Below are 57,532 nucleotides of genomic sequence, written 5' to 3'. Positions count from 1 at the left end.
GTCGGGCCGATCGGCGTCGGCGGCGTAGTCTTTCAGCCACAGACTCTGGATGGTGCCACCGCGGGTGGAGATCTCCGCCCGCAGGACGTCGGTCTCCACGGTAACGATGTCGGGCCGCGCCTGTGCGGACGCCGCGGCGTCGGCGGTCGCCGCGGTGCTGGGCTGGGCCGGCGGCGCGTCGGGGGCATCGGTGGGTACCGAGGGCGCATCGGCGGCGGCGTCCGACAGCGTCGCCGGCGACTGGGCGGGATCAGCGAGTTGGGTCGCCGTCTGTGGTGCGGGTTGCTGGCGACCGTAGTCCTGCATCCATGCCTGGTAGATCAGGAACAGAACGGCGGCCAGAGACAGCAGGAGAATGAGCCGGAAGTTATCCATCGGTTCAGCAGCAGACGGCGGTTGATGGGTAGAAGTTGGGGCCGGGCCGGCCGTTGGGTGCTCGCGGTGCGGGACGGTGGGCTCGCGCCTGGTTTGCGGAGCAGGCGGCATAACTCGCCGCAGCCCGCAACCGGTCGCCGAAACGGGTCAGCACGGACGCCGCGCGATGGTTTCAACGCTCAGGTGCATGGGATGGACCCTTTGGCTGCGTCGCATGGGCGCGCGGCTACCGCGAGGATGATTCGCGCCGGCCGGGGCGATTATGTCAGTCAGTCGCCGTTGCGCTTGGCCCGCAGGTGGCGCTGCAGCGTGTCGAAATGCGTGTCGATGGACGCCCGCATGGCGGCCTTATCGGCACGGCGTAGACCGGTGCGGGCGACGACCACGAAATCGATGCCCGGGCAGAGGCGCAGGTGGCGAAACGATTCACGTACGATACGCTTGACCCGATTGCGGTCCACCGCCCTTGGCAGGGCTTTGCGGGATATGGCGAGTCCCAGTCGGGCCGGCGCCCCGTGCGCGTCGCAGACGTTGCGATGACGGGCGGCGACGCTGAAACAATCGTCGCTGCGCCGGGCCGGGCGCCGGAAGACGCGGCTGAACTCGGACGCCTGTGTCAGACGTTTGTGACGAGGCAGCCCGGTATCCTGCTTGGAATCGGCCATTCGATCCTGCACTGCTGACGCCAACATGGTAACGCAGCACTGAGGCAGCCTGCGACGATGGCTTTGTGACGGTCGGCGTCTGCGACTCGGGGCCTGGGTGGCCTCGTCCGCCGGGGCAGTCGCCATACGGGTTGTGCCACCGCGTGCAGGCGGTGCGCGCTCAGCGGGCTAGCCCGGGACGTCAGCGCGGCGCGCCGGCCTAGAGCGCAAGGCGCGCCCGGCCCTTTGCGCGCCGGGCCTGCAGTACTTTACGGCCATTACGGGTGGCGCTGCGGGCGCGGAAGCCGTGGGTGCGGGCCCGCTTCAGGCGACTCGGTTGAAAGGTTTGTTTCACGATGAAGTTCCTTGGAATCGGACCATGCAATAAGGAGCGGAGCCCTGCGCCGACGACGCCGGCCCCAAAAAGACCACCTAGGATAGCCAGAAGGTGTTGGCTGTGCAACGGGCAACGGCGGTCCGCGCCCGTCGGATGCTGTGGATAACTCCTGGCCATGTGGATAGACTCGAGGCAATCCAGCGACGCGCACGGCATCCGCCACGGGCTGGGGCGTCGCCGCACACCGATCACCAGGGAGAACAACGCGTATGAGCGAACTTTGGGAGGCCTGCGCCGCAGCCTTGAAGCAAGAGCTCACCGGTGCGGAATACAGCACTTGGATCATGCCGCTGCAGGCACAAGAGCAGCCGGGCGCGATATGCCTGTGGGCCCCAAACCGCTTCGTCAAGGACTGGGTCAAACAGCACTACGAGCAACGCATCACGCGACTTTGTGCCGACATCAGCGGCGGTCGTGTCGAGCAGGTGCGCTTCGACATCGGCGCCGTCAGCAACGGGCGGGAGGTGCCGGCCGCCGGGGCGGGGAACAGCGCGCGGGCAGGCGCCGAGGTCAATCTGGACCGACGGCGCGCCGAGAGCAACCTGAACAAGGATTTCACCTTCGCCACCTTCGTCGAAGGGAAATCGAACCAGATCGCCCGGGCGGCTTCGGTGCAGATCGGCAAGAACCCGGGGGTTGCGTACAACCCGCTATTCATCTATGGCGGCGTCGGGCTCGGCAAGACGCATTTGATGCACGCCGTTGGCAACACGATCCTGGACTCGAATCCGAGTGCCCGGGTGATCTACGTGCACTCCGAGCGTTTCGTCTCGGACATGATTCGGGCGCTGCAGCACAACAAGATCGACGAGTTCAAGGCCCGCTACCGGCGGGTCAACGCGCTGCTCATCGACGATGTGCAGTTCTTTGGCAACAAGGATCGCTCGCAGGAGGAATTTTTTCATACCTTCAACGCGCTGTTCGAGAGCAAACAGCAGATCGTGCTGTCGAGCGACCGCTACCCGAAAGAGGTCTCGGGGCTTGAGGAGCGCCTGAAGTCCCGCTTCGGCTGGGGCCTGACCGTGGGCATCGAGCCGCCGGATTTCGAGACGCGTGTGGCGATCCTGCACAGTAAGGCCGCCATGCTGAACGTCGAGCTGCCGGAGGATGTTGGCTACTTCGTGGCTAAGCGCATGACGTCGAACATCCGTGAGCTGGAAGGTGCGCTGCGGCGACTGGTGGCCAACTCCCAGTTCACGGGGGCGAGCATCGACCTGGCGTTCACCCGCGAAGTGCTGCGGGACATGTTCGTGGCGCAGGATCGCCAGATCACCATCGAGAACATCCAGAAAACCGTCGCCAACTATTACAAGCTGCGGGTCGCGGATCTGACCTCGGCGAAGCGCACGCGTAACATCGCCCGGCCGCGCCAGGTGGCCATGGCGCTGGCGAAGGAGCTCACCAAGGCCAGCTTGCCAGAGATCGGCGATGCCTTCGGCGGCCGGGATCACAGCACGGTGATCCATGCGACACGCAAGATCGAAGCGCTGCGGGCAAGCGATACCATGATCGAGGAAGATTACCGGATCTTGTTGAGAACCCTGACGAGCTGACTGTGGATAACCTGTGTGCCGTTTCGGCGGCGCTGGTTGTCGACAGGTTATCCACAACTCCGACATCGCTGCTCAACAGGTAAGCAGTCGGGCAAGATTTTGAGATAACAACGAAAACTAGAGCGTTTCGAGTTTTCCTCAGGCGTTATTACGACTACAGTTGGGATATCTCTTACCAATCATTGATATGTGAGGCAGCAACGGCGTGAAAATCGAAATCCCGCGGGACGACCTCCTCGGTGCCTTGGGCGTCGTCGCTGGCGTCGTGGAACGGCGGCAGACGTTACCCATCCTGGCGAATGTTCTGCTTGAAACCGACGACAGCGCGTTGCGGCTGGCAACGACGGACCTGGAACTCGCCATCAGCACGCGCGTGGGCGCGTCTGCAGTGCCCGAGCCGGGGGCGGTGACGGTGCCGGCACGTAAGCTGATGGATCTGTGCCGATCGCTGCGCGAAGGCGCTCGGGTGAGTATCCGCACGGAGGGCGAGCGATGCATCGTCGCGAGCGGACGCACCCGTTTCACACTGTCGACACTGCCGGCGGCGGACTTCCCGAGCATTGCCAATGAGGACGGCATGCAGCGCATGATGCTGCCAGCGACGCAGCTGAAGCGGTTGCTCGACAAGACGGGGTTCGCGATGGCGCAGCAGGATGTGCGCTATTACCTGAACGGGGTGTTGTTGGAGCTCGCCGGAAACGAAGTGGTCGCCGTCGCCACCGACGGGCATCGGCTGTCGCGGTTCGCAGTGGCGCTGGACGGCAACGAGGGCGAGCCGGAGGGGGTGCGGCAGATGATTTTGCCGGCGAAGACGGTGTCGGAGCTGCGGCGACTGCTGGCGGACGATGGCACCATGCTGTCCTTCAACTGGGGCGAGCGGTCCATGGTGGCCGCGTTCGGCGATACGGTGCTGAGCTCCAAGCTGGTGGACGGCAAGTATCCGGAGTATCAGCGCGTTATTCCCAAGGGACTGCCGCGTCGGGCGGTGGTGGATCGGGATCTGCTGCGCAAGGGCTTACAGCGCGCGGCCATTTTGTCCAACGAAAAGTACAAGGGTGTGCGTATCAGCTTCGATGAAGGCATATTTGGCTTGCAGGCGCAAAATCCCGAACAGGAAGTGGCCGAGGATGAGGTGGAAGCGGATTACGCTGGTGAGCCGGTGACCATCGGCTTCAATGTTGGCTATCTCCTCGACGCCCTCCAGGCGATCGAGGCGGGACAAGTGGAGGTCACTTTTCAAGATGCAGACAGCAGCTCGATTTGGCGGGGGCTGGATTGCGAGGAAGAGACCTTCGTCGTGATGCCGATGCGGCTCTAGGCTTCGGCGCACGGGCGGCGCACCAGGCGTTTTCCTTGTTCGTAGAGTCGATTCGCATCGGGCACCTGCGCTGTGTCCGATCGGCGGAGTTGCAGCTGCGCCCCGGCCTCGTCTGGGTGAGCGGTAGCAACGGCGCCGGTAAAACAACACTGCTGGAGGCCATCTACCTGCTCGACCGCGGGAGAACCTTTCGGGGGCGACGCAGTGGTCCCCTGACGACGCGCGGCGAAGCCGGTACTGCGGTGCTCGGGCGTGTTCGCCAAGGCGAGCGCGTGAAACAGTACCGCTGGACGAGCAAGTCGGCACGAGGCGGCATGGACGGCCCGGCGTTCAGTCGCTTTGTGGGGGTTTCGAGCTTCAATATCGTGGATGGCGACCCCGCACTCCGTCGCCGGTTTCTCGATTGGTCATTGTTCCACGTGGAACCAGAGGCGCGATCGGGGTGGGCGCTGCTCCAACGCCTACAGCGACAGCGCAACGCATGGCTGAGCAGTGGTGGCAGGGGGAAGCCCGTCTGGGACGCACCCTACGCCGAACAACTCGCCGCCGTCTGGGCCAAGCGCAGGGCCTTCACCGCACGGGTGGATTCAGCGTTTCGGACACTGACAGCCGACCTGTCACCCGTTGGCGAGCTGTCCATCGATTGGCGATGGACCGGGCAGGATCAGGATTTGCACGCCCTGCTCGACAGCCAGCGCTCCGGCGATATTGAACGGGGACACACCTTCCTGTCTGCGGCACGGGGGGACGTGGTGTTTCGTTCGGCGTCGCAGGTGTGGTCCGGCTCGCGCGGAGAAAACAAGCTTGCGGGGATCCTGTTACAGCTTGCGGTTCAGCAGGTGGTGACAGAAGCGAGCGGCCAGCGCCAGCTGGTGCTGCTGGATGATCCCTATGCGGAGCTGAGCGCAAAGTACGCGGGGCCAGTGATCGAGGCCTGGGGATGTGCGGCTGATCAGGTGATGGTCACCAGCCTGGAAGACCCGCCTGCGGACTTGATCGCCAGCCACAGGCCCGCCCTGTTCCACGTGGAACAGGGTACCTTCACCTGCGCGCCATGACGGTTGCCGGCACAGCGGGTGACCAACTCCGTCCGCGCCATGTTCCACGTGGAACATTGACTGCCCACGGGCGTTGATGCTTGCCGGCGGGCTGGTTGTTGGCGCCGCTCGCAGGCTGTTCCACGTGGAACATGATGCCTCCGCAAACTGTTGTTGATGGTCCCTCGTGGCGCTGGTGGCGATAGCCGGCTGCGCCATGTTCCACGTGGAACATTGGCTACGCACGGGCGGTGACGCTTGCCGGCGGGCTGGTTGTCGGCGCCGCTCGCAGGCTGTTCCACGTGAAACATGATGCCTCCGCAAACTGTTGTTGATGGTGCCTCGTGCCACTGGTGGCGATAGCCGGCTGCGCCATGTTCCACGTGGAACATTGGCCACGCACGGGCGTTGACGCTTGCCGGCGGGCTGGTTGTCGGCGCCGCTCGCAGGCTGTTCCACGTGGAACATGATGCCTCCGCAAACTGTTGTTGATGGTCCTCGTGGCGTTGGTGGCGATAGCCGCCGGCGCCATGTTCCACGTGGAACATTGGCCACGCACGGGCGTTGACGCTTGCCGGCGGGCTGGTTGTTGGCGCCGCTCGCAGACTGCTCCACGTGGAACATCTGCTGCCGCGAATCTGCGGTGACAGTTGCCGGTGGGGCTGGTAGCCAGTGCTGGTCGCGGGCTGTTCCACGTGGAACATACTGTCTCCTCCCGTATGCGGTGCGGGTTGGTGACACCTCCCACTGCAGCCCGGCCTGCGCCCACTCCTGTGCCTCCAGAAGACCTTTGCGCCGTCGCGACGCACACCGATATCCCCGACGAACCGTCGCCTGCTCCAAATCTCGCGGCGCTGCGCTTCGCGCCCCACAACCGCGGTACAATACCGTGTTACTCCGGCGTCGGCAGCGCTGCATCGTCGGGCGCGACCGCCACACTCCTTTGGATGACCCAAGAAACGTCCATGACTTACGACTCCTCAAGTATCAAGGTTTTGCGTGGATTGGATGCCGTACGCAAGCGACCGGGCATGTACATCGGCGACACCGATGACGGCACTGGCTTACACCACATGATCTTCGAGGTGGTCGACAACTCCATCGACGAGGCCCTGGCGGGCCACTGCTCCGAAGTCGAAGTCGTGGTGCACGACGACTATTCCGTGACCGTCTCCGACGACGGCCGCGGGATTCCCGTGGATATCCACCCGGAAGAGAACCGCTCCGCCGCGGAAGTGATCATGACGGTGCTGCACGCCGGCGGTAAGTTCGACGACAACAGTTACAAGGTTTCCGGCGGCTTGCATGGCGTAGGCGTGTCCGTGGTCAACGCCTTGTCCGAGCGCCTGGAGATGCGCATCGGCCGGGAAGGTCACCTGTATCAGCAGTGTTTCACGGGTGGCGTGCCGGACGCGCCACTCACCCGCATCGGCGAATCCGAGCACAGCGGCACTGTTATCCGCTTCTGGCCCTCCGCCAGCATCTTCTCCGACCGCGACTTCCACTACGACATCCTGTCCAAGCGATTGCGTGAGCTGTCCTTTCTCAACTCCGGCGTGCGCATCCGCCTGCGCGATGAGCGCAGCCAGCGCGAGGATGTTTTTGAATACGTGGGCGGTATCCGGGCGTTCGTGCGTCACCTCAACGAGAACAAGGCGCCCATCCATCCGACGGTGTTCTACTTCTCCGCCGAGCGGGACCATGTGGTGGTGGAGGTCGCGCTGCAGTGGAACGACTCCTACCAGGAGTCCATCTTTTGTTACACCAACAACATCCCCCAGCGCGACGGCGGCACCCACCTCGCCGGGTTCCGTGCCGGGCTGACCCGCACGCTGAACCAGTACATCGAGCGTGAAGCGCTGGATAAGAGCCAGAAAACCCGCCCGGTGGGCGACGACGCCCGGGAAGGCCTCACCGCCGTGGTGTCAGTGAAGGTGCCCGATCCCAAGTTCTCCTCTCAGACCAAGGAGAAGCTGGTCTCCTCCGAGGTCAAGCCCATCGTCGAATCCCTGTTCGTGGAGCACCTGGATATCTTCCTGGAAGAGCATCCGGCGGAGGCCAAGGTCATCGCCAATAAAATGCTGGAGGCGGCGCGGGCACGGGAGGCTGCACGCAAGGCGCGCGAGATGACCCGCCGCAAGGGTGTGCTGGATGTGGCGGGGCTGCCGGGCAAGCTCGCCGACTGCCAGGAGAAGGACCCGTCGAATTCCGAGCTGTTCATCGTCGAGGGTGATTCCGCCGGCGGCTCGGCCAAGCAGGGCCGCGACCGGGGGTTTCAGGCCATCCTGCCGCTCAAGGGCAAGATCCTGAATGTGGAGAAGGCGCGTTTCGACAAAATGCTGTCGTCGGCGGAGGTGGGCACCCTGATCACCGCCCTCGGCTGCGGCATCGGCCATGATGAGTACGACCCCAACCGGCTGCGCTACCATCGCATCATTATCATGACCGACGCCGACGTCGACGGCGCCCATATTCGCACCCTGCTACTGACGTTCTTCTATCGCCAGATGCCGGAGCTGGTGGAGCGCGGGCACGTATTCATCGCCCAGCCGCCGCTGTACAAGATCAAGCGCGGCAAGCAGGAAGACTACCTGCTGGACGACACGGAGCTGGGTGCCTCGCTGTTGCGCGCCGCCTTGGACAAAGCCAGCTTGCGCGTCGGCCCGGATGCGCCGCCGTTGTCCCCTGAGGCACTCGGGCAGTTGGCGGCGGAATACCAGTCCTTCCGCGCCATGCTGGCGCGACTGCAGCGCCGCTACGATCCGCTGTTGATGGAAGAGCTGATTGCCCTGCCCCGCCTCACCCCGGCGCTGCGCTCGGACCCGTCGGCGCTGGACGATTGGATCGCTCGTTTGGCCACTGGCATGACTGCCCGTACGGGTCCGGCACTCGATTATCGGCTGGCGGTGCAGACACCCGCAGACCCCGGAGCGAAGGCGCAGTTGCAGGTGGTGCGTCTGGTGCACGGCATTCCCGAGACCACCCACATCGCCCTCGACTTTTTCGATGGACCCGAGTACGAGCGTATTGCGACGCTGGCGGAGAAGCTCGACGGACTGGTGCAGCCCGGGGCCGTCGTCTCCCGCGGCGAGCGCCAGCAGCCGGTGGAGACCTTCGCTGCGGCCTATGACTGGCTCCTCAGCGAAGCGCGTAAGGGCTATAGCATCCAACGCTATAAGGGCCTCGGCGAGATGAATCCGGGCCAGCTCTGGGACACCACGATGGACCCGGCCACACGGCGCCTGCTGCGGGTGACCATCGAGGACGCCGTCGCCGCCGATCAGATCTTCACCACCCTGATGGGCGAGTATGTCGAGCCCCGCCGGGAGTTCATCGAGCGCAACGCGCTGGACGTGGAGAATCTGGACGTCTGAGCGCTTGGCGGGTGCGCGCCGGGAGCGATCGCCAGCGCCGGCACGAAGCATCGACCCGCGTAACCCACTATTCGGCCACTCAGAGTCCCGTTGGAGCCCGCTTGCGGGCGACTTGACCTACCGAACCTTGCAGGCGCCCCCTCGCGGGCGCCTCACTCAGGCGCCCGCCAACAGGGCATCGGCGGCGGCATACAAATTGGCGAAAATCTGAACTTCTGCGAGCGCCGGCGGCAGCGACTGCGCGACGCCCGGCCCGTTGCCCGTGGTCACCAAAATGGGGCGCGCGCCGGCGCGCTGTGCCGCCTGCAGGTCGCGCAGCGAGTCACCGATGACGGGGATATCCGCGAGCGGGAGCTCGAACCGCCGTGCGATGCTTTGTAACAGGCCGGGCTCAGGCTTGCGACAACCGCAGTGTGCCGCCGGGCCGTGCGGGCAGAATGCGATCAGATCGATGCGCCCGCCGAGTGCGGCGGCGCGGCTGCACAGCAGGCCGTGCATCCGATTCAGTGTATCCACATCGAAGAAGCCGCGCGCGATCCCCGATTGATTGGTGGCGATGGCCACGTGGATGCCCGCCTGTGTGAAGCGGGCAATGGCCTCGAGACTTCCAGCGATGGGCCGAATCGCGTCGGGTGAGCGGATGTAGTCCTTCGAGTCCTCGTTGATCACGCCGTCGCGGTCCAGAATCACGAGCTTCATACGGCGCAACCCTTGCCGTAGGGACAGCCGCGCGTGCTGGCGGCGGTGGGGGCAATGATGCGTTGCATGGCGGTGCTCATGGCATCACCCCTGCCCGCCGACCCGCAGCCTGCTGATGTCCGCGATGCTCGAGAAGAGCGCGAGCACGTCGCGCACCAACATGAGGCGATTCGCACGCAGCGCCGGCTCCTCGGCGTTGACCATTACCTGATCGAAGAATCGATCGACGTCAGGTCGCAACTCGGCCAGCGCAGCGAGGGCCTCGGTGTACTCGCCGGTCTCCAGCAACGGTGCCACATGCTCGCGCAGCGCGGCGACGCGCTCGGCGAGACGCTGCTCCGCCGGCTCCCGCAGCAACCCGCCATCGAGGGCGATGTCCGTCGGTACCGGCTCGGATTTCTTCAGGATGTTGGCGATGCGCTTGTTGGCGGCGGCCAGGGCGTCCGCGGCCTCCAGCTGCGTGAAGGCGGTCACCGCGCGCACGCGCCGATCGAAGTCGCTGGGCGCCGAGGCGTCGACGGCCATCACGGCGTCGATCACCTCGGCCTCGATGCCCTGCTCCGCATAATAGCTGCGCAGCCGCTCCATGACGTAGGCATAGGTCTCCGCAACCGCCGCCGATGCGCCGACGGACGCGGGAAATGCCGCCGCGGCGTTGTCGAGCAGGGCGCGCAGATCCAACGCCAGCGGCGTTTCGATGAGCATCCGCAACACGCCGATGGCGGCGCGGCGCAGGCCGTAGGGGTCTTTGACGCCGGTGGGCCGCTCGCCGATGGCGAAGATGCCAACCAGGGTATCGAGCTTGTCGGCCAGCGCCAGTACCCGCCCACACTCGGAGGCCGGCAGGCGATCGCCGGCGTGTCGCGGCAGGTATTGCTCCTCCATGGCGGCCGCCACGCAGGGTGTCTCGCCGCTGCGCTCGGCATAGTGCCGCCCCATGATGCCCTGCAGGCTTGCGAACTCGCCCACCATAGCGGTCACGAGGTCGCATTTGGCGAGCAGTGCCGCACGCTCGGCCAGCGCCGCGTCATACTCCAGCTGTGCTGCGATGTGCCGGCTCGCGGCCGCCACCCGGCGCGACTTGTCCGCGATACTGCCGAGCTTGTGCTGAAACACCACCCGCTCCAGCGCCGGCTGCAGATCGGCGAGGGGCGTTCGCAGATCCTGCTCCCAAAAAAAGCGCGCATCGCTGAACCGAGGCCGAATCACGCGCTCGTTACCGGCGCGCACGATCTCCGGCTGTCGGCTGTCGATGTTGCTCACGGCGACGAAATACGGCAGCAGGGTGCCGTCTGCGCCATGGACTGGGAAGTATTTCTGATGATGCTGCATGGTCTCGATCAGCGCCTCGGCGGGCACCTCGAGGAAGGCTTCGTCGAATTGCCCCAACAGCGCCACCGGCCATTCACAGAGCGCGGTGACCTCGTCGAGCAAGTCATCGGGGAGACTGGCCTCGCCGCCGATGTTGCGCGCGCTGGCCAGCACCTGGTCGTGAATGGCCTCCCGGCGCGCGGCAAAGTCGGGCTCCACATACGCACGGCGCAGGGCCGGCGCATAGTCGTCCGGGGTGGCGATGGCGATCGCCGCCGGCGCATGGAAGCGGTGACCGCGCGTTTCGGTGCCGATGGGTACACCCAGCACCTCGCCGGGCACGGCGGCGTCGGCGAAGCGCATGCAAACCCAATGCACCGGCCGCACGAAGGTGACATCGCCGTCGCCCCAACGCATGCGCTTGGGGATGGGCAGTTGCCCCAGGGCCGTGCTGGTCAGCGCCGGCAGCAGCGCCGCCGTCTCCTCACCGTGCTGGACGCTGCGGTGCACCAGCCACTGGCCTTTGGCGGTTTCCTCGCGCGCCAGCGTCGCCACATCGACGCCGCAGGAGCGGGCGAAGCCGAGGGCCGCCTTGGTGGGCGCGCCGTTTGCGTCGAAGGCGGCTTTGAGCGCCGGCCCCCGGCGGATCTCCTCCCGGTCGGGCTGCCGAGCGGCGAGCCCGCGCACGATCAGGGCCAGGCGCCGCGGTGTCGCAAAGGCCTCGATGGCGCCGTACGCGAGCACGTGCTCGGCCAACTGCTCTGCGAACTGTGACGCGAAGGCCGCGGACAGGCGCGACAGTGCGCTCGGCGGGAGCTCCTCGGTGCCGATTTCGATCAGCAGGTCTTGGACTGTGGTCTCGGTGCTCACGTCAGCGTGCCTCCAGCATCGGAAAGCCGAGGGCCTCTCGGCTTGCGTAATAGGCCTCCGCCACGGCACGGGCCAGGGTCCGCACGCGCAGAATAAAGCGCTGGCGCTCGGTGACCGAGAGGGCGCCGCGGGCATCGAGGAGATTGAACAAGTGCGATGCCTTGAGCACTTGCTCGTAGGCGGGCAGCGGTAAGCCCTGCTCGACCAATGCCGAGCTCTGGCGCTCGGCGACGTCGAACGCGGCGAACAGCGCCTCGACGTCCGCGTGCTCGAAGTTGTAGGCCGACTGCTCGCGCTCGTTTTGCAGGAAGACGTCGCCGTAGCTCACCGGGCCCTGGGGCGTATCCGCCCATTTCAGGTCGAAGACGCTCTCCACGCCCTGCAGGTACATGGCGATGCGCTCGAGCCCATAGGTGATTTCGCCGCTGACCGGACGGCACTCCAAGCCGCCGACCTGCTGGAAATAAGTGAATTGCGTCACCTCCATGCCGTTCAGCCAGACCTCCCAGCCGAGACCCCAGGCGCCGAGCGTCGGCGATTCCCAGTTGTCCTCGACGAAGCGGATGTCGTGCACCAGCGGGTCGATCCCGAGCAGCCGCAGCGAGTCCAGATATTGATCCTGGATGTCCAGGGGCGAAGGCTTCAGGATGACCTGATACTGATAGTAGTGTTGCAGGCGATTCGGGTTCTCACCGTAGCGCCCGTCGGTGGGCCGTCGGGATGGCTGTACGTAGGCGGCGTTCCAGGGCTCGGGCCCAATGGCTCGCAGAAAGGTGGCCGGATGAAAGGTGCCGGCGCCGACTTCCATGTCGTAGGGCTGTAACACGACACAGCCACGTTCGGCCCAGTAGGTCTGCAAGCGGAAGATGAGCGCTTGGAAGGTTGCGGGTGCGGCGGGTTGTGAGGTCAAGCGGTTGGTCCGACAGCAAAACAGAAAGCGGGCATTCTATACCCGGCGTCGATCAATGTTCGGTTCAGACGTTCGTGGCTTGGGGGTCAGCTGGGGGAAGCCGCGCAGGCATCCCCGCCAGCCGCCACCTGAGACATACAAACCTGGATCCGGCGCGTATCCCGGCATCGCCGTCGGACCGACCATAGCCGGCGATGTGCCGGGGCGGCGTCTTTCCTATAATCCGCTGCGAACCGACCGACGCGGGTCACGCTCGCGCCCGTCGATGTCCACCGCCGCCGGCCCCGTAACCGTTGCAGGAGAGTCGCATGGGAACAGCCATCGCCCCGGGCCGAACGAGCGAGCTGCGTCTGGCCGAGCGACGCCGCGCCGTCGCCCGCACCGCGCTGGTGGGTGGCCTGGCCAACGCCGCGCTCTCCGCGCTCAAGATCGGCATCGGCATCGTCGGGCAGTCCCAGTCCCTGGTGGCCGACGGCATCCACTCGTTATCGGACCTCGCCACGGATCTTTTGGTGTGGATCGCCGGCCATCACGCCAGCCGGGGTCCGGACGACGAGCATCCCTACGGCCATGGCCGCTACGAAACCATGGCCACGCTGGTGCTCGCACTGTTGCTGTTGGCCGTGGCGATCGGTGTGAGTTGGGACGCCGCGCTGCGTCTGTTCTCGCCGGAAGACCTTCTCACCCCTGGCTGGATCGCCCTGCTCGCGGCGCTGGTGTCCATCGGCGTCAACGAATTGCTTTACTGGTACACTATTTATTACGCCCGGCGTGTGCGATCGGACATGCTGCGCGCCAATGCCTGGCATCACCGCAGTGACGCCATTTCCTCCATCGTGGTGCTCATCGGCATCGGCGGCACTCTGGCCGGTCTGCCCTATTTGGATGCAATCGCGGCTTGTATCGTGGCCGTCATGATCGCCCGCATCGCCTGGGATCTCGGTTTCGATGCCGTCCGTGAGCTGGTGGACACGGGTCTGGATCCTGAGCGGCTCGCCGCCGTACGCGAGACCATCCTCCAGGTGGGTGGTGTGCGCGACCTGCACATGCTGCGAACCCGCCGCATCGGCGGCACGGTCTCGACGGACGTCCATGTCTTGGTCGACCCCTACATCAGTGTTTCCGAAGGCCACCACATCAGTGTCAAGGTGGAGCAGGAGCTCAAGCACCGGATCGACGAGATCGAGGATGTCACGGTCCACATCGACGCCGAGGACGACGCCACCGCGCCACCCACCATGGGCCTGCCCAGCCGTCGCGAAGCGTTGGCACGCCTCGCCGCACATTGGGCCAACCTGCCAGAGCTCGCACGCCCCGAGCGGGTGCAACTGCACTACCTCAATGGTCGGATCGAAGTGCAGGTACTCCTGTCGGATGCCGCGGCATACCGGGGTGATCGCATCAGCACCGTCGCCGAGCGTGCCCAGGCCGCCGTCGCCAACGACCCGATCTTCTCCGGCGTGAAGGTGTACTGCGGCGCGTCGCACCGAGATGGTGCATACTGAGCACGCGCTGCCCCGTGGTGCGGCAAGCCAGTGGTGCCGATGATGGTGCCTGCACCAAGCGCCAGGCCGTCGCACCTGCTCGCGGCGGGGCTACACCGTCGCGGCTGAGCCGGTCATCAATTACTTGCGCGCCCAGTGGCCACGGGCAGGCGCCGTCGGAGTTCATCGTCACGCGGTTGCGCGCCGCAATTTGCCGCCGCTGCTGAAGCCTGGCACGAAAACTGCTCTCAGCATTCGCTGAGACAGCGTGACGAACAACGACGCGATCCACGCCGACCGCAGCGGGCTCGGACGCACCGACCCCCTACCGGCTCAATTCCCAAACCCAAATTGCACCCACCGGAGACCGACAGAATGGCATCGAAGATCATGGAGACCCTCAAGAACGAAGACGTGAAGTTCGTGGACCTGCGCTTCACCGACACGCGTGGCAAGGAGCAGCACGTCTCGCTGCCCACCAGCATGGTGGACGATGCGATGTTCCAGGACGGCAAGATGTTCGATGGCTCTTCTATCGCCGGCTGGAAAGGCATCGAGGCCTCTGACATGGTGCTCATGCCTGAGGCGGATACGGCGGTCATGGACCCCTTCGCCGACGAAAACACACTGATTGTTCGGTGCGACATCCTCGAGCCCGCGACCATGCAGGGCTATGAGCGTGACCCGCGCTCGGTTGGCAAGCGTGCCGAGGCCTACCTCAAGTCCACGGGCATCGCCGACACCGCCTTCTTCGGCCCCGAGCCCGAATTCTTCGTCCTCGACGACGTCCGCTGGGGTGCGGACATGAGCGGTGCCTTCTACAAGGTGGACTCCGACGAGGCCGACTGGAACTCCGAGCGCGTCTTCGAAGATGGCAACATGGGCCACCGCCCGAGTGTCAAGGGCGGCTACTTCCCGGTGCCGCCGGTGGACTCGCTCAACGATCTGCGCGCGGCCATGTGCCTGGCCATGGAAGAGATGGGCGTGCCGGTGGAAGTGCATCACCACGAGGTGGCCACCGCCGGGCAGTGCGAGATCGGCACCAAGTTCACCACCCTGGTGAAGCGCGCCGACTGGAACCAGATCCTGAAGTACTGCGTGCACAATGTCGCGCACGCCTACGGTAAAACGGCGACCTTCATGCCCAAGCCCCTGGTGGGTGACAACGGCAACGGCATGCACGTGCACATGTCGCTGGGGAAGGACGGCACCAATATCTTCGCCGGCGACAAGTACGGCGGTTTGTCTGAGGCCGCGCTCTACTATATCGGTGGCGTCATCAAGCATGCCCGTGCGCTGAACGCCTTCACCAACGCCTCCACCAACTCCTACAAGCGCCTGGTACCGGGCTTCGAGGCGCCCGTGATGCTGGCCTACTCGGCCAAGAACCGCTCCGCATCCATCCGAATCCCCCACGATGCGAATCCCAAGGCGACCCGCATCGAGGTGCGCTTCCCCGACAGCATGGGTAACCCGTACCTGTCCTTCGCGGCGATGATGATGGCGGGCCTCGATGGCATCCAGAACAAGATCCATCCGGGCGACGCCATGGACAAGGACCTCTACGATCTGCCGCCCGAAGAAGAGAAGGCGATCCCACAGGTCTGCTATTCGCTGGATCAGGCCCTGGACGAGCTGGACAAGGATCGGGAGTTCCTGATCCAGGGCGGCGTCTTCACCGACGATGTCATCGACGGCTACATCGCGCTGAAGATGCAGGAGGTCACCCAGCTGCGCATGACGACGCATCCGGTGGAGTTCGACCTGTACTACAGCCTGTAAGGTCGCGCCGACCATGTCGGCACCGGCGCCGGGCCCACCGCCCGGCTGCGCTCAGTGCCCGCAGGGCACTGAGTCCTAGGGCGAGCCTAGGGCAAGCAATCGCAAGTCTGTCCAAAGCAGATTCGAGCATCACCCGGGGCACCGCGCCGTACCGGCGGCCCAACGTCGCCCGTCAGGCAAAGCGCCTGCGAGCCATCCACGGACCCTCCCGCCCAAAACCGCTCCCCGCGGCGCGCTCCGCACGGGACGTCGCTCCCCTCGGATTCGTCCTGAGTCGCATCGCCTGGTACCCACAGCCGTCCCGTGGACCACTTCCACAGGCGTCGCCTCTCCAGCAAACCTGATCTTCGCCGCATCACCGCCGCATGCTCGACGGCCCGGCTTTGATGTGCCCGCACGTTGGCGCAAGGCGCGCCGTCGTCAGACGTCGAGCGCCCTCCGTTCGGCGGTAACGTTCACGGCCGCATGCACGATCCCTACCCGATACTGGGCAGCGCCGTGCGTGGCATCGATCGAAAAACGACTTTGAGCCCTGGTTTAGGGCATATCCTGCACTAATATTGTGCAGATGGGGCGTCGACCTGTGACGGTATTGTAGTAATTGCCCGCTAGGCGGCGGTTTCACCTGTGGGACTGGGTTCTTTAAGTCTGGTGCGGTTTTTGCTTTGACTCAGTCCGCGCGGCCTCGACAGCCCACGACAGGCGATGGCGCCCGCTGGGCTGCTCACACTGTACCTGCCTTGTCGGCGCTGACGAGCCGCTCATGCCAACATCATGTGTTGCTGCCCATCCGCGGATCGAGTCAGCTTCATGAAGAAAAAGACATTGCAAAACAATCAACTAGCGTCTGCGATCCTGGGTAATCTCAACACTGCGGTACTGTTGTTCGACGCAGAGCTACGCCTTTGCTACATCAACCCCGCCGGCGAGCTTCTGCTCGCCATAAGCGCCAATGTCGTGCTCGGGAAAACCGCAGGCGAGTTGGTGCCCTGCCCCGCCGAGCCTGTGGAGGAACGGTTGCGCGACGCGTTGCAGACCCGCCAGCCGTTCACCGAACGCGAAGTGGAATTGCGGCGGCCCGACGGTGAGGTCATCCGAGTGAACTGTACGGTGCTACCAGTGCACCAATTCGAGTCGAGCGCCGACCTGTTGATGGAGCTGCACCAGGTGGATCGGCAGATCCGCATCACGCGCGAGGAGCATCTGATCTCCCAGCATCAGGCCACCCAGGCGCTGCTTCGCGGCCTCGCCCACGAGATCAAGAACCCCCTCGGCGGCCTGCGGGGGGCGGCGCAGCTGCTCGAGCGCGAGCTGCCGAGCCCGGATCTGCGCGAGTACACGCGCATTATCATCGACGAAGCGGACCGGCTCCAGGGGCTGCTCAACCGCATGCTCGGCCCGAATCAGCTGCCGCAGCTGCGCTATGTGAGCATCCACCATGTGCTGGAGCATGTCCGCGGTCTGCTGAGCGCCGAATATCCCGGCGGACCGGCCATCATCCGCGACTACGACCCGAGCATTCCGGATTTGCGCGCGGATTCCGACCGGCTGATTCAGGCCATGCTGAATATCGCCCGTAACGGCGCCGAAGCGGCCGGTCACAATGGTGAGCTCAGGTTCCGCACCCGCGTGCTGCGGCAATTCACCCTCGGCAACGAACTGCATCGACTGGTGTTGCGCGTAGAGATCGAAGACACGGGTCCGGGCATCCCGGAGAAACTCCTGGATCGCATCTTTTTTCCAATGGTGTCGGGGCGGACCGGCGGTAGCGGGCTCGGGCTGCCCATTGCACAAGAGCTCATCAACCAGCACGGCGGGCTCATCGAGTGCGAGAGCCGGCCGGGCAGTACCCGGTTTTTTGTCTACCTACCCCTCGAGCCCACCGACGACTGAGGTTCGCGATGAGCAAGGTGCCGAGCGTTTGGGTGATTGACGACGACCGCTCTATCCGCTGGGTGCTCGAGCGCGCCCTGCGGCAGGCGGACATGGACGTCACCTGCTTCTCCAATGGTGTCGGGATCATGGACGCACTCATGCGCGGGCGCCCCGATGTGATCCTATCGGACATCCGCATGCCCGGTGTCGACGGGCTGGAGTTGCTGCAGCAAGTCAATAGCCGCTATCCCAGCCTGCCCGTGATCATCATGACGGCGCACTCGGATCTCGACAGCGCCGTCTCGGCCTTCCATGGCGGTGCCTTCGAGTACTTGCCCAAGCCCTTCGATCTGGATGAGGCCGTGGATCAGGTGCGCCGCGCCTGCCGCGCGCACGAGCAGGCCAGCGAAGGCGCCGTATCGTTGGAGAACAGCCCGGACATCATTGGCGAGGCCCCCGCCATGCAGGAGGTGTTTCGCGCCATCGGCCGCCTGGCACGCTCCAACATCACGGTGCTGATCAATGGCGAGTCCGGCACCGGCAAGGAGCTCGTCGCCCGGGCACTGCACCGTCACAGTCCCCGCTCGAGCGCACCCTTCATCGCGCTCAACATGGCGGCGATCCCGCGCGATCTCATGGAATCCGAGCTGTTCGGTCACGAGCGTGGCGCCTTCACCGGCGCACAGACACGCCGTGAGGGGCGCTTCGAGCAGGCCGACGGTGGCACGCTGTTCCTCGACGAGATTGGCGATATGCCCGCGGAGCTGCAGACCCGACTCCTGCGTGTGCTCGCCGATGGCGAGTTCTACCGCGTTGGCGGCCTCTCACCCATCAAGGTGGATGTACGCATCATCGCCGCCACCCACCAACACTTGCAGGAGCATGTGCGTCAGGGCCGGTTCCGCGAGGATTTGTTCCATCGGCTCAATGTGATCCGCATTCACTTACCGCCGCTGCGCGAGCGCCGCGAGGACATCGGTCTGCTCATGCGCCACTTCCTGAGCCAGGCGGCGGTGGAGCTCAACTGTGAGCCCAAGACCATCGCCGCCGATGCACTGGCTCACCTGGAGCGACTGGACTGGCCGGGCAATGTCCGCCAGTTGGAGAACACCGCGCGCTGGCTCACCGTCATGGCGTCGACGAAGGAGATTCGCGTCAATGATCTACCGCCGGATCTCTTCGCCGCCGATGGTGCGGGCGGCGACGACGAGCAGTGGGAGACGGCGTTGCGGGCATGGACGCGCCGCCGGCTGCGCCAGGGCGACGGCGTCATCCTGGCGTCGGCCGTGCCGGCGTTCGAGCGCATCCTCATCCAGGTCACATTGGAGCACACCGGCGGTCGTCGCCAGGAGGCGGCGAAGCTCCTGGGCTGGGGACGCAACACCCTGACCCGTAAAATCAAAGAGCTCAACATGGATTTTGGCGGTGGCAACGGCGGCGACGATGACGAGGACGGTGCATAGGGCCCGGCGTTGAATGTTGCACCTTTCGCATCGATCTACGCGGACACGCCGAAACCGACCTTCCACGCAGACACCGATCCCCCATGGACAGTAGCAGCATCCAGCTCGCCGATTCCCAGATCGACGTCATCGAGCACACCCCGGAGCGCCTACGGATCCATTTCTCCCGGGCGATCATCATCAAGACCATGACCGGCTCGGCAGAAAAGACCCTCTGGTGGCAGGCCGGCGACTTGTTGTTGAGTCAGCCCGAGCTGCACGGCGTACTGCCCCCGACCCCGCTCACCTGCACGGGCGGAGACATCGACGACAACATTTATACCTACCGGGACATGATCCCGCTGCCCCTGGCGAGCCGCGGTGCCATCCGGATCGAGCTCCACTTCCACAACGGGGTGCCCGCCCTGGTTGCCAGCGGCGGCGCGATTGCGCTGGAGATGCACGACGTGCCCAAGTACCAACGCCATATTCGCGCGGCCTAGACCGCGGCATGCGGTGAATAGGGCGCGCCGGGCGCGGCGACAGCGTTCCAGCCGTCGTGCCCCCACCCGGCGCCGAAATCCGAAGCCAAGGCCCGCTGCTCGCGCACATCAACGACGCCCCGGATGTCTGGGCCCCGCGAGCACGAGACCGGCCTCCTGCACTCAAGCGCGGCATCAACGCCGCCACGCTACCGTTGTCGCACATGAAAAGCCCCGCGGCGCCTTGCGCGCAGCGGGGTGTCCGCCGGGCGTTCTGCGAGGCGACCGTCAGCCGGGGAACGCTCCGGCCAGCGCCGGGGCACACCACCGCGGCCTGCGGCTGTGCCCGTTCAAAGGCGTCGCTTTCAGCACGTCGGGCTCGGGGCGTTGGTCTCAGAGACGGTTGGAGCCGACGATTTCGTGGGCAATGTCCACGACGCGATTCGCCATGTCCATGTACTCTTGGCGATAGCTGGCGAGCAGCCCGTCGCCGGAGGCCCAGTAATCCTTGCCGGTCACGCCGTGCTCGTGCTCGTGATCGATGAACTGCTTCTGCATCTCCAGCATCTTGTCGATCAGCTCCTGCTTCTCTTTCTTCAGCGCAGCGATGTCGCTCATGGTCGTCTCCCCATCAGGTGTTCGGGTCATTCAGCCGAGTCGGGCAGCGTCTGGGCGAGCACGCCGGTGCAGCTGTCCGGTCCGGAATATGCAGAACTTTTAATATACCATGCTTCAGCGGAGCGGGGTCAATGTCCGACCGCTGTGCTGGGCAGATGCGTACCCGGCAGATTCGCGACAGCACGGTGAGCGCCATGTTCCACGTCATCCTGCATCAGCCTGAGATTCCGCCCAATACCGGCAACGTCATCCGGCTTTGCGCAAACACCGGCGCCGCGCTGCATCTGATCGCGCCGTTGGGGTTCGAGCTCGAGGATCGGCGCCTGCGTCGCGCGGGGCTGGACTACCGCGAGTACGCCAGGGTCCGGGTGCATGACTCCCTTGCGGCCTGTGCCGAGGCCGTCGAGTGGCGCCGGCTCCTGGCCTTCAGCACCCGCGGGCGCACCCCCTACACCGATTGCTGCTATCAGCCGGGGGACGCGCTGCTGTTCGGGGCCGAGACCCGCGGGCTGCCGCAGGCGCTGCTCGACGGCCTGTCGCCGGCCCACCGGCTATGCCTGCCCATGCGGGCCCAAAGTCGTAGCCTGAACCTCTCCAACGCGGTGGCGGTCGTGGTCTACGAGGCCTGGCGCCAATGTGGCTTCGCCGGGGCCAACGACTGATCGCCGCAGGCCCCAGCTGCGCGCCGCACAGCCGGCGGTCAGTGATCGACCTCGGACTTGCCCGCGCGCTCCAGCAGCCGCTGCGTCGCCTCGCCCGGTGTGCGAGCCTCGTACAGCACGGCGTGAACCTCAGCGGCGATGGGCATCTCGATGCCGTGTCTGGCGGCCATCGCATGCACGGCTCGGGCCGTGACGACGCCTTCCACCTCCTGGCCGATCGTGGCCATGGCTTGCGCCGCTGGTGTGTTGGCCGCCAGCGCCAGTCCCAGGCGGCGGTTACGGGATTGGTCGTCGGTGCAGGTCAGCACCAGGTCGCCGAGACCGGCCAGGCCCATGAAGGTCTCGCGCCGGGCGCCGAGCGCCTCGCCCAGACGGATGATCTCGGCGAGGCCACGGGTAATGAGCGCGGCGCGGGTGTTGGCGCCAAACCCCAAACCGTCGGCGATGCCATTGGCGATGGCGATGACATTCTTCGCCGCACCGCCCACCTGCACGCCGATGAGATCGTTCTGGGTGTAAGCACGAAAACGTGGCCCGTGCACCAGATCCGCCAGGCGCTGCGCGTAGCCTGGTGTGGAGGCGGCGACGGTGATGGCCGTGGGCAGGCCGCGTGCCACTTCGCGCGCGAAGCTGGGCCCCGAAAGTATGCCAAGCTGCCGCGGCCCAAGGCACTCCAGGGCCACTTCGTGCAGGAGCCGACCGCTGTCGGGCTCGAAGCCCTTGGTGGCCCAGGCGACGCCGAGGGCCGCCGGCAGCACGGGCGCCAACTGCGCGAGCACGGCACCGAAGAACTGGCTCGGCACCACCACCAGCACGCCGGTGGCGCCGTCGAGCGCCGTTTCCAGCGTCGCCGTTGGTGACAGTGTTTCGGGCAATGGGAACCCCGGCAGGTAGCAGCGGTTCTCGCCGTCGCGCGCCAGCGCATCGACGTGGGCCGGATCGTGCCCCCACAGGCGCACGCCGTGACCGTTGCGGCAGAGCAGCAAGGCGAGCGCAGTGCCCCAGGAACCGGCGCCGAGGACGGCGATCTGCTCCCGTGGATGTCCGGTCACGACGGCGGCTCAGTGGGTGGTGGGCTGAGGCGTGGCGGTCTGGTCGGCGCCGTCGACGCCGCCTTGCTGCTGCTCGGCGAGTTTCTGTGCGTAGATGGCGTCGAAGTTGATGTGCTGGAGCACCAGTTGCGGGAAGCCGCCCTTGGCAACCACGTCGGTGACGGCCTGGCGGGCATAGGGGAACAGGATACTGGGGCAGTAGACATAAAACAGTGGCCCATAGTCCTGCTGCTCGAAGCCCTGGGCGCTGACGATGCCGGCCTGCTGGACCTCCACCAGGTAGGCGGTCTTCTCGCCGGCCTTGGCGGTGACCGTGATGGTGAGCACGATTTCGTGGGTGTGGGCCTCCAACTGGCTCACCTGGATATCCATGTGCAGGGCGGTTTCGGGCTTCCATTCGCCCTGAAAGACCTCGGGCGCGTTGGGCGACTCGAAGGAAAGATCCTTGAGGTAGACCGTGCGCAGCGTGAACTGACGTTCGGCGCCGGCCTGGGCTTGGGTATCTTCGGCCATGTTGATGTGCTCCGGGATGATCTGCCCCGTTGGCGTGCCGCGATTGTGATGGCGTGCGGGGATTGGCTCTACGCTGACGATTGCTTCAGCGCTTCTTGCGTGTCAGCGGGAGGTTGGCGCTCTCCCAGGCGAGCACACCGCCTTTGAGATTGTACACCTCAGGGAAGCCCGCTTTACGCAGCACATGGCAGGCCGCTTGGGACTGCGCCCCGGAACGGCAGGTGACGATGATGGGCTTGTCCTTGTACTTGCTGAGCGCGCCGGTTTGATTCTTGAACCCGTTCATCGGGATATTGGTGGCATGCAGGATATGGCCCTTGGCGAAGTCCGCGGCCGGGCGGACATCCACCACAGCCGCCTCCTGCTGGTTGATCAGTGCCGTGGCAGCCACCGGGTCTACGGAGCCCTTGTCACCGACCAGGAGGTTGTAGGTGAGCAGCCCGAGGATCACGCCCAGGGCCATGAACAACACCCAATGGTTGCCCATGAACTCGAAGATCTGTGCCTGCATTGGGAGGAGCCGTGAGGGTTGCGCCCGGATCTTGGCCGGTCCGAGCGGCATGGGTTGCAATCAGGAGCGGCGAGTATACGGTCGTGTGCGCAGGTCGTCACCACTCGAGGTCGGGTGACGCGCAACGGGCGCTCAGCGCGAATGGTGGCAAAAGACCTCCCGCATCATGCCGATGAGCTGCAGCGTGCGCGCGTCGCCCACGCGATAGTAGACGCGGTTGGCGTCCTTGCGCGAGGCGAGGATGCCCTTGTCGCGCAGGATGGCGAGGTGCTGCGAGATGTTGCTCTGCGACGTGCCCACGTGCTCGACGATATCCTGAACGCTGACCTCTTCGGCGCCCAGGGTGCACAATATCTTGAGTCTCAGCGGATGCGACATGGCCTTGAGCGACCGCGACGCGCGCTCGATGTCGGCGTCATCGGCGAACAGCTCGACGTCGGCATCGCGCATCGGATTGAGCACGGGATTCGGCGTTGGCGGGACTTCGGTTATCATGGGCGGAGATTCTATATCAATCCATCACCAAACGATAATAAACTTTCGGTCCACCCAACACCGCCGCCCACGGACGGTGCGTGGCGCATCGCCGACCGTGGTGTCGGTGTCGCAACCGACCCCGGGGCGGGCGTCCGGGCGCGGCGACACCGCCGTCCGTCGTCGACTGCTGCGACTGCCGACGCTGTGCCTGCTGCTGCTGGCGAGCGCCGCAACGGGTGCGGCACCGCCCGCCGCTGCGGCCTCGCCGGCTCAGCCGCTGGAGGCGCAGGAAGCGGATCTGCGTGCCACCGAAGCGCGCATCGCCGACCTGCGCGAGGCGCTCAACGAGCGCGAAACCGATCGCGATGCCCTGTATGCCGCACTCGAGCGTAGCGACCAGCAGATTGCTGATCTGGCCCTTGCGGTGCGCGATCTCGCCGAGCGCCACGCGGCGCAAGAGGCGCTGGCGGCGCGGCTCAACAAACGCCTCGTCCAGGCCCGAAGCGACCTTGCGGCGGCGCGCGAGCAGTTGCGGGCGCTGCTGCGCGGCGCCTATGCGATGGGATCGGACGACCGGCTACGCCTGCTGCTGAATCAACAGGATCCTGCGCGTATCGGCCGCCAGCTCGGCTACCTGCGCGCCGTGGGCCGCCTGCGGACAGCGCAGACGGCGGCTGTGGAGCGGCTGGGTCAGACGCTGGCGCGGCTGCGGCAAGCCGCCGAGCGCGAGGTCCAGCGGCTGGCGACGCTGGCGGCCGAGGAGCGTCGCGCGCAAGCGGTCTTGCGGGCGGCGAGCGAGGCCCGCCGCGCCGTGCTGGCGGACTTGGAGGTGGCCATCGCCGCCGACCGGGCAGCGGTCGCCGAACTCGACGCCCATGCCACCGCCCTGCGGGAGGTGGTGGCCGAGCTGCGCCTGCGGGCGAAAATCGCCGAAGAGATCGCCATCACCGCGGACGCCTTTCACCGCCGCCGCGGCGAGCTGCCCTGGCCCATTACCGGTGCCCGCCTGGTGCGTGCCTTCGCCGGCCGGGCGCGGCCGGGCGATTTGCACGCCGACGGCATCCTGTTCGCCGCCCCCGTCGGCAGCGAGGTCTTTCCGGTGCACCATGGCCAGGTCGTCTATGCCGACTGGCTGCGAGGTTTCGGGCTCTTGATGGTGGTCGACCATGGCGACGGTTACATGACCCTCTACGGCCACAATCAAGCGCTGCTCAAAGAAGTCGGTGAATGGGTGGATGCGGACGATGTCCTGGCCCTTTCGGGGAGGCTCTCGCGCACCGATATGGATGACGTCGGCGCGGAGATCGCAGCCGGGAGGCTATACTTCGCGTTGCGCCACAATGGCGCGCCCGTGGACCCGGCACCCTGGCTGGAATCGCAGTCCGGCTGAGTCGGCGCGCGCCATCGCCACCGATGCCGCACCATGGCTTGCGTGCACGACGGAACGTCGACGCCGGTTCGCCTTCTAATGTTGCGGATTCGAGCCGCCGCCGCCGCCGCCGCCGCTGCGGCATCGGCGGTTTTCATCATGAACTGACCAGCGCCCGAGGCGCCCCGAGACGCCCATGACCCAGCAAACCCACTGCGCTCCGGCCGCTGTCCTGGCGGCACTGCTCGGCGCCCTCTGCGTCGGCGTCGCACCGTTGTCGGCGGATACGTCATTGCGCATCCAGGCACAGGTGACACCGCACCAGCCACCGGCGCCGGTGTCGCCGCCGCACGACGAGGCACAGCCCGCGTCGCATGATGACCCGTCCGGCGCCGCGCCAGCCCCCGTGGGGCCCGCCGTCACCGAGCAGCCCGATGTCGAGCGCCCGGGAGCCAGCGCGGGTGAGGCGGCCCCGGACGCAGCGCCCGCGGCCACTGACGGCACGCCGGACGGTGCGGGCACATCGGCGCAGACGAGCAACGACAGCAACCTGCCGCTAGATGATCTTCGCACCTTCGCCGAGGTATTCGGGCGCATCAAGAGCGACTACGTCGAGAATGTGGACGACCGCGAGCTGCTCGCCAGCGCCATTCGCGGCATGCTGGGTGGCCTCGATCCGCATTCCTCCTACCTCGACCCGGAGGCCTATCGCGATCTGCGGGTGGGCACCACCGGTGAATTCGGTGGCCTCGGCATCGAGGTGGGCCTGGAAGACGGCTTCGTGAAGGTCATCGCCCCGATTGACGACACCCCGGCTGCACGCGCCGGCATGCGCGCCGGCGACCTCATCGTGCGCATCGACGGCAAGCCCGTGAAAGGTCTCAGTCTGAGCGAGGCCGTGGCGCTCATGCGCGGCAAGCCCGGATCGGAGATCGGGCTCACGGTCGTGCGCGAAGGCGAGGGTAACCCCATCCAGGTCACCATCGTGCGCGACGTCATCAAAGTCGCCAGTGTCAAGGGTCGCACCCTGGAGCCCGGCTATGGCTACCTGCGGCTCTCGAACTTCCAGGCCCGCACCACCGAAGACCTGCTGGCGGCCGTGGCGGAGCTGAAAGCCGAGAACAGCCAGGGCCTCAACGGCGTGGTGCTGGATTTGCGCAACAATCCCGGGGGTGTCCTCAACGCCGCCGTCGGCGTCAGCGATGCCTTCCTCGACGACGGGCTCATTGTCTACACCATGGGCCGGAACGAGGACGCCAAGCTCGAGTTCAAAGCCGGGCCGAACGACGTCCTCGACGGCGCGCCGCTGGCGGTGCTGGTAAACAGCGGCAGCGCCTCGGCCTCGGAGATCGTCGCCGGGGCATTGCAGGATCAGGGCCGTGCGGTGATCATGGGTGAGAAGACCTTCGGCAAGGGCTCGGTGCAAACCATCGTTCCCATCGACGACCGCACCGCGCTCAAGCTCACCACGGCACGCTACTACACGCCGTCGGGGCGCTCCATCCAGGCCCTCGGCATCGAGCCCGATATTCGCCTGGTGCGCGGCAAGGTGGCGTTGGAGCAAGCGCCGGAAGTGGCGCCCATCAAAGAAGCCGATCTCATGCGGCATCTCGAGGACCCGGCCAACGGTGACGTCGCCGTCGAGTCCGACGAGGACCAGGGGGCGTCGCTGGTGGCGGAAGATTACCAATTGGCCGAAGCACTCAACGTCTTGAAGGGCCTCAATCTGTTTCGCGGCGCGGCAGCCAAGCGCGAGTGACTGTCCCGCCACCCCCTGATCTCACAGCGACGACCGCCGTCGGCGGAGGAGATGATCTGCGATGACCCGGGTACTGGTGCCCTTGGCACAGGGCTGCGAAGAACTGGAGGCTGTGACCATTATCGATCTGCTGCGTCGCGCCGGCATCGAGGTGGTCACCGCCGGCCTGGATGCGGCGCCGGTGAAGGCGAGTCGCGGCACCGTCCTGGTGCCTGACACCACCCTGGAGACGGTCGCCGGGCAGGATTTCGACATGGTGGTCCTGCCTGGCGGTCTGCCGGGTGCCACCAATCTCGACGCCGATGAGCGCCTGCACCGGCTGCTCTCCCGCCACGCCGGGCAGGGTCGCTGGTGTGCCGCCATCTGCGCGGCGCCCCTTGTGCTCGCCAATGCGGGCTTGCTGGACGGGCGCGTCGCAACCAGCTTTCCCGGAGCGCTGGACACTCGCAAGCATCCACGGATTCGCCTCAGCGACGAGCCCGTGGTGGTCGACGCCCGGGTGGTTACGTCGCGTGGCCCGGGAACGGCGATGGACTTCGCGTTGCAGCTCGTCGAGTTGTTGGTCGGCCGCGATCAGCGCGAGGCGGTGGCGTCCAAGTTGATGCGCCCACAGTAGCGAGCGGCGCGGCGGATGTACCCGCAGGCGCTCACCCTGTCGTCGGCGGCGGTCCCCGGCGGAGCGCCGCCGCTGGCCATCGGCACCGCCGCGCTGCTGCTGAGCTTTCTGATCGCGTCGCTCCTGGTGTGGCTGCTGCGGCGCAACAGGATCAGCTTGCTGCGCATCCTCGATCAGCCCAACGCGCGCTCACTGCACCACGCGCCGGTGCCGCGCACCGGCGGCGTTGGCGTCCTGGCGGGTGTCGCCGGCGGCCTGGCGCTGGCGCTGCCCTGGCTGCCGACGCCAGGCATCGGTTGGGCCGTGGCGGCGGTGGTGCTCGCCACCGCACTGCTGGCCGGTGTGTCCCTGTTCGACGATCGCCACCATGTGCCGGCCCGCTACCGCCTGGCGGCGCAGTTGGTGGCGGCCGTGCTGGTCATGGCCGCCGGCGTCGTCTGGCGCACCCTGGGGCTGCCGGGCCTTGCCGGGCTCATGCTGCCGCTCTGGCTGGCGCCGGCGCTCACCCTCTTGTTCGTCGTCTGGATGACCAACCTCTACAATTTTATGGATGGCATGGACGGTCTCGCCGGGGGCATGGCGGTTTTTGGCTTCGGCGCGCTGGCGTTGCTGGGGCTGCTCGCGGGAGCGCCGGACTATGCACTGGTGGCGGCGGTCATCGCCGCAGCCGCCGGCGGCTTTCTGCTGCACAACCTGCCGCGAGCCGCTATTTTCCTCGGTGATGTGGGCTCGACGGTGCTCGGTTTTTGGGCAGCGGTGCTGCTGCTCTGGGGCGCGGGGCGCGGCTTGTTTCCGCTCTGGCTGGGCGTCCTGGTGTTTTCGCCCTTTGCGGTGGATGCCACCTGGACCCTGCTCGTGCGCTTCGCCCGCGGCGCGCCGGTGTGGGAAGCCCATCGCGAGCACCATTACCAGCGGCTGGTGCTGGCTGGTTGGTCAACGTGGCGGACGCTATTCTGGGCGTATGTGCTGATGGGGGCCGCCGCGGCCAGTGCCATCGGCGCCCGTAGCCTGATGCCATCGGAGCAATGGCTGCTGCTGGCGGGCTGGGCCGGTCTGTACAGTCTCGTGCATTGGCGCGTGGGCTTGGTCGAGCGCGAGCGCCCGGCGTCGCCGGAGCGCTCCTGAGACCGTGTCGCTGCGATGACGCCCGCGGCGTACTGCGGCAGCGGCACCCGCACACCCAGGCACCGCTGAGGAGCGCTTTGCCGGGGCGTTTTGAGCGATCCAGACACCCAGCGCCGCCGCCCACCCTGAACGGCCTGTCACATGGTGGAGGCCTGCCGACGCGCAGCCCCCGCCGAGACCCTTGAGCATTGCCCGAGCCGAGCCATGTCCGACACCTTCCAACGCCGACAGCAGTCCAATGATCGGCCGCCTGGCGCCCAGCATTCCATGCCCGAGGAGGACTTCGACGCGGACATCGCCGCCGCAGCCGATGTCTTGCCCGGGCCCGGAATCGATCTCAACCTGGACTTCGCGGACGAGTTGCTGGGGGACGCGGGGGAGAACGCCCGGCAGGTCGTGTCTCGCCGGCGATCGCCCGGGCCCGCGGCGGCGCCACGTACGGCGCCGGCAGCCCCGGATGCAGCCGTCGATGCCACACCGGCGCCATCGCCCTCCCCCGGGCCCGCACCAGCTGCCGCCGGGCAACCGCCGCTCGCCGCTGACGGCGCCACCGCCCAGACCCAGGCGACGGACGCCGCCTCGAGTGCATTACAGCCGACGCACCCACCCGTTCACCCACAGGCGCTGCCCGAATCTTCGGCCGTTGCTGTGGCACCGGCACACGCCTCGCCGACATCGCCGGAGCCGGCGTCGGCCGTGGCCACCGCGGATACAGACTCGCCCGAGGCGGCGGTGATCGCCCACCTGCGCAGCCACGGCAAGCTCTCCGACGGCGATCTCGCGCGCGCCCGCAAGCTCGCCGACGACGGTGCCGAGGCGCTGCGCACCATGCTCGTGCGCTTAGGGTTAGTGTCGGATCGCGACATGGCCGCGGCCTATGCGGCGGTGCTGAATCTGGGCCTCATCACCGCCGAGGATTACCCGGACGCCCCGGTGGCGGAGGCGGAGCTCAGCCTGCGCTTTCTGAAAGACGCACGCATGGTGCCGCTGCGCGAAGAGGCCGACATGCTGGAGCTGGCGGTCGCCGACCCCGTCGACCATTCCGCCGTGCGCGCCGCGGAAATGGCCGCCGGGCGGCAGGCGCGACTGCGCGTGGGGCTGCCGACGGAGATCGAAGCGGCGCTGGAGCGCCTTTATGAGACGCCGGAGGCCGGCGAGCCGGATGCGGACATGGAGGCCGATCTCGGCAATTTCTCGGAAGAGGACATCGAGCACCTGCGCGATCTCGCCAGCGAGGCCCCGGTGATCCGGCTGGTGAACCAAATCATGCAGCGGGCGGTGGAGTCGCGGGCGTCGGACGTGCACATCGAGCCCTTCGCCGATGAGCTGAAGGTCCGCTACCGCATCGACGGCATCCTGAAGGAGACTGAATCGCCGCCGGTGCGCTCCACCGCCGCCGTGATCTCGCGCATCAAGATCATGGCCAAGCTCAACATCGCCGAGCGCCGCCTGCCCCAGGATGGGCGCATCCCGCTGCGCGTGCAGGGCAGGGAGCTGGACCTGCGCGTGTCCACAGTGCCTACCATGTTCGGTGAAAGCGTGGTCATGCGTCTGCTGGACAAGGAGTCGGTGCGCTTCGACTTCGATGCCCTGGGCTTCGACGGCCCGCCGCGGCAGCGGGTGCTGCAGATCCTGGATCAGCCCTACGGCATCTTCCTGGTCACCGGCCCCACCGGCAGCGGCAAGAGCACCACCCTCTACACGGCGCTGTCGCGGCTCAATACCGAGGCGCGCAAGATCATCACCGTGGAGGACCCGGTGGAGTATCAGGTGGCCGGCATCAACCAGATCCCGGTGAAGGCCAGCATCGGCATGACCTTCGCCCATGCCCTGCGCGCCATCGTGCGCCAGGACCCGGACGTGATCATGGTGGGCGAGATGCGTGATCTGGAAACCGCCCGCATCGCCGTGCAATCCGCCCTCACCGGCCACGTGGTGCTGTCCACGCTGCACACCAACGATGCCGCCAGCGGCGTGACGCGTCTGCTGGATATGGGCGTGGAAGACTATCTGCTCACCAGCACCATCAACGGCATTCTGGCGCAGCGGCTGGTGCGCCGGCTCTGCCCCACGTGCCGCGAGCCCTTCCGGCCGCGCCCGGAGATGGCGGCGCGCTTCCTGAATCTGCCCGGCGTCGACGAGTCGAATCTCACCCTCTACCGCCCACGCGGCTGCGAGGCCTGCCAGGGCAGCGGCTACCGTGGTCGGCTGGTGATCGCCGAGGTGCTGCTGATGACCGATCGCATCCGCCAGGCGGTGCTGAATCATGCCACGGCCACCGAGATCCAGCGTATCGCCGTGGAGCAGGACATGCTCACCATGTACCAGGACGGCCTGCGCAAGGCCGCGGCGGGGCATACGACGGTGGAAGAGGTACTGCGCGTGGCCTCCGTCAGTGAGGATTGAGGCGCGTGACCGAGGATATGTGACTGCTGGGCAGCGGGCGCATGGCCAAGCGATGCGCCACCGGGCCTTCCCGGCAGGGCGTCCTCACCTCTCACGTCTCACCCCCCCCAGGCTGCGTTTGACAGCCCTTCGCGCTGCAACCAGACTCCAACGCAGGAACCTGCGTCACTTGCCGCGATCATCGCTGTGTGACGCTGCTCGACCGCGGTACCGTGCTTCATCGACATGCCGAGATATTTCTACAAAGCAGTCAAGCTCGACGGCGAAGAGGTCGAAGGCGAGCAGGAGGCACTCGATGAGGCGGCGCTGGTGGTGCGCCTCCAGGCCGAGGGCCTGATCCCGCTGCAGACCCGCTCCGCCGGCGGTCTCACGGCGACGCTGGCGCGGCGCCGACGCAAGCGCCTGAGCGCAAAGGACGTGGAGATCGTCACCCGGCAGTTGGCGACGCTGCTGCAGGCGGGGCTGGCGCTGGACCGCTCGTTGACGGTGCTGGCGGGTCTCACCACCGAAGAGCACGTGGTGCGGGTGCTGGCGGATCTTCAGGACCGGGTGCGCGGCGGCGCCACCCTGTCCGCGGCGCTGGAGGCCCAGGACGGCCAATTCCCGCGGCTCTACGTCAACATGGTGCGCGCCGGCGAGGCCAGCGGCGCCGTCGACGAGGTGCTCGGCCGGCTCGCGGACTATCTGGAGCGCAGCGCCGAGCTGCGCGGCACCGTGACCTCGGCCCTGGTGTACCCGAGTATCCTGCTCTTCGTCGCCGGGCTGTCGGTGATCCTGCTGCTGGTGTTCGTGGTGCCGCAGTTCACCGTGCTGTTCGATGACATGGGCGCGGCACTGCCGCTGCCGACGCGCATCGTCGTCGGCGCCGGCGAGATCGTGCGCGGTTACTGGTGGGCGCTCCTGGTGGCGGTGGCCGTTGTCGCCTTGGTGCTGGAGCGCTGGCTCATGAATCCTGACAACCGACGCCGCTTCGACTATTGGGTCATGGCCCTGCCGCTGTTCGGCGACCTGATCTGGAAGATGGAGACTGCCCGCTTCTGCCATACGCTCTCCACTCTGCTCAAGAACGGTCTGCCGCTGCTCTCGGGCCTGAATCTGGCGAAGGAGGTGGTGGACAATCGCAAGATCGGCGATGGGCTGGGTGAGGTGGCGGATGGTCTCAAGCACGGCCGCGGCCTCGCCGAGCCCCTGGCGACGCGTCAGGTGCTGCCGGAGCTGGCGTTGCAGATGATTCGCGTCGGCGAGGAATCGGGCACCCTGGACGCCATGCTCGCCAAGGTGGCGGACATCTTCGACCGCGAGACCCGGGCCAGTGTGCAGCGCATGCTGACATTGCTGGAGCCGGTGCTCATCATCGGGCTCGGCGTCGTCATCGCCGGCATCATCGTCTCCATCCTGATGGCCATCCTCGGCGCCAACGAGTTGGTGCTCTGAGCGGACGCTCCAGGCACGGCGGCGGACGGCAAGTGCCGAGGCGGGGATGACCTTGGCGCGGTCGGCTGGGTCTGCGCTGGCTCAGCCCCCCAGGGCCTGGATTGCCAGCGATGCCGCCGACGTGCGGTTTTCCACGCCAAGCTTCTGGAAGATGGGCTCCAGGTGCTTGTTCACGGTGCGCGGACTCAGGTCCAGGATCGCGCCGATATCGCGGTTCGATTTGCCGCGGGCGATCCAGAACAGCACCTCGGCCTCGCGCGCGGTGAGCCCAAAGTGCCCGCGCAGCCGCTTCTGATCCAGCTCGAGACTCTGCTCCGTCAACCGCAGCAGAAATTCGTTGGCGCCCACCTCACCGATGTAGGTCACCACCAGCCGGGCATTCTCGCCGGTGGCCACGGCCCATTCCCGGTTGACGGGGGCCGTACCATCGATGCAGCGTTGCAGCCAGATACGTGCCGGCACCGCCAGGCTCTTGCCGTCGACGCAGAGCTCGGGCGGCCCGGTCTCCATCAGCCGGGTGGCCTGACGCGTCCCCCATAGGACGCCTCCCTCGCGGTCCACCGAGAGCAGAAAGCGCCGGGCGTCGTCCAGCGCCTCATGGGCGCTGTGGGTCTGTCGTGCATTGGCCAGGTGTACGCGCATGCGCACGATCACCTCCTCTGGCACGATGGGCTTGGTCAGATAGTCGACGCCGCCCGCCTTGAAACCCTCGACGATGTGCTGGGTCTCGCTGAGGCCGGTCATGAAGATCACCGGAATATGCTTGAGGTCGCGCTTGCGCTTGATGCGGCGGGTGGTCTCGAACCCATCGATGCCCGGCATCAGTGCGTCCATCAGGATCAAATCCGGTGTCACCCGCTCCAGCAGCGTCAGCGTCGTCTCGCCGTCCAGGGCCACGAGCACGGTGAGCCCCAGCGCCTCCAGTGCGTCGGTCAGCATGCCGAGGGTCTCCGGTGAGTCGTCGACCACCAGCACCGTCTCGCGGTTCAGTGCATTCAGTGTCGTCATCGCAGCAAGGTCTCCAGCAGCCTGGCCAGGCGCTTCAACTCAAAGGACTTTGCCAGGAGCTGTAGCTCACCGATCAATTGCTGGCTCTGGGGGTAGCGTTGCTCCAGCGACTGCAGTTTGGCGCTCAAGCCGCGTACATGGCCGATACCCACCAGCCCGAGCAGGTCCTCCAACTCGGTGCGCGGCGGCACCTCGGCGTCGGTCCACGCCGGCGGTGGCGCCGGCCGCGGCGCTGACGCGGAATGGATCCATTGCAGCTTGAGCCGGGCGCGGATCTGCTCCAGTAGCACGGAGACCAGGATCGGCTTGACCACGTAGCCATCGTGCACCGGCGGGTCCACGGGACCGTCCTTACCCTCGGCGACGTCGGCCGAGACCATGACGATCGGCGTCGTCGCGAAGGCGCCGGCGCGCAGCCGATGGGCCAGTGCCCAGCCGTCTATGCCCGGCATGGAGATGTCCAGCAAGAACAGGTCGGGGGGATGCTCCGCGGCGAGCGCGAGGCAGTCCGGTCCGTCGGCGGCGCCGAGCACGACGAAGCCCAGGGGTGCGAGGATATCCTCGACGAGTGCCCGGTGGTCGGGCTCGTCATCGACCACCATGATGGTGCGCCGCGAGCCCTCGTAGCCGACGATGGGACGCGCGGGCTGTGGCAGCCCCGACGGCTGCGCGATCTCCGGCAGAAACAGTTTCACCCGGAAAGTGCTGCCGCGCCCGGGCTCGCTGTGGACCCGGATCTCGCCGCCCATCACCTCGGTGAGCAGCCGGCAGATGGAGAGCCCGATGCCGGTGCCGCGCGCGGATTTGACCACCGGCGCGGCGACGCGCTCGAAGGGCTCGAAGATGCGCTCCAGGTCCTCGGCGGCGATGCCGATGCCGGTGTCTTCCACCTCGATCTCCGCCACCTGGGCATGGTAATGCACGCGCAGCACCACCCGCCCGGCGGCGGTGAATTTGATGGCGTTGGTCAGCAGGTTGATCAGGATCTGCCGCAGCCGGTTCTCGTCGATGGCGACGGTCTGCGGCAGTCTGCCCGAGGACTCGAAGTGGAACTCGATACCCTTGGCCGCGGCCTGCAGCCGGAACATGTCGACGATCTGCGCCAGGAAGCCCCGCAGATCCACCTCGTCGCGATGCAGATGCAGCCGACCGGCCTCGATTTTGGCCACGTCGAGGAGTCCGCTGATCATCTCCGAGAGGTGGTCGGCGCTGCGCTTGATCACGCCCAGCGCCGGTGCGCACTGCGCAGGAATGGCCGGGTCGCGCTCCAGGAGCTGGCTATAGCCGCTGATGGCGTTGAGCGGCGTGCGGAACTCGTGGCTCAGGCCCACCACGAAGCGGCTCTTGGCCTGACTCGCCGCCTCGGCGGTCTCCTTGGCTTGTTGTAACAGGGCGTCGGTGCGTTCGTGGGCCTCGATCTCCTGCACCAGCATCCGGGTGTGGCGTCTGGCCTCGTCTTCGGCGAAGGTCCGGCTCTCGCTGGCGAGCACGATCAGCCAGGCGACCACGCCGAAGCCGATCATGGCCAGAAAGAACACCCGCCAGAGCGTCTGCGCCACCACATCCGCCGGCACCGCCGGGTCGAGGATGGCCTGTAGGTAGATGAGCCACAGCAGCGCGCTCAGGAGTCCGCCGAGCAGCAACAGCAGCCCCAGATAATGTCCCAGCCTGGAGTTGATCCGCGCCACCAGGGGCGCCGGCAACCAGCTGTGCATCCAGCCGAGCGCCTGCTCGGCGAGCCGCGAGCCCTGCTTGCACAGGTCGCGGCAGCGCGAGTCCAGCGAGCAGCACAGGGAGCAGATGGGGCCCGAGTAGGCCGGGCAGGGGGCCATGTCCGGCCCTTCGAAGGCGTTGTCGCAGACGCAGCAGCGTGTCGTGCCATCGGTGTCGGCGGCCACCGGCTCGACGGGGCGGGCCAGATAGTAGCGTCCCGCGGTCAGCCAGGCGATCAGTGGCGCCGCAGCAAAGGCGACGCCCAGGGCGACGAACGACGAGAAGGCCCGCAGCGGTGCGCCCAAGAGACCCGAATAGGTCAGCAGCGCGGCGGCGATGGCGATGCCCATGGCGCCGACACCCACCGGATTGATGTCGAACAGGTAGGCCCGCTTGAACTCCACCTGCGGTGGACTCAGGCCCAGGGGCTTGTTGATCACCAGGTCTGCCACCAGGCCGCCGACCCAGGCCACCGCCAGGATGGAGTAGAGCCCGAGGATCTGCTCCAGCGCCCGGTAGATGCCGAGCTCCATGAGCATCAGTGCGATGACGACATTGAAGACCAGCCACACCACCCGGCCGGGATGACTGCGGGTCAGTCGTGCGAAGAAATTCGACCAGGCGATGGAGCCGGCATAGGCGTTGGTGACGTTGATCTTGACCTGCGAGAGCACGACGAACACGCCGGTGAGCGCCAGTGCGATGCCGGGATGACCGAACACTTCCTCGTAGGCCAGCAGGTATAGCGATGCCGGATCGCGGGCGCTGTCCGCCGGCGCCAGTAGGGTCAGCGCCAGGTAGGCCAGGAACGAGCCCGCCAGCATCTTTGCCGCCCCCAGCACGATCCAGCCCGGACCGCCGGCGACGAGCGCCAGCCACCAGGCGAGCCGTCGTCCGAGGCGGCGCTGTGGCAAAAAACGCAGAAAGTCCACTTGCTCGCCCACCTGCGCCGTGAGCGAGAAGACCACGGCCGCGGCGGCGCCGAACAGCAGTGGATCGAAGCCGCCGTCGCCGCCAGCGACGCCGGGGAACTGCGTCCAACCGGCAAAGGCCTCGGGTCCCTGCCAGGCGACGAAGACGAAGGGCAGCAGATGCAGCGCAATCCAGAGCGGCTGCGTCCAAAGCTGGAAGCGGCTGATGAAGGTGATGCCGTGGGTCACCAGCGGAATGATGGCGAGTGAGCTCAGCACATAGCCTGCGGCCAGCGGCAGTCCGAACATCAGTTCCAACGCCTTGGCCATGATGGCGGCTTCCAGCGCGAAGAAGACGAAGGTGAAGGAGGCGTAGATCAGCGACGTGAGCGTGGAGCCCATGTAGCCGAAACCGGCCCCGCGCGAGAGCAGGTCGATGTCGACGCCGTCACGGGCGGCGTAATAGCTGATGGGCAGGCTGGTGAGGAAAATCAGTGCACCCACGCAGAGGATGGCCGCAGTGGCGTTGGCGAAGCCAAAGCTGAGCGTGATGGCTGCGCCGATGGCCTCCAGTGCCAGGAACGAGATGGAGCCGAGCGCCGTATTCGCGACACGCGGTGCCGACCATTTGCGCGCCCGCTCGGCGGTGAACCGCAGGGCGAAGTCTTCCAGGGTCTGATTGGCAACCCATTGATTGTAAGTGCGCCTGATTCGCTGAATCGGCTGCGGTTTTGCCATAGGGCGTCTGTTCTGTGTCGAGCGTGCGGTAGTTGTCGCCGCGTCGTCAGTCCTGGCGTCCATTGCATCTGCTTGTGGCCGTCGCTCGTCCGTCGCCGTGTCAGGCGTCCACGTCTTCGCGTGAGCCGCAGCACCGCAGCGCCTGCCCCACTACCAGCCCGGATGATGATAGCCGAGCCGCAATGGCTGGGCCATACGTCAGTTGACGTATTCAGACGCCGGCAGACTTCCCGCACTGTCTGTCGTGAGTCGCACAACGGCGCCGCAGCCCAGTCCGGGCTTTGGGGGATAACCGCGTCCGGGGGCCGCTGGCCCTGCCGCCAGAAACGTGTGCTCGATGTTTCCTTCGACAACAGGTATTAGCACCATGACCGCAAGATTCCGCTCACACCTGCCACGGCGACAACGCCGGCCGCATGCGAGCATCGCTCTGCTCGCCGGCGCCATCTTCTCCATCGCCCCATTGTTGACCCTGGCAGACACACCGTCGACCGCCGAGGCCAATACCACCGGGCTCGCTGTCACGGATGATACCGTCACCGTGGGCATCCTGCACTCAACCACCGGTACCATGGCGATCAGCGAAACCGGCTCGGTACAGGCCGAAAAGCTCGCCATCGAGCAAATCAATGCCTCCGGCGGGGTGCTTGGCCGGCAGATCAAGGTCATCCAGGAAGACGGCGCCAGCGACTGGCCAACGTTTGCGGAAAAGGCCAAAAAGCTCCTCGTCGAAGACAAGGTTGCTGCGGTGTTCGGCTGCTGGACGTCGGCGTCGCGCAAGGCCGTGCTGCCGGTCTTCGAGCAATACAACGGCATGCTCTACTACCCAACCTTCTACGAAGGCCTGGAGCAATCACCGAACGTCATCTACACGGGCCAGGAGGCCACCCAGCAGATCCTCGCCGGCATCGATTGGGTGGTGGACGAGAAGGATGCCAAAACCTTCTTCCTGCTCGGCTCAGACTACATCTGGCCGCGCACGTCCAACAAGATCGCTCGCAAGCACATCGAGAAGCTGGGTCTCAAGGTCGTCGGCGAGGAGTACTACCCCCTCGGCCACACCCAGTTCAACTCGGTCATCAACAAGATCCGACTGCGGAAGCCGGATGTGATCTACGCCATCGTCGTCGGTGGCTCCAACGTCGCTTTTTACAAGCAGCTCAAGGCCGCCGGCCTGGACCTGGATGACGGCAAGACCACGCTGCTCACCATTTCGGTCACCGAGGACGAGATCCTGGGTATCGGCGGTGAGAACATCGAAGGCGCCTATGCCGCGATGAAGTACTTCCAGAGCCTCGACAACGAGAACAACAAGGCCTTCGTGGCCGCATTCAAGGAGATGTGGGGTGAGGACAGTGTCATCGGCGACGTGACGCAGGCGGCCTACCTGGGCCCCTGGCTGTGGAAGGCGGCGGTTGAGGAGGCCGGCAGCTTCGATATCGACAAGGTGCGTGAGGCCTCCCCCGGCATCGAGCTGAACACGGCCCCTGAGGGCTATGTGCGCATTCACGAGAACCATCATCTGTGGAGCAAGACCCGCGTCGGGCGGGCACGCGCCGACGGTCAGTACGATGTCATCTACGAGACCGAAGAGCTGATGGAGCCCGATCCCTTCCCGGAGGGCTACCAATAATCGTGCGCTGTTGACGATGGCTTCGCTCCCGACCGCATCGGTCGGGAGCGGGTGGGCCGATAGCGATTACACCGCATTCCGGGAGACAATACTATGTTCGAGGGTTACACGCTCGGCGAAATCGGATCAATCTTTGCGATGCAGGGCTTCGCGGGCCTGATCCTGTTCTCTGTCTTCGTGTTGATGGCACTGGGGCTGGCGATCATCTTCGGCCAGATGGGTGTCATCAACATGGCCCACGGGGAGTTTATGATCCTCGGGGCCTACGTCACCTTCGTGACATCGAATGTCTTCGCCGACAGCATGCCGGCGCTTTTCGGTGGCTACTTCTTCGTGGCCATGGTGCTCGCCTTCTTTATCGCCGCAGGGGTCGGCGCCTTCGTGGAGTGGGCGATGATCCGGCATCTCTACCACCGGCCCCTGGACACTCTGCTCGCCACCTGGGGGCTGAGCTTGATCCTGCAGCAAATCTTCCGCTCCGTCTTCGGCGCCCGCGAAGTGGGCGTAACGCTGCCCGACTGGCTGATGGGGTCGTTCGGGCTCACGGATTTGATCGAAGTGCCCATCAACGGTTTGTTTGTGATGGCACTGACGCTGCTCATTTCCTTCGTCGTCTACCTGATCCTGTTTCGCTCCCGCTGGGGCAGCCAAAGCCGGGCCGTCGTGCAGAACCGGGCGATGGCGGGCGCCGTCGGCATCGATACCGGACGTATGGATCGACTGACTTTCGCCCTCGGCTGCGGCATCGCCGGTGTCGCCGGCAGCGCCTTCACGATGATCGGCTCCACCGGCCCTACGGCGGGACAGCTCTACATCGTCGATACCTTCCTGGTGGTGGTCTTCGGTGGCGCGCAGAGCCTGCTCGGCACCATCGCATCGGCCTTCGTGATCTCGCAATCACAGTCGACCATGGAGTTCTTCCTGAGCGGCTCGATGGCCAAGGTACTCACACTGCTCACCGTGGTGGTGATCCTGATGCTCCGCCCGCAAGGGCTGTTCTCACTGAAGCTGCGCCGCTGAGGAGGCCGCCATGACGACGCCACAAACCGCCACCGCGGAGCGGTCGTTCTGGATCGGCTTCACGATCCTGGCTGCCCTGATCCTGCTGGTTCTGCCACTTATGCTGGATGTCTTCCGGCTGAACCTGGTCGGGCGTTACCTGACCTACGCCTTCGTCGCCGTCGGCCTCGTGCTGTGCTGGGGCTACGGCGGCATCCTGAGCCTCGGCCAGGGGGTGTTCTTTGGCCTCGGCGGCTACTGCCTGGCCATGTTCCTGAAGTTGGAATCCTCGACCCCCGAGGCCACCGCCATCCAGTCCACGCCGGGCATTCCGGATTTCATGGACTGGAACCAAATTACGGCTTTGCCCTGGTTTTGGGAGCCCTTCAAGAGCTTGCCGGTGGCCCTCATCGCCATCGTCGTGGTGCCGGCGGTGTTCGCCTATGTGATTGGCGTCGCCATGTTCAAGCGCCGAGTGGGGGGCGTGTATTTCGCCATCATCACCCAGGCCATCGCCGCGATCATGACCATCCTGATCATCGGTCAACAGGGCTATACGGGCGGCATCAACGGCATCACCGACCTGCGCACGCTGCTCGGCTGGGATATCCGTACCGACAGCGCCAAGACCATCCTCTATTTCGTCAATGCCCTCCTGCTGCTGGCCACTCTGGTGCTGGCACGCTGGATCCTGACCTCCCGGCTCGGGCGCATCCTGGTGGCGATGCGCGGAAAAGAAGATCGGGTGCGCTTCTCGGGCTACAGCGTCGCCAATTTCAAAATCTTCGTGTTCTGTGTCGCCGCCGCCATGTCCGGCATCGGCGGGGCCATGTTCACGCTGCAATTCGGCTTCATGTCGCCGTCGTTCGTGGGCATCGTGCCGTCCATCGAAATGGTGATCTTCGCCGCGGTGGGCGGCCGCCTGTCCATTCTGGGCGCGGTCTACGGCGCACTCATCGTCAACTGGGCCAAGAGTATTTTCTCCGAGGCCTTCCCCGAGCTCTGGCTGCTCGCGATGGGCGGCCTTTTCATCGCCGTGGTCATGGCCTTCCCCAACGGTTTGGCCGGGCTCTACAGCGTTTATGTCGCGCCGATGCTGCCCCGTATCCGCGCCTGGGCAATGAGCACCCGTGGACTGCCTGCACGCGACACCGATGGTCAGATCTCCAAGCCCGGGGTGACTCATGCACGCTAGCAAAGACAAAGACTTCGCCCTGGCCATTGAGGGGCTGACGGTGTCATTCGACGGCTTCAAAGCGGTGGATGACTTATCGCTGTACGTCGATGATAACGAGATCCGTGTCATCATCGGACCCAATGGTGCCGGCAAGACCACCGTGCTGGACTTGATCTGCGGTCGGACCAAGGCTGACGCCGGCTCCATCGTCTTCAAAGGCAAAGACCTGACGAAGATGAAAGAGAACCAGATCGTGCAGGCGGGGGTCGGCCGGTTCTTCCAGAACCCCTCAGTGTACGAAGACCTCACCGTCTACGAAAACCTGGAGCTATCCTACCCGCGCGGGCGCAGCGTCTTCGGCTCGCTGTTTTTCCGCCCCGATGCGGCGCTGGTGGAGCGGGTGACCGCGGTGGCCGAGACCATCTTCCTCGCCGATCACCTGCAGGATATCGCCGGCGAGCTGAGCCACGGACAGAAGCAGTGGCTGGAGATCGGCATGCTGTTGGTGCAGGACCCGGCGCTGATGATGCTCGACGAGCCAGTCGCCGGGATGAGCGTCAGCGAGCGCCGGCAAACGGCGGAGCTGCTGCATCAGATCATTCAGGATCGCTCGGTGATCGTCGTCGAGCACGATATGAGCTTCGTCGCCGACATCGCCCATCGTGTGACGGTGATGCACCAGGGCAGCGTGCTCTCGGAGGGCTCGATGCAGCACGTGCAGTCGGATGCGCGGGTGAAAGAAGTTTACCTGGGCCATTGAGGCGCGGAGGTCACCGATGTTGCAAGTGAATGACTATCACGTCGCCTATGGCCAGAGCGAAGTCCTGCATGGTCTCGACTTCGCCCTCGAGGACAACGAGATCCTGGCCGTGATGGGGCGTAACGGCATGGGCAAGAGCACGCTGATGAAGGCGGTGATGGGTGTGATTCCCAGCAGTGGCGGCAGCGTTCGCATCGATGGCACGGAGCTGGGCGGACTCAAGAGCCATCAGCGCGTCGCCGCGGGGCTTGCCTTCGTGCCGCAGGGGCGCTGGATCTTCTCGGCCCTGACCGTGGAGGAGAACATCCAGACCGGGCTCGCCGTGTCCGGACGCAAGCAGGTGCCGGACGAGATTTACGAGCTGTTTCCGGTGCTGAAGGAAATGCGCCACCGCCGCGGCGGTAACCTGTCCGGTGGACAGCAGCAACAGCTCGCCATCGCCCGTGCGCTCGCCACCAACCCGAAGGTGCTGCTGCTCGATGAGCCCACCGAGGGCATCCAGCCGTCCATCATCCGCGAGATGGCCCGGGTGCTGCGGCGCATCCGCGACGAGCACGGTCTCGCCATCGTCGTCTCCGAGCAAGTGGTCAGCTTCGCACTGGATGTGGCGGACCGCCTCCTGGTGCTCGAGAACGGCAACATCGTCCACGAGGACCCGCGCGACGGCGTCGATGAGGAGACGATCGCGAGCTACCTGACCGTGTAGTGCAGCCCGCTTGCCCGTGGAGCACGCGGGGATGGTGTGCTCGCCACTTCGTCAAGGAAGCAAACGACCTGCAACCACGCGCTGATGCGCCGGAGATCCCATGACCGACAAACTGATCAGCATCGATCTGAGCGAGTCGCCCTATTCCAACGACATGGTGCACAACCGCTGGCACCCGGACATCCCGATGGTGGCCACGGTGAAGCCCGGCGATGATTTCATCGTCGAGTGCTACGACTGGACCGGCGGCCAGATCAAGAACGATGACAGCGCCGCGGACGTGCGCGACGTCGATCTCTCACAGGTGCATTTCCTGAGCGGCCCCATCGGCGTCGACGGCGCCGAGCCCGGCGATCTGCTGGTGGTGGATATTCTGGACATCGGCGCCTTCGGCGACTGCCTGTGGGGCTTCAACGGCTTCTTCTCGCGCAACAACGGCGGCGGCTTCCTCACCGACCATTTCCCGGAGGCGCAAAAGTCCATCTGGGACATCAACGGCATGTTCACCAAGTCCCGGCACGTGCCGGGTGTCGAGTTCGCGGGCCTGATCCATCCGGGCCTCATCGGCTGCCTGCCGTCCAAGGAGATGCTCGCGGAGTGGAACCAGCGCGAAGCGGCGCTCTTCAACAGCAATCCCCAACGCGTGCCGCCGCTGGCCGCCCTGCCCTATGCCGACACCGCGCACATGGGCCGTATGGCCCCGGAGGCGGCGAAGGGCGCCGCGGCCGAGGCCGCCCGTACGGTACCGCCGCGCGAGCACGGCGGTAACTGCGATATCAAGGACCTCTCGCGGGGCTCCAAGGTCTTCTTCCCGGTGTATGTCGACGGCGGCGGCCTGTCTGTGGGCGACCTGCACTTCAGCCAGGGCGATGGTGAAATCACCTTCTGCGGCGCCATCGAGATGGCCGGCTGGATTCACATGCGCGTGAATCTGATCAAGGGCGGCATGGCCAAATACGGCATCAAGAACCCGATCTTCAAGCCGAGCCCCATCACGCCCAAGTACGATGACTACCTGATTTTCGAAGGCATCTCGGTGGACGAGGCCGGCAAGCAGCACTATCTGGACGTGCACATCGCCTACCGCCAGGCCTGCCTGAACGCCATCGAATACCTGAAGAAATTCGGCTACTCCGGCGCCCAGGCCTACGCCATCCTCGGCACCGCGCCGGTTCAGGGCCACATCAGCGGCGTCGTCGACATCCCGAACGCCTGCGCCACGCTGTGGCTGCCCACGGACATCTTCGAGTTCGATGTGCAGCCCGGCGCGGACGGACCGACCGTGGCGCTGGACGGCAGCATCAATGTGCCGCTGGCGCCGGACCTGGGGGGCTGACGTCATGCCGCTCTACGAGTACGACTGCCCGAGCTGTGGTCCCTTCGACGCGCTGGGACGGGTCGCCACCAGCGCCGAGCCCCATGACTGCCCGTGCTGCGGCGCCGCCTCGCCGCGGGTGATCCGCACCATGCCGGCGGTACTGGCCATGGATGCGGGCCGGCGTCAGGCGCATGCGACGAACGAGCGCAGCGCCCACGCCCCGGCGGTGTCCACGGCGGAGAGCCGCGCCCACCCGCACGGACCGGGCTGCGCCTGCTGCAGCGGCAGCAGCGGCAAGTCCCGCGCCGTCACCGGCGCCGACGGCAGCAAGGCCTTTCCAACCGATCGACCCTGGATGATCAGCCACTGAAGCGCCGGCGCCGGGCCCGCCGAGTCCATCGGCGGCGCCCGGCGCGCTGGGGGTATCATCGCGTGCCCGAGCCCCCGAAAGACGGTGTTCGGGGGCTTTTTGATGGTCGGGCCGGCTCCGGCGCCGGATCAGACATCAGTCCATCGGACAGCGGCTGGCGCGGGCTCGAGGGCAGGGGGGCTCGCATGAAGTCCGCCGGCATCTATCCACAACATCCCTCGCCAGCCGCCACCCAGCCCACAACAACGATACGCCAAGGGGTGGCGGGTCTGTGCCGAAACACCGGGCATCAACATTGGGCATCAACATCGGTGCCGTTGCGCCGCGGAACCGACATCCCGTACGACTGCCCGATATTGCAGCGGGGTGCGCCCCCGTAGGCGTTGTATCATTGTCGCCTCTGGTCTGAGCGTCCGGCCCACACTGGGGCATCCTGACAGTCGGCGCAGATCCCGTCGGCGCGCGCAGGGCGCTCGTGTGGCCAAACAAGACCCATCTGTACTGAGGAGACAAACGTGTTGACCTCCCACCCCCGCATCCGCCGCCCCGTCGCCGGCTTCACGCTGGTCGAACTGCTGGTGGTCCTCGCCATCCTGGGGCTGCTGGCTGGCCTGGTTGGCCCGCAAGTCATGAAGTTCCTCGGCAGTTCCAAGAGCAAAACGGCGGCGCTGCAAATCGAGGATCTCGCTGCCACCCTGGATCTGTACCGGCTGGAGATCGGCCACTACCCCGAGCGCCTGGAGGCCTTGGTGAGCGACCCCGGCAATGCGCCGAACTGGAACGGCCCGTATCTGCGCAAAGGCGATGTCCCGAAAGATCCCTGGGGCAACGACTATCAGTACCGCGTGCCCGGGCAGCATGGTCCCGTGGACATCTGGTCGCTCGGCGCCGACGGCCAGGAGGGCGGTGACGGCGAGGACAGCGACATCACCAGTTGGTCCCAACGCGCCTGAGCCTGTGCGCACCCCCCGGGGCCCTCAGGCGACGTGACAGCTTTCAGGCCGCAGTCTCCGCGCCCATGTTGCGGGCGCCACGCGCGCCGCGGCTTCACCTTGGTGGAGCTGTTGGTGGTGCTGGCCATTGGCGGCCTGCTCTTGGCGCTCACGCCGCCGCTGGTGACCGCGGTCATGCCCGGCGTCGAGCTGAAGGCCGCCGCCCGACGCACCGCCGCCGGCCTGCGGCTCGCGCGCGAAGTTGCGGTTGCCCAGGGTCGCGACGCCGCCTGGCTGCTCGATGTGGAGCAAAACCGCTACAGCCTCGAGGGCGACCCCCGCGCCGGCACCCTGCCGGATGGCATCGAGCTCGAGCTGGTGGCCGCCGAAGAAGAGATGCGGGACGACGCCGTGGGCGGGATCCGCTTTTACCCCGATGGCAGCTCCTCCGGCGGTCGCGTGATCCTCAAGCGTGGGGAGCGCGGCTACCAGGTCGGGGTCAACTGGCTCACGGGACGCATCCTCATCGCTGAATGGGAGCAATGACGGGCATTGCCAGTGGGCACGGCGAAGTCAGCGCCATGACGAAGCGAGAGCCATGACCAGCGATGTCCGCCAGTTCGCAGCACCGGTGACACGGTTCAGTGGTGCGCTGGGGTCGGGCAGGGCCACGCGTAGACCCCGGGCGAGCCGCCGAGCCCGTCGCCGCATGCGGGGCTTCTCGCTGCTCGAGGTGCTGGTCGCCTTCGCCATCCTCGCCCTGTCACTGGGTGTGCTGATGCAGATTTTCCAGCGCGCGATCACCACCACGGCACTGAGCAGCGAGTACAGCCGCATCGTCGCACTGGCGGAGGCCAGGCTCGCCGCCGTCGGTGGTGATATTCCACTGGCGGAGGGGGTCTACACCGGCGAGCCCGAGCACGGCATGGACTGGATCATCAGCATCCAGCCCTACCAAGGCTCGGATTGGCCGGCCGGCGATCCGACGCCGCCGGTGCAGCCTTTGCTGGTGACCGCCGTCGCCTCCCTGCCCACCGTCAATGGTGCCCGCCAGGTGACCCTGCGCGCGATACGGCTCGCCGAGCCGAGCACACCCGGGCTATGAGCGTTGCGATGACGATGGCAGCCGTGCAACGGTCGGCTCGAATCCCCCGGCGACGCGGCGCCGGCAAGGGTTTTACCCTGGTGGAGCTGCTCATTGCACTGGTGCTGATTACCATTATCACGGTGCTGATGTTCTCTGGCCTGCGGCTCGGCTCCCGTGCCTGGGAAGGCGTCGAAACCGTCTCGGATCAGATCAACGACGTCCGGGTTGCCCGTAATTTCATCGACCAGACGCTACGCCAGACGCGTGCGGCGAGCGTCGTTTTCGATGGCACGGAGTGGCCCATTTTCGCCGGCGACAGCGAGGGATTGGAGTTCGCCGCTCCCCTGTCCGAGCATGTCGGCATTCCGGGTCTTTACATTCTGCGCCTGGTGTTGGAGCCCGCCGCCGAGGGTGAGCGACTGGTGCTGGTGCGCTGGCTGCTGCATCCGGAGGTCCTGGCGGGGGGTGATGACTACCCGGCCTGGGAGCCTTTGTTGGAGGGTGGGCAGAGCCTCGCCGACGCCGGCCCGCTGGACCAGGACATCGCCGCCGGCGCCTACGGTCGCACGGTACTGTTGCCGCAGGTGAGCACCTTCGAGCTCGCCTACTTCGGCGTGCCCAAGGGCGAGAGCGAGCCTGAGTGGCTGCAAGCGTGGGCCGACGAGGCGCGCTTGCCGCGCCAGGTGCGGATGACGTTGAGCACCCCCAGTCAGTCGTGGCCCGATGCGCTCATCGTACTGCCCGACGGTGATCTCGGGCCGTTCGGTGGGCTTGGCGGGCTACCACTGAGCCTGGATGAGCCGGCGCTGCCACAGCCCGACGCAGCGCCGTTCGACGCCCCCATGGACCGAGGCTTGGATTTGCGCGATGGGCGCTGACGGCGCGGCGCAGGGCCCCGGGCGGAGGCTCGCCGCCGTGCTGCGGCACCGCCCGGGCACGGACATCGGCGCACAGGTGCACGCCCGGGCACCAAGCCGCCGCGCCCGTCGCCGCGCGCGCGTGCACCAACGCGGCATCGCCCTCGTGCTGGTGCTCTGGATCATCGCCCTGCTGACCATCATGGCGCTCGGGCTCACCACCACGCAGCGCACGGAAACCGCCCTGACGCGCAATCAGATCGATGCCGCTCGGTTTCGCGCGCATGCGCAAAGCGCCCTGGCGCTCACCGCGCTGAACCTCTTGTCGACACCCATGGAGGCCACCGACCCGGGCGCTGTCTGGCTGCCGAACGGTGCGCCCCGAGCACTCTCCATCGACGGCGTCGAGCTCACCGTCACCCTCAGCAACGAGGCTTCCCGCATCGACCTCAACGCCGCGACCCAAGACCAGCTGGCGACCCTCATCGAGCTCGCCCAGGGCGAGCAGGGCTTCGACGCGAGCCGGCGCGATGCCCTGGCCGACGCCATCGTCGATTGGCGCGACGAGGACAATCTCACGCAGCTCAATGGGGCCGAGGACGATGACTATGACGCCGCCGGCCTGCCCTACGGTGCCGGTGACGGGCCGTTCAACAGCGTCGAGGAACTGCGCCAGGTGCTGGGCATGACGCGTGAGCTCTACCAGCGCATGGCCCAGCACCTGACGGTGCACAACGCCACCGGTCGGGTGGAAGAGCGCTTCGCCGCGCCTGAGGTGTTGGCGGCCATCCAGGGCATTGCGCTGGAGGACGCGGTCGATATGGTCACCCGCCGCGACCAGCCGTTATTCGAAGATAGCCAGCAGACGCAGTTCGGCGATCGCGGCGGGCCGCTGTACCGGGTGCGCGTCTCGAGTGCGAATGCCGGCGGCGGTCGGCACATGGAGGCGCTGCTGTTGATAGAACGGGGTGGACCGTCGTCCTATGAGGTATTGTGGCGCCGATTCGGGCTACTGGCGCCGGCGAGCGACCCCACGGCGGCGGCGGCCGCCGGGCGGTAACAGACGCATGCCGGTCCGGCGCGGTATCCTGCACACAGTGGCCTCGCTGTCATGTCCAGAACGCAGCGAGGGGTCCCAACGGCTGATCGAGGAGGACGTCATGTCATCGTTGTGCAACGGCGTCTGCGTGCGCGCACATGTCTTCGGGCCGCGGGCGTCGGCATCCCTCCCGGTGCCCGGCGCTCCGCCTGCGGCGCGCCCCGCTGCCGTGCGTCGTCGCTTCGCTGATATGCGTATGTGCCGCATCGCCCACGGCGGCCAGACCCGACGAGCCGCATCATGGCGGCCCTGACGCGCTCCGGCGTTGCGCTGCGGCTGCCGCCGGCGTCGACGCTGCCGGGCGCCGCGCTGCTCGGTGGCTGGCGCGACACGCTGGTGCAATGCTTGCCCCGCCGGGTGCGACGCTGGCTTGCCCTGCGCAATCCGCGGCTGGTGGTGCAGCCCCACGGCGATGATGCCGAGCTGGCGTTGCAAATCGGTGGCGAGCGCGAGTCGGTGGGCGGACTCGACCTGCGCACCGGTGGCACCATCACCGCCGCCCTGACGCGGGCGCCCAAGCACGGCTGGCGGGAGACGTGGCTGGAGCTGCCGGCGGATCAGGTCCTGCTGCGGCGGACCACACTGCCGGCCCAGGTGCGGGATAACCTGCGACAGGTGGTCAGTTACGAGCTCGATCGCCTGACCCCCTTCGTGGCCAAGGACGTGTACTTCGACGCGCGTGTGGTGGGCGCCGTCGCCCGCGGTACCAAGCTGGATGTGGAAGTCGCCGTGATGCGCCGCGACGCCGCCGCCGACTGGCTGGAGCGCTTGCGCGAGGCGCGCTCGCCTGCGGCGCGACTGGCCTGGGTCGGCGCCTGGCCTGCGGCCAATTTACTGCCGCAGGAAGAACGGCCGAAGCCAAAGCGCTTGGGCTCGCTGATCACGCAGCTGTTATGGATGCTGGTGCTCGCCTCGGTGGTGGGCGCGCTGGTGACGCCGCTATGGCAGAAGCAACGCGCACTGGAGGTCTTGGATGCGGAGCTGCGGCGGGTGCGTGCCGACGCCGTCGAAGTGGAACAGGTCCGCGAGGCCCTGGAGCGCGCGCGCCTCGGGAGTGTCGAGGTGCTGAACCGCAAGCGTGCCCAGCCGCGCATGACCGACCTGCTGCGGGAGCTCACCGATCGACTGCCGGATGGTACTTGGGTGCAGACGCTGAATGTCCGCGACAGCGAGGTGGATGCCCGCGGTGAGTCCGACCAAGCCACGGCGCTCATCGGATTGTTGGAGCGGGGACCGGGCATCGACGCGGTGCGCTTCCGCTCGCCGGTGATGCAGGTGGGCAGCAGCGGCCAGGAACGTTTCCATCTGTCGTTCATGTACGCGCGGCCCGACGACGAATGACGGCGGCGTGACCAAAGTTCTGGATCAGTATCACGCACGCATGACTCAATTGCAGGCACCCATGCACCCGGAGCCGAGCACGGATGCGCCCCACACCGCGGTCGTCCTGGCGGCGGAACCGGGTGACGCGCCCACCGCCGCGCCGGTGCGCCGGCGCTCATTCGCGGCATTGCCCTGGGGCTGCATCGGTGCCTGGAGCGCCGCGCTGTTGCTCCCGAGTCTGCTGATTCTCGCCGTGGCCCTGCCCTGGTGGCAGCGGCTGCAGGTGCTGGACGCGGACTACGCACGCGGGCTGGATCAGCTCGTGCGCTACCAGCGGCTGGTGGCGACACTCCCGGCGCTGCGCGCAGCGCTGGCCCGCGAGCAGGCGAACGACGACTTCAAGGCCTTTTATTTCGACGCCGAGACGCCGGCGCTGGCGGGAGCCCGACTCCAAAGCGAGGTCCAGGAGATGGTGCGCGGCGTCGGCGCCCGGCCCATCAGTACCCAGATTTTGCCGATCGACGAGGAGGAGCAGCCCCAGCGTGTGCGCATCCGCACCCAGTTACAGGGCACCACCGAGGAACTGCTCGACCTGCTGTATCGCATCGAGCGTGCGCGCCCCTTCCTGTTCGTCGACCAGATGTCCATTCGCTCGACGACACCGCGTGCGAGCACGGCGCGCCGGCGCCTCTCCCGGCGCGACATCAATCGGGAGGTGGGGATGCTCACCGTACGACTGGACATCTTTGGCTACATCCTCGGAGCCGGCGCATGAAGCCGCTGCTGCTTGTCCTCCTGGTGCTGCTGGCGAGTGCGTTGATGCTGCAGTGGTGGCAATGGTCCCCTGAGGCCGCGTTGCCCGCGCCCGCGTCTGCACCCGCCGCCGCGGCCGATGGTATCGCACCCGCCGCGACCACCGACGTGGATGCCATGGCGCTGGAGCCGCCGCCAAAGGAGGCCTACGCGTCCGTGATAGAACGGCCGCTGTTCTTGCCTGAGCGCCGGCCGCCCGCCGAGGAGCCGGAAGAGTTGATCATCGAAGACGAACCGCTACCCGAGCTCACGGGCGTGGATCTCACGGCGGTCGTGATCACACCTGCAGTCGTCTCCGCCTGGGTGCGCAGCAGCGAAAGCCAGGGTATCCAGCGCTTACGCCTTGGCCAGGACTACCAGGGCTGGACCGTCAAAACCATCGAGCCCGCCAGACTGGTGCTGGAGCGACAGGGAGAGACGAATGAGTTACCATTGCGGGATTACTCCAACGCGCCGCCGCCGATCCCCCCCACGCGGCTGCCACCCACCCGGCGCGGGGCCAACGATGGCGCGAGCCAGCCCGGCGCCGCCGACGGGCAGGCGGCGGACAATGCCCCCGCCCAGCGCGCGGGCCGCACCCCTGAGCTACGGCAGCGCCGACGGGCAGAACGCCAAGCCATCGAAACCAGCCGCGACTTCCCGCGACGCGCACCGAGCCGCCAACCTGATGCGATACCGACAGATGACTAGGCGCGCGCCAGCCCGGGCTGCGCCGCTGCGCTCCCGCGGGCGCTGGCTCTTGGCCTCGGCCGTCGTCGCCGCCGTGCTCGCCGTCACCGGCTGCGGCAGCAGTGGACTGGTTTTCGATCCAACCCGGCGCATCGGCTCGCCCGAGGGCCATATCACCGATCCCGAAAGGCGGGTGTCACCGACGGGCGTGAACGCCCGCCAGCCGGGGAGCATCGCGCTGGACGACGACCTGCCCACGGCCCGGGACTCGGTGCGCCGCGGCACCGGCACCTTCGTGCGGCGTGTCTCGCCGCCGGGTGTGGACACCACGCCGGGGGATGTGACACTCAATTTCGACGGCACCGATATCCGCGAGGTGGTCAAGGTCATCCTCGGCGACCTGCTCGGCGTGAACTACGTGCTGGACCCGGCGGTGTCCGGCTCGGTGTCGCTGCAGACCGGCCGGCCCCTGCGCCGGGACATGCTGATTCCGACCCTCGAGACGCTGCTGCGCATGAACAACGCGGCGCTGGTGGACAACGCCGGCACCTACGAGGTGGTACCCCTGAACAATGCGGTCCAGGGGCGCATCGTGCCCCAGCTGGGCCAGTCAGCGCGTGCGCTGCCGCAGGGCTACAGCGTGCAGGTGGTGCCGCTGCAGTACATCGGTGCCGAAGAGATGGCGACGATCCTGGAGCCGTTGGCGCCCGAAGGCAGTCTCGTGCGCACGGATACCCTGCGCAATCTGCTGGTGCTCGCCGGCTCCAGCCCCGAGATGAGCAACCTGCTGGAAACCATCCAGGTGTTCGACGTGGATTGGATGTCCGGTCTGTCGGTGGGCTTTTTCGTGCTGGAGTACGCCCAAGCCTCCGAGGTCGTCTCGCAGATGGAGACCTTGCTCGCCGACGGCGAGGGCGCCAACCCGTTCAAGGGGCTGTTTCGGTTCATCCCGGTGGAATCCGCCAATGCGGTGCTGGTGGTGTCGCCGCAGCAGAATTACCTGGCGCAGATGCGCGACTGGATCGACCGCCTCGACCGGGCCGAAGCCAGTGGCAGCAGCGCGCAGCGGTTGTTCGTCTACCGCGTGCGCCACGGCGATGCCGAAAACCTCGCGGACGTGCTCACCAAGCTGTTCTCGGGCGAAGGCGGTGGCGGACAGGGTCGCAGTGTCGGCGGCGTGGCGCCCGGCCTGCAGCAGGCGAGCATCGGTGGCGAAGGTGGTGATGGCGGCGGCCAGGGCGGCACGAGCAGACGCCGGGCGACGGTGAGCCAGGTGGAGCTGTCCTCCCAGGTGAGTATCGTCGCCGACGCAGTCAACAACTCGTTGTTGGTGCGCTCCAGCCCCAAGGACTACAAAAAAATCCTGGATGCGCTCAAGCAGCTCGACATCGTGCCCTTGCAGGTGCTGGTGGAGGCGACCATCGTCGAGGTTCGGCTCACGGGGGATTTTCGCTACGGTGTGCAATGGCGCTTTTTCGGCCTCGCCGCCGGCGGGGAATTCGAGGGCGGCCGCAACCGGGGCGGCTACCGCAGCGACATCTCCCTGTCGCAGTCGGACCAAGGAGGCCAGGCACCGACATTCCCGGGCTTCAACTGGTCGGTGGTGCTGCGCCCGGACACCATCCGGGCCACCCTGTCCGCCCTCGCCTCCGACAACCTCGTGAACGTGCTGTCATCGCCGACGGTGATGGTCCGCGACAACCAGGATGCCGAGATCTTCGTGGGCGAGGACGTGCCGGTGCTGTCGCAGCAGCAGCAGGGCACGTCGACCACCGACCGCGTGGTCAACAACATCGAGTACCGCAAGACCGGGGTCAAGCTGTCCGTCAAGCCCCGGGTGACGCCCGGCGGACTGGTGCAGATGGAGATCGAGCAGGAGGCCAGCACCGTCGTGCCTGAGCAGCGGCAGGGTGTCGATTCGCCGACGTTCCGCGAGCGCACCATCACCAGCAACGTCTCGGTGCGCTCGGGCCAGGCCGTGGTGCTCGGTGGTCTCATCCAGGATATCGACTCCGAGAACAAGTCGGGCATACCCGGCCTGCACCGGGCGCCCATCATCGGGCCGCTCTTCGGCGAAACCTCACGCGGGGCCGAGCGCACCGAATTGGTGGTGGTGCTCACCCCGCGGGTCATCGCCAGTGACAGCGATATCGAAACCGTCACCCGCGATTTTCGGCAGAAGGTCCGCAACCTCGACACCACGTTCTAGGTGCCCGCGGCCGCGCCAGCGCCCGGTCGACGCCGGAAGACACCCATGCCAGACACCGACGCCACCGTCACTCCCGCCCGCCGCATGGACTGCGCGGCGGTGGCACGTGAGGTCTTCGAGATCGAGGCCGCGGGTATCCTCGGCCTGATCCATCACTTGGACGGCGCCTTCACCGCAGCGGTGGAGGCCATGCTCGGCACCCGCGGCCGGGTCATCGTCTGTGGCATGGGCAAATCCGGCATCATCGGCAAGAAGCTCGCCGCCACCTTGGCCAGCACCGGCACCCCGGCGTTTTTCATGCACCCGGGGGAGGCCTTCCACGGCGACCTCGGCATGGTGACGCCGGCGGACACCTTCATTGCCCTCTCCAACTCCGGCGAAACCGAGGAGCTGGTGAAGCTCCTGCCCTTTCTGCGCGACAATGGCAACCGCATCGTCGCGCTCACCGGCAATGCGCGCTCCACGCTGGCGCGGCATGCCAACCTGCACTTGTCGGTGCGGGTGGCGCGCGAGGCCTGCCCGCTGCAGTTGGCGCCCACCGCCTCCACCACCGCCGCACTGGCCATGGGTGATGCGCTGGCGGTCGCCTTGATGCGCGCGCGGGACTTCCAGCCGGGGGACTTCGCCCGCTTTCATCCGGGCGGCAGCCTCGGGCGGCGGCTACTGCATACCGTGCGCGAGGAAATGCGCGGCGATCACCTGCCCTTCGTGCCCCCGGACGCCGACACCGATGCCGTGCTGACGGCCGTCACCGCGGGCGGGCTCGGCATCGCGCTGGTGAGCCCCGACCGCAGCCGGGCCGAGGGCATCATCACCGACGGCGATCTGCGCCGCGCCTTGCAGACGCATCGCGAAGCCTTTTTCCGGCAGACCGCGCGCGACCTGATGACGCCGGACCCGGTGCGCATCGGCGCCGACAGCAACATGCAAACCGCCATCGAGCTCATGGCCAAGCACCACATCACGCTGCTGGTGGTGGTGGACGACGGCGGCGTCGTCGGCGTGGTGCAGAAGTGAGGCGCGAAGGGGTACAGGGTCTGCGTGCCCACCGCTCGATGCGAGCGCCCAGTTCTTACGCAACCCAGAGGCCATAGCGCGATGCAATTCATCGACCTCAAGGCACAGCAGGCGCGGATTGCCGCGGACGTGGAGGCGCGCATCCAGGCGGTGCTGGAACATGGGCGCTATATCCTGGGTCCGGAAGTGACGGCGCTGGAAGCGCGGCTGGCGGATGATGTCGGTGTGCGCCATTGCATCGGCGTCGCCAGCGGCACCGATGCGTTGCTGGTGGCGCTGATGGCCCTCGACGTCGGGCCGGGGGACGAGGTCATCACCACGCCCTTCACCTTCGTCGCCACCGCCGAAGTGATCGCGCTGCTCGGCGCCAGTCCGAAGTTCGTCGACATCGATCCGGTGACCTACAACATCGACCCGGCGCAGGTGGCGGCGGCCATCGGACCCAAGACCCGGGCTATCATGCCCGTCTCCCTCTATGGGCAGTGTGCGGACATGGACGCCATCAACGCCGTCGCCGACCGTCACCGTCTGCCGGTCATCGAGGACGCGGCCCAGAGCTACGGCGCCAGCTATCGGGGCCGGCGCTCCTGCGGGCTCTCCACCATCGGCTGCACGTCCTTCTTTCCGTCCAAGCCGCTGGGCGCCTATGGCGACGGCGGTGCCTGCTTCACCGACGACGACGCCCTCGCCGCGCGCATGCGGCAAGTAATGAACCACGGCCAGGACCAGCGCTACAGCCACCCCCGGCTCGGCCTCAACGCCCGCCTCGACACCCTCCAGGCCGCCGTGCTGCTGGCGAAGCTCGCCATCTTTCCGGATGAAGTCGAGCGTCGGGCCGCCGTCGGCAACCGCTACACCGAGCTCCTGCACGCCCGCGGCGCCCGCAGCGTCGCGGCGGCCAAAGACGGCCTGCTCACGCCGTACATCGCACCTGATCGCACCAGTGTGTTCGCCCAGTACACCCTGCAGGCCGACCATCGCGACGCCGTCATCGCCAAGCTCAAGGCCCAGGATATCCCCACCGCGGTCCACTACCCCATCCCGCTCAACCGCCAGGGCGCCTACGCCCACTATTGCTGCCCCGACTGCACCCCGAACGCCGACCGCGCCGCCGCGCGGGTGCTGAGCCTGCCCATGCATCCCTATCTGTCCGCCGCAGACGCCGAGCGCGTCGCCGACGCGCTCATGGGGGGCTAGCGGCGAGCGACGAGGCGCGTTCGCCGGTGCTCACGCCTCACTGCTCCCGCGCTTCCCCGGCGTAGCGCATGCGCACATAGGCACTCACCACCGCGTCGGCCTGTTGGGCAAGGTCGGGGCGGGCGGCGACCAGCCGGGCGTGGTGGTCCAGCGGGCCTTCCTGCGGGCGCTTGGCCAGCGTCGGGTCGATGCGTGCGAGCCGGCGCTGGAAGCGGATGTAGGCGGCCGCCGCCGGATCCCGCGCCGGCCTGGGTCGGGCGAGCCAAAGGCCCCAGGCGAGCATGACGCCGGTGCCGGCGAGGGTCATGAGCACGATGAGGCCCGTGTCGCGGAAGCGCTCGAGGCCGACGCCGGCGAGCAGACGCTGTTGCTCTGCGCGGGAGAATCCCACCACCCGGGACTGCCATGCGGCGTCGAAGGCGTCCGCCGCCAGCTGCAGATTGCGGAGGGCACGCCCGAGCAGTGAGCGCTCGTCCACCCGAAAGCGGGCGGGGGCATCGGCGCCGAGGGCGGCGATGCCGCCGTCCGCATCCACGCGCTCGGCGGCGATGGCGGCGGTGGGATCCACCCGGGTCCAGCCCTGGTTCGGCAGCCAGACCTCGGTCCAGGCATGGGCGTCGGACTGGCGCACCAGATAGTCGCCGCTGTAGGGGTTGCGCTCACCGCCCAGATAGCCGAGGACGATGCGGGTGGGGATGCCGGCGATGCGCATGAGCAGCGTGAAGGCGGCGGCGTAGTGCTCGCAAAAGCCCACCTGCGCGTCGAACAGGAAGGCGTCCATGGCACGCTCGCCCAGATCCGGCGCCAGCAACGAGTAGCGGAAGGGCTGGCGGTTGAAGTGATCCAGGGCGCGCTGGACGATGGTCTCGGCCGCCGGATCGTCGGCGCGCCAGCGGGCCACCAGCGCGCGCATGCGCGGCGTGACCTGGTGCGCGGGCAGAGCGGTGGCGGCGCGCGCCTGCGCCGCGGTGAGGCCATCGATCCGATACGCCGCCGCCGAGCGCAGCCGATACGCCGTGCGCGCGTCGATGGGGCGGTCTGCGAGCAGTTGCAGGTCGGGTGTCAGCGTCGCGCCGCGCGGGGCGCTCACGGGTAGATCGAGGGCCGTGATCCAGCGCTGCTCGCTCGGCTCCAGCAGGGCGATGTAGTCGATCGCGTCTGAGCGCACCTCGATACGGGGCTCGGCCGCCGGGAAATCCCCAGGCGCCGCGGGCTCGAAGCGATTGCCGTTGGCGTGCCAGAGCACGGGACCGCGCCAGTACATCGCCGCCGGCGAGACGGCGGGCTCGCCGTCGAAGCGCACCCGCATCACGGGCTCGCCGGACACCACCAGCGCCCGCACCGAGCCGGGCTCGAGCCAGTCCTTAAGGCCGGTGACCGACCGGGCATCGTCGCCGCCGAGCTGCCACAGCGGCGCGTCGAGCCGCGGGAACAGAACAAACAGCACCAACGCCAGCGGCAGGGCCTGTGCGGCCATGATGCCGGTGCGGCCGAGCCCCTCGGCCACGCGCTGCCCCAGCGAGGCGGGATGCGCCGGCATGTTCAGGTCGCGCAGCAACGCGAAGCTCGCCACCAGCAGGGCGGCCATGAGCAACGCCCGCCAGGGCGACTGGTCGAACAGGAACTGCACCACCAGCACGAATCCCAGCACCAGCAGCAGCACCCGCAGATCCCGCTTGCTGCGCACCTCCAGCAGCTTCAGTGCCAGCATCGAGAGCAGCAAAGCCGTACCCGGCGCCTGACCGGTGACGGCGCCATAGGCATGCAGGGCGTTGAGCACGCCGGTGACGGCCAGCAGCCCCAGCACCACAAGCCCCGGGCGCCAGCACAGATTGGCCACCCGCAGCGTCAGCACCGCGGCGATGAAGAGCGCCACCTGGGGCTCCAGCGCCGGCAGCAATGGCAGGGCGCAGAGGGTCAGCAGCAGGGTGGCCGCGGCGAGCTGTGGGCGCTCGGGCGGCTCGGCGGGCGGCGTGCCCGGCGCCCGACGCTCGCCACAAGCACCCGCGGCGGTCTCGGCCTGCGGGCGGCTGCGACGCCCTTCGCGGCGCCGGCTCAGCCGCCGCCGTAACCAGCGGGTCGCACGCGTCACACCGGTCGCGCTCGTCATGTGCGGTTCAGCCATGGCGCCCGGACTCCGCCGGCCGGAAACGCGCCAGTGCCGCCAGACAGCGGAGCCTGTGGCGGCCGCCGTGGCCGGGGGCGATGCTGATGCCCGGCAGGCGCAGGCCGTAGCTGTGGCCGCGGGCATCGGCATCCAGCACCTGTCGGGCGAGCAGGGACAGGCGCCGCTCGAGGTCGGCCGCCGCCAGCGCGTCCCAGTCCAGCCAGACCCGGGCGCACTGGTCGCCGCCGAAGTGCTTGACCATGACACCGCGCTCGCGGGCGAAGGCCTTCCAGTCCAGCCGTCGGGGTGGATCACCCGGGCGGTAGGGCCGAAGACCGATGAAATCCTCGGCGCCGCTGCCCCGGTCGCCGCGGCCATTGCGCGCCACCTGCGGCAGCATCGGCGCTCGGGGTGCGCGGGCCGCCGGCTGCGGATACACCAGCACCTCGGCGCGTGGGCGCAGCACCGTCCAGGCGCGGAACAGGCCGAAGGGATAGCGGGTCTCCAGCACCACTCGGTCCAGCGCCAGCGCGCCGCGTCGGCCCGCCGTCCGCGGCAGCATCACCGGGCGCTCGCCGCCGGCGGCCAGCGCCACCGGCGCCGCCCCCACCAGCGTCAGCTGCGGCCGCGGCTTGCCGGACTGCTCCGCCAGAGTGACGGGAAAGCGCGCGGTCTCGCCGGCGAACACCGGCGCGCCGTCGCGGGCCTGGACCACGAGCCCGAGCAGCTGAAACCAGCAATGATGCATACCCACCAGTGCGAGGGCGATCATCAGAAAGGTCAGCAGCAGACCC

49 protein-coding genes (2 of these 49 cut by a window edge) are annotated in these 57,532 nt (G+C 67.0%); 34 read left to right on the top strand and 15 right to left on the bottom strand.

Translation table 11 applies throughout. From position 1 onward, the window contains the following. The 3 genes from yidC to rpmH form a co-directional block, all read right to left on the bottom strand. A protein-coding gene (yidC, locus tag QZ588_RS01070; protein WP_295538734.1) for a membrane protein insertase YidC crosses the window boundary here: on the bottom strand, positions 1–375 show its beginning. The gene continues 1,329 nt to the left of window position 1, outside the view; 375 of the gene's 1,704 nt are visible here — the first part of the coding sequence; the start codon lies at positions 373–375; its stop codon lies beyond the left edge, outside the window. Positions 376–644: 269 nt separating this feature from the next. Further along, the gene (gene rnpA, locus QZ588_RS01065; RefSeq protein WP_295538732.1) at positions 645–1,040 is read right to left on the bottom strand and encodes a ribonuclease P protein component; all 396 of its coding nucleotides are present in this window, start codon (positions 1,038–1,040) and stop codon (positions 645–647) included. Positions 1,041–1,239: 199 nt separating this feature from the next. Continuing rightward, positions 1,240–1,374 carry a 50S ribosomal protein L34 gene (gene rpmH, locus QZ588_RS01060; protein WP_295538730.1) on the bottom strand — a complete coding sequence of 45 codons (135 nt, stop codon included), beginning with the start codon at positions 1,372–1,374 and terminating at the stop codon, positions 1,240–1,242. A 251-nt stretch (positions 1,375–1,625) separates the two neighbouring features. Here rpmH and dnaA point away from each other — a divergent pair, with 251 nt between their 5' ends. The 4 genes from dnaA (at position 1,626) to gyrB (ending at position 8,698) form a co-directional block, all read left to right on the top strand. Continuing rightward, on the top strand, positions 1,626–2,969 hold the full coding sequence (dnaA, locus tag QZ588_RS01055; protein WP_295538727.1) for a chromosomal replication initiator protein DnaA: 1,344 nt from the start codon (positions 1,626–1,628) through the stop codon (positions 2,967–2,969). 205 nt (positions 2,970–3,174) lie between these two features. Further along, the gene (gene dnaN / locus QZ588_RS01050) at positions 3,175–4,287 is read left to right on the top strand and encodes a DNA polymerase III subunit beta (protein WP_295538724.1); all 1,113 of its coding nucleotides are present in this window, start codon (positions 3,175–3,177) and stop codon (positions 4,285–4,287) included. 35 nt (positions 4,288–4,322) lie between these two features. Further along, on the top strand, positions 4,323–5,345 hold the full coding sequence (locus tag QZ588_RS01045) for an AAA family ATPase (RefSeq protein ID WP_295538721.1): 1,023 nt from the start codon (positions 4,323–4,325) through the stop codon (positions 5,343–5,345). Between the two features lie 926 nt (positions 5,346–6,271). After that, positions 6,272–8,698 (top strand): DNA topoisomerase (ATP-hydrolyzing) subunit B, encoded by a 2,427-nt coding sequence (gyrB, locus tag QZ588_RS01040; protein WP_295538719.1) that lies wholly within the window; start codon positions 6,272–6,274, stop codon positions 8,696–8,698. Positions 8,699–8,854: 156 nt separating this feature from the next. Here the strand turns inward: gyrB and gmhB are convergent, their stop codons facing one another. From gmhB to glyQ, 3 genes are all read right to left on the bottom strand, one after another. Further along, a complete protein-coding gene (gmhB, locus tag QZ588_RS01035) occupies positions 8,855–9,397 on the bottom strand; it encodes a D-glycero-beta-D-manno-heptose 1,7-bisphosphate 7-phosphatase (protein ID WP_295538717.1) in 543 nt (180 codons plus the stop codon). A gap of 84 nt (positions 9,398–9,481) precedes the next feature. After that, positions 9,482–11,578, bottom strand: coding sequence for a glycine--tRNA ligase subunit beta (glyS, locus tag QZ588_RS01030; RefSeq protein WP_295538714.1), 2,097 nt, complete (start codon positions 11,576–11,578; stop codon positions 9,482–9,484). Between the two features lies 1 nt (position 11,579). Then, entirely contained in the window at positions 11,580–12,488 is a 909-nt protein-coding gene (glyQ, locus tag QZ588_RS01025) for a glycine--tRNA ligase subunit alpha (RefSeq protein WP_295538713.1), read from the bottom strand. A 308-nt stretch (positions 12,489–12,796) separates the two neighbouring features. Between glyQ and QZ588_RS01020 the strand changes: the two genes are divergently transcribed. From QZ588_RS01020 to QZ588_RS01000, 5 genes are all read left to right on the top strand, one after another. Continuing rightward, positions 12,797–13,993 carry a cation diffusion facilitator family transporter gene (locus tag QZ588_RS01020; protein ID WP_295538711.1) on the top strand — a complete coding sequence of 399 codons (1,197 nt, stop codon included), beginning with the start codon at positions 12,797–12,799 and terminating at the stop codon, positions 13,991–13,993. A gap of 354 nt (positions 13,994–14,347) precedes the next feature. Further along, positions 14,348–15,754 carry a glutamate--ammonia ligase gene (gene glnA, locus QZ588_RS01015; protein WP_295538708.1) on the top strand — a complete coding sequence of 469 codons (1,407 nt, stop codon included), beginning with the start codon at positions 14,348–14,350 and terminating at the stop codon, positions 15,752–15,754. Positions 15,755–16,564: 810 nt separating this feature from the next. Beyond that, positions 16,565–17,647 carry a nitrogen regulation protein NR(II) gene (glnL, locus tag QZ588_RS01010; protein WP_295538705.1) on the top strand — a complete coding sequence of 361 codons (1,083 nt, stop codon included), beginning with the start codon at positions 16,565–16,567 and terminating at the stop codon, positions 17,645–17,647. Between the two features lie 8 nt (positions 17,648–17,655). Then, positions 17,656–19,092, top strand: coding sequence for a nitrogen regulation protein NR(I) (gene ntrC / locus QZ588_RS01005; protein ID WP_295538703.1), 1,437 nt, complete (start codon positions 17,656–17,658; stop codon positions 19,090–19,092). 83 nt (positions 19,093–19,175) lie between these two features. Continuing rightward, positions 19,176–19,574 carry a hypothetical protein gene (locus QZ588_RS01000; RefSeq protein WP_295538700.1) on the top strand — a complete coding sequence of 133 codons (399 nt, stop codon included), beginning with the start codon at positions 19,176–19,178 and terminating at the stop codon, positions 19,572–19,574. Between the two features lie 372 nt (positions 19,575–19,946). On the opposite strand, the gene QZ588_RS00995 is transcribed toward QZ588_RS01000, so the two are convergent. Continuing rightward, entirely contained in the window at positions 19,947–20,171 is a 225-nt protein-coding gene (locus tag QZ588_RS00995; protein ID WP_295538697.1) for a hypothetical protein, read from the bottom strand. A 194-nt stretch (positions 20,172–20,365) separates the two neighbouring features. Here QZ588_RS00995 and QZ588_RS00990 point away from each other — a divergent pair, with 194 nt between their 5' ends. Continuing rightward, the gene (locus QZ588_RS00990) at positions 20,366–20,833 is read left to right on the top strand and encodes a tRNA (cytidine(34)-2'-O)-methyltransferase (protein ID WP_295538752.1); all 468 of its coding nucleotides are present in this window, start codon (positions 20,366–20,368) and stop codon (positions 20,831–20,833) included. A 38-nt stretch (positions 20,834–20,871) separates the two neighbouring features. On the opposite strand, the gene QZ588_RS00985 is transcribed toward QZ588_RS00990, so the two are convergent. From QZ588_RS00985 to QZ588_RS00970, 4 genes are all read right to left on the bottom strand, one after another. Beyond that, on the bottom strand, positions 20,872–21,885 hold the full coding sequence (locus QZ588_RS00985) for an NAD(P)H-dependent glycerol-3-phosphate dehydrogenase (protein ID WP_295538694.1): 1,014 nt from the start codon (positions 21,883–21,885) through the stop codon (positions 20,872–20,874). 9 nt (positions 21,886–21,894) lie between these two features. Next, positions 21,895–22,398 (bottom strand): protein-export chaperone SecB, encoded by a 504-nt coding sequence (secB, locus tag QZ588_RS00980; protein WP_295538691.1) that lies wholly within the window; start codon positions 22,396–22,398, stop codon positions 21,895–21,897. A gap of 85 nt (positions 22,399–22,483) precedes the next feature. Continuing rightward, positions 22,484–22,909: a rhodanese-like domain-containing protein gene (locus QZ588_RS00975; protein WP_295538688.1), complete on the bottom strand. Its 426-nt coding sequence runs from the start codon at positions 22,907–22,909 to the stop codon at positions 22,484–22,486. A 132-nt stretch (positions 22,910–23,041) separates the two neighbouring features. After that, a complete protein-coding gene (locus QZ588_RS00970) occupies positions 23,042–23,359 on the bottom strand; it encodes a metalloregulator ArsR/SmtB family transcription factor (protein WP_366929522.1) in 318 nt (105 codons plus the stop codon). A 151-nt stretch (positions 23,360–23,510) separates the two neighbouring features. On the opposite strand from QZ588_RS00970, the gene QZ588_RS00965 reads away from it, so the two are divergent. The 6 genes from QZ588_RS00965 to QZ588_RS00940 all read left to right on the top strand — a co-directional run bounded on the left by QZ588_RS00965 (position 23,511) and on the right by QZ588_RS00940 (position 32,095). After that, positions 23,511–24,776, top strand: a complete 1,266-nt coding sequence (locus QZ588_RS00965; RefSeq protein ID WP_295538683.1) for a peptidoglycan DD-metalloendopeptidase family protein — start codon at positions 23,511–23,513, stop codon at positions 24,774–24,776. A 175-nt stretch (positions 24,777–24,951) separates the two neighbouring features. Then, complete coding sequence (locus QZ588_RS00960; RefSeq protein ID WP_295538681.1) at positions 24,952–26,514, top strand: S41 family peptidase; 1,563 nt, start codon at positions 24,952–24,954, stop codon at positions 26,512–26,514. A gap of 61 nt (positions 26,515–26,575) precedes the next feature. Beyond that, the gene (locus tag QZ588_RS00955; protein ID WP_295538677.1) at positions 26,576–27,130 is read left to right on the top strand and encodes a DJ-1 family glyoxalase III; all 555 of its coding nucleotides are present in this window, start codon (positions 26,576–26,578) and stop codon (positions 27,128–27,130) included. Positions 27,131–27,145: 15 nt separating this feature from the next. Beyond that, positions 27,146–28,255, top strand: coding sequence for a glycosyltransferase family 4 protein (locus QZ588_RS00950; RefSeq protein ID WP_295538675.1), 1,110 nt, complete (start codon positions 27,146–27,148; stop codon positions 28,253–28,255). A gap of 204 nt (positions 28,256–28,459) precedes the next feature. Next, entirely contained in the window at positions 28,460–30,661 is a 2,202-nt protein-coding gene (gene gspE, locus QZ588_RS00945) for a type II secretion system ATPase GspE (protein WP_366929521.1), read from the top strand. A 225-nt stretch (positions 30,662–30,886) separates the two neighbouring features. Next, a complete protein-coding gene (locus tag QZ588_RS00940) occupies positions 30,887–32,095 on the top strand; it encodes a type II secretion system F family protein (protein WP_295538672.1) in 1,209 nt (402 codons plus the stop codon). An 81-nt stretch (positions 32,096–32,176) separates the two neighbouring features. On the opposite strand, the gene QZ588_RS00935 is transcribed toward QZ588_RS00940, so the two are convergent. Then, positions 32,177–33,103, bottom strand: coding sequence for a DNA-binding response regulator (locus tag QZ588_RS00935; protein WP_295538669.1), 927 nt, complete (start codon positions 33,101–33,103; stop codon positions 32,177–32,179). Then, positions 33,100–36,465, bottom strand: a complete 3,366-nt coding sequence (locus QZ588_RS00930; RefSeq protein ID WP_295538666.1) for an ATP-binding protein — start codon at positions 36,463–36,465, stop codon at positions 33,100–33,102. The genes QZ588_RS00935 and QZ588_RS00930 overlap by 4 nt, the downstream gene beginning before the upstream one ends. Before the next feature lie 367 nt (positions 36,466–36,832). Between QZ588_RS00930 and urtA the strand changes: the two genes are divergently transcribed. From urtA to QZ588_RS00840, 18 genes are all read left to right on the top strand, one after another. Next, positions 36,833–38,098 (top strand): urea ABC transporter substrate-binding protein, encoded by a 1,266-nt coding sequence (gene urtA / locus QZ588_RS00925; protein ID WP_295538663.1) that lies wholly within the window; start codon positions 36,833–36,835, stop codon positions 38,096–38,098. 93 nt (positions 38,099–38,191) lie between these two features. Further along, a complete protein-coding gene (urtB, locus tag QZ588_RS00920; protein WP_295538660.1) occupies positions 38,192–39,118 on the top strand; it encodes an urea ABC transporter permease subunit UrtB in 927 nt (308 codons plus the stop codon). Between the two features lie 10 nt (positions 39,119–39,128). Further along, a complete protein-coding gene (gene urtC / locus QZ588_RS00915; RefSeq protein ID WP_295538658.1) occupies positions 39,129–40,292 on the top strand; it encodes an urea ABC transporter permease subunit UrtC in 1,164 nt (387 codons plus the stop codon). Further along, on the top strand, positions 40,282–41,034 hold the full coding sequence (gene urtD, locus QZ588_RS00910) for an urea ABC transporter ATP-binding protein UrtD (protein ID WP_295538655.1): 753 nt from the start codon (positions 40,282–40,284) through the stop codon (positions 41,032–41,034). The genes urtC and urtD overlap by 11 nt, the downstream gene beginning before the upstream one ends. A gap of 16 nt (positions 41,035–41,050) precedes the next feature. Continuing rightward, entirely contained in the window at positions 41,051–41,740 is a 690-nt protein-coding gene (urtE, locus tag QZ588_RS00905) for an urea ABC transporter ATP-binding subunit UrtE (RefSeq protein WP_295538652.1), read from the top strand. 100 nt (positions 41,741–41,840) lie between these two features. Then, positions 41,841–43,076 carry a formamidase gene (fmdA, locus tag QZ588_RS00900; RefSeq protein WP_295538651.1) on the top strand — a complete coding sequence of 412 codons (1,236 nt, stop codon included), beginning with the start codon at positions 41,841–41,843 and terminating at the stop codon, positions 43,074–43,076. A 4-nt stretch (positions 43,077–43,080) separates the two neighbouring features. Beyond that, positions 43,081–43,428 (top strand): FmdB family zinc ribbon protein, encoded by a 348-nt coding sequence (locus QZ588_RS00895; RefSeq protein WP_295538648.1) that lies wholly within the window; start codon positions 43,081–43,083, stop codon positions 43,426–43,428. Positions 43,429–43,946: 518 nt separating this feature from the next. Further along, positions 43,947–44,381 (top strand): type II secretion system major pseudopilin GspG, encoded by a 435-nt coding sequence (gspG, locus tag QZ588_RS00890; RefSeq protein ID WP_295538746.1) that lies wholly within the window; start codon positions 43,947–43,949, stop codon positions 44,379–44,381. A gap of 33 nt (positions 44,382–44,414) precedes the next feature. Beyond that, entirely contained in the window at positions 44,415–44,906 is a 492-nt protein-coding gene (locus QZ588_RS00885; protein ID WP_295538646.1) for a GspH/FimT family pseudopilin, read from the top strand. Between the two features lie 163 nt (positions 44,907–45,069). Next, positions 45,070–45,465 carry a type II secretion system protein gene (locus tag QZ588_RS00880; RefSeq protein WP_295538643.1) on the top strand — a complete coding sequence of 132 codons (396 nt, stop codon included), beginning with the start codon at positions 45,070–45,072 and terminating at the stop codon, positions 45,463–45,465. Between the two features lie 8 nt (positions 45,466–45,473). Further along, complete coding sequence (locus tag QZ588_RS00875) at positions 45,474–46,325, top strand: prepilin-type N-terminal cleavage/methylation domain-containing protein (protein ID WP_295538640.1); 852 nt, start codon at positions 45,474–45,476, stop codon at positions 46,323–46,325. Beyond that, positions 46,315–47,364 carry a type II secretion system protein GspK gene (locus QZ588_RS00870; protein ID WP_295538637.1) on the top strand — a complete coding sequence of 350 codons (1,050 nt, stop codon included), beginning with the start codon at positions 46,315–46,317 and terminating at the stop codon, positions 47,362–47,364. The genes QZ588_RS00875 and QZ588_RS00870 overlap by 11 nt, the downstream gene beginning before the upstream one ends. Positions 47,365–47,643: 279 nt before the next feature. Further along, a complete protein-coding gene (locus QZ588_RS00865; protein ID WP_295538635.1) occupies positions 47,644–48,744 on the top strand; it encodes a PilN domain-containing protein in 1,101 nt (366 codons plus the stop codon). A 7-nt stretch (positions 48,745–48,751) separates the two neighbouring features. Beyond that, positions 48,752–49,501 carry a type II secretion system protein GspM gene (gene gspM / locus QZ588_RS00860; RefSeq protein ID WP_295538634.1) on the top strand — a complete coding sequence of 250 codons (750 nt, stop codon included), beginning with the start codon at positions 48,752–48,754 and terminating at the stop codon, positions 49,499–49,501. Then, on the top strand, positions 49,498–50,229 hold the full coding sequence (locus QZ588_RS00855) for a hypothetical protein (protein ID WP_295538631.1): 732 nt from the start codon (positions 49,498–49,500) through the stop codon (positions 50,227–50,229). Before gspM ends, QZ588_RS00855 begins: the two co-directional genes overlap by 4 nt. After that, on the top strand, positions 50,222–52,417 hold the full coding sequence (gene gspD, locus QZ588_RS00850; RefSeq protein ID WP_295538629.1) for a type II secretion system secretin GspD: 2,196 nt from the start codon (positions 50,222–50,224) through the stop codon (positions 52,415–52,417). The genes QZ588_RS00855 and gspD overlap by 8 nt, the downstream gene beginning before the upstream one ends. Before the next feature lie 45 nt (positions 52,418–52,462). After that, positions 52,463–53,434 (top strand): KpsF/GutQ family sugar-phosphate isomerase, encoded by a 972-nt coding sequence (locus tag QZ588_RS00845; protein ID WP_295538628.1) that lies wholly within the window; start codon positions 52,463–52,465, stop codon positions 53,432–53,434. Positions 53,435–53,515: 81 nt separating this feature from the next. After that, positions 53,516–54,631 carry a DegT/DnrJ/EryC1/StrS aminotransferase family protein gene (locus QZ588_RS00840; protein ID WP_295538627.1) on the top strand — a complete coding sequence of 372 codons (1,116 nt, stop codon included), beginning with the start codon at positions 53,516–53,518 and terminating at the stop codon, positions 54,629–54,631. 37 nt (positions 54,632–54,668) lie between these two features. Here the strand turns inward: QZ588_RS00840 and QZ588_RS00835 are convergent, their stop codons facing one another. Together QZ588_RS00835 and QZ588_RS00830 are read right to left on the bottom strand one after the other, a co-directional pair. Beyond that, entirely contained in the window at positions 54,669–56,741 is a 2,073-nt protein-coding gene (locus QZ588_RS00835; protein WP_295538624.1) for a DUF3488 and transglutaminase-like domain-containing protein, read from the bottom strand. Positions 56,742–56,748: 7 nt separating this feature from the next. Next, positions 56,749–57,532, bottom strand: partial view of a DUF58 domain-containing protein gene (locus QZ588_RS00830; RefSeq protein WP_295538621.1) — the 3' portion only. The gene runs 233 nt beyond the window's last position; 784 of the gene's 1,017 nt are visible here — the last part of the coding sequence; its start codon lies off the right edge, out of view; it ends in the stop codon at positions 56,749–56,751.

Origin of the sequence: uncultured Thiohalocapsa sp., from assembly GCF_913062725.1 — a bacterium.
Taxonomy (GTDB): domain Bacteria; phylum Pseudomonadota; class Gammaproteobacteria; order Chromatiales; family Chromatiaceae; genus Thiohalocapsa.
Note: the sequence above shows the minus strand (reverse complement) of the source record. Positions and strands in the feature narration are given on the sequence as shown.

What these genes read in the sequence shown, in the direction of transcription:
- gyrB (WP_295538719.1), top strand. Translation starts at nt 6,272, where the DNA reads ATGACCCAAGAAACGTCCATGACTTACGACTCCTCAAGTATCAAGGTT.
- rnpA (WP_295538732.1), bottom strand. Translation starts at nt 1,040, where the DNA reads ATGGCCGATTCCAAGCAGGATACCGGGCTGCCTCGTCACAAACGTCTG.
- fmdA (WP_295538651.1), top strand. Translation starts at nt 41,841, where the DNA reads ATGACCGACAAACTGATCAGCATCGATCTGAGCGAGTCGCCCTATTCC.
- glnA (WP_295538708.1), top strand. Translation starts at nt 14,348, where the DNA reads ATGGCATCGAAGATCATGGAGACCCTCAAGAACGAAGACGTGAAGTTC.
- QZ588_RS00955 (WP_295538677.1), top strand. Translation starts at nt 26,576, where the DNA reads ATGACCCGGGTACTGGTGCCCTTGGCACAGGGCTGCGAAGAACTGGAG.
- gspE (WP_366929521.1), top strand. Translation starts at nt 28,460, where the DNA reads ATGTCCGACACCTTCCAACGCCGACAGCAGTCCAATGATCGGCCGCCT.
- QZ588_RS00845 (WP_295538628.1), top strand. Translation starts at nt 52,463, where the DNA reads ATGCCAGACACCGACGCCACCGTCACTCCCGCCCGCCGCATGGACTGC.
- QZ588_RS00995 (WP_295538697.1), bottom strand. Translation starts at nt 20,171, where the DNA reads ATGAGCGACATCGCTGCGCTGAAGAAAGAGAAGCAGGAGCTGATCGAC.
- QZ588_RS01000 (WP_295538700.1), top strand. Translation starts at nt 19,176, where the DNA reads ATGGACAGTAGCAGCATCCAGCTCGCCGATTCCCAGATCGACGTCATC.
- gspD (WP_295538629.1), top strand. Translation starts at nt 50,222, where the DNA reads ATGACTAGGCGCGCGCCAGCCCGGGCTGCGCCGCTGCGCTCCCGCGGG.
- QZ588_RS00990 (WP_295538752.1), top strand. Translation starts at nt 20,366, where the DNA reads ATGTTCCACGTCATCCTGCATCAGCCTGAGATTCCGCCCAATACCGGC.
- urtB (WP_295538660.1), top strand. Translation starts at nt 38,192, where the DNA reads ATGTTCGAGGGTTACACGCTCGGCGAAATCGGATCAATCTTTGCGATG.
- QZ588_RS00835 (WP_295538624.1), bottom strand. Translation starts at nt 56,741, where the DNA reads ATGACGAGCGCGACCGGTGTGACGCGTGCGACCCGCTGGTTACGGCGG.
- gmhB (WP_295538717.1), bottom strand. Translation starts at nt 9,397, where the DNA reads ATGAAGCTCGTGATTCTGGACCGCGACGGCGTGATCAACGAGGACTCG.
- QZ588_RS00970 (WP_366929522.1), bottom strand. Translation starts at nt 23,359, where the DNA reads ATGCGCGATGCCGACGTCGAGCTGTTCGCCGATGACGCCGACATCGAG.
- QZ588_RS01020 (WP_295538711.1), top strand. Translation starts at nt 12,797, where the DNA reads ATGGGAACAGCCATCGCCCCGGGCCGAACGAGCGAGCTGCGTCTGGCC.
- QZ588_RS00840 (WP_295538627.1), top strand. Translation starts at nt 53,516, where the DNA reads ATGCAATTCATCGACCTCAAGGCACAGCAGGCGCGGATTGCCGCGGAC.
- glnL (WP_295538705.1), top strand. Translation starts at nt 16,565, where the DNA reads ATGAAGAAAAAGACATTGCAAAACAATCAACTAGCGTCTGCGATCCTG.
- QZ588_RS00950 (WP_295538675.1), top strand. Translation starts at nt 27,146, where the DNA reads ATGTACCCGCAGGCGCTCACCCTGTCGTCGGCGGCGGTCCCCGGCGGA.
- QZ588_RS00895 (WP_295538648.1), top strand. Translation starts at nt 43,081, where the DNA reads ATGCCGCTCTACGAGTACGACTGCCCGAGCTGTGGTCCCTTCGACGCG.
- QZ588_RS00865 (WP_295538635.1), top strand. Translation starts at nt 47,644, where the DNA reads ATGGCGGCCCTGACGCGCTCCGGCGTTGCGCTGCGGCTGCCGCCGGCG.
- urtC (WP_295538658.1), top strand. Translation starts at nt 39,129, where the DNA reads ATGACGACGCCACAAACCGCCACCGCGGAGCGGTCGTTCTGGATCGGC.
- ntrC (WP_295538703.1), top strand. Translation starts at nt 17,656, where the DNA reads ATGAGCAAGGTGCCGAGCGTTTGGGTGATTGACGACGACCGCTCTATC.
- QZ588_RS00875 (WP_295538640.1), top strand. Translation starts at nt 45,474, where the DNA reads ATGACGATGGCAGCCGTGCAACGGTCGGCTCGAATCCCCCGGCGACGC.
- dnaA (WP_295538727.1), top strand. Translation starts at nt 1,626, where the DNA reads ATGAGCGAACTTTGGGAGGCCTGCGCCGCAGCCTTGAAGCAAGAGCTC.
- QZ588_RS00880 (WP_295538643.1), top strand. Translation starts at nt 45,070, where the DNA reads ATGCGGGGCTTCTCGCTGCTCGAGGTGCTGGTCGCCTTCGCCATCCTC.
- QZ588_RS00940 (WP_295538672.1), top strand. Translation starts at nt 30,887, where the DNA reads ATGCCGAGATATTTCTACAAAGCAGTCAAGCTCGACGGCGAAGAGGTC.
- QZ588_RS00960 (WP_295538681.1), top strand. Translation starts at nt 24,952, where the DNA reads ATGACCCAGCAAACCCACTGCGCTCCGGCCGCTGTCCTGGCGGCACTG.
- QZ588_RS00870 (WP_295538637.1), top strand. Translation starts at nt 46,315, where the DNA reads ATGGGCGCTGACGGCGCGGCGCAGGGCCCCGGGCGGAGGCTCGCCGCC.
- urtE (WP_295538652.1), top strand. Translation starts at nt 41,051, where the DNA reads ATGTTGCAAGTGAATGACTATCACGTCGCCTATGGCCAGAGCGAAGTC.
- QZ588_RS00855 (WP_295538631.1), top strand. Translation starts at nt 49,498, where the DNA reads ATGAAGCCGCTGCTGCTTGTCCTCCTGGTGCTGCTGGCGAGTGCGTTG.
- QZ588_RS00975 (WP_295538688.1), bottom strand. Translation starts at nt 22,909, where the DNA reads ATGCAGGCACAGATCTTCGAGTTCATGGGCAACCATTGGGTGTTGTTC.
- secB (WP_295538691.1), bottom strand. Translation starts at nt 22,398, where the DNA reads ATGGCCGAAGATACCCAAGCCCAGGCCGGCGCCGAACGTCAGTTCACG.
- urtD (WP_295538655.1), top strand. Translation starts at nt 40,282, where the DNA reads ATGCACGCTAGCAAAGACAAAGACTTCGCCCTGGCCATTGAGGGGCTG.
- QZ588_RS00935 (WP_295538669.1), bottom strand. Translation starts at nt 33,103, where the DNA reads ATGACGACACTGAATGCACTGAACCGCGAGACGGTGCTGGTGGTCGAC.
- urtA (WP_295538663.1), top strand. Translation starts at nt 36,833, where the DNA reads ATGACCGCAAGATTCCGCTCACACCTGCCACGGCGACAACGCCGGCCG.
- QZ588_RS00930 (WP_295538666.1), bottom strand. Translation starts at nt 36,465, where the DNA reads ATGGCAAAACCGCAGCCGATTCAGCGAATCAGGCGCACTTACAATCAA.